Origin of the sequence: Scandinavium sp. (assembly GCF_036271055.1) — a bacterium.
Classification (GTDB): domain Bacteria; phylum Pseudomonadota; class Gammaproteobacteria; order Enterobacterales; family Enterobacteriaceae; genus Scandinavium.
This window is the reverse complement of sequence record NZ_DATBBJ010000059.1, coordinates 230,686-287,921: the sequence shown is the minus strand read 5'-3', so window position 1 is coordinate 287,921 and position 57,236 is coordinate 230,686. Positions and strand designations below refer to the sequence as shown.

Below are 57,236 nucleotides of genomic sequence, written 5' to 3'. Positions count from 1 at the left end.
GGCCGATATTGATTCTCTGCGCGGGCAAATTCAGGAAAGCCAGTACCAGCTCAATCAAGCCGTCGATCGCCAAAAGCAGATCCAAACGCAGCTTGATGGGATGAGTAGTGGTGCTGCTGGCGCAACACAGGCGCAACCTGCCGCAGGCGATCAGAGCGGGGCGACAGCCGCGACTCCAGCGCCAGAAGCCGGTATTGCGGCCTCTGGCGTCCCTGTACAGAGCGGTGATGCCAATACGGATTACAACGCGGCGATTGCACTGGTGAAAGATAGCTCTCGCCAGGATGATGCTATTGCGGCCTTCCAGAACTTCATCAAAAAGTACCCTGATTCTACGTATCAGCCGAATGCCAATTACTGGCTCGGACAGCTGAATTACAACAAGGGTAAAAAAGATGATGCGGCGTACTATTTCGCCTCAGTGGTGAAAAATTACCCGAAATCGCCGAAGGCAGCTGACGCGATGTTTAAAGTCGGCGTGATCATGCAGGACAAAGGTGACACTGCGAAAGCCAAAGCGGTTTATCAGCAGGTAGTGACTAAATATCCGGGCACCGAGGGTGCCAAACAAGCGCAAAAACGCTTGAGTGGACTCTGATGCTGACGGCATGACCTGAAATTGAATTATTTCTGGTCATGCCGCATGAATCATAAGCAGTTAAGCGCGGTTATTCGAAATTTTAGTTGCGCTCAAATCTGAAACCAGTAATATATGCCGCCGTTGCCAAGGGATATCAAACATCCTGAAAGTAGCGGAAATAGTGGGTCGTTAGCTCAGTTGGTAGAGCAGTTGACTTTTAATCAATTGGTCGCAGGTTCGAATCCTGCACGACCCACCACTAACTACTTAGGTGGAACGGTAGTAAAACGTGAAGGATAACGTTGCGTGAGCAACGGCCCGAATGGCGAGACGAAGTCGAGTCATCCTGCACGACCCACCACTAACTTTTAGCAGTATTAAAGTTAGTAAAGAAGTATCCAGCGCAGTATCGGGTGATTAGCTCAGCTGGGAGAGCACCTCCCTTACAAGGAGGGGGTCGGCGGTTCGATCCCGTCATCACCCACCACTCGGGTCGTTAGCTCAGTTGGTAGAGCAGTTGACTTTTAATCAATTGGTCGCAGGTTCGAATCCTGCACGACCCACCAATTAAAGATTCACCCCTTCGAAGCAAGACCCTATGGGTCGTTAGCTCAGTTGGTAGAGCAGTTGACTTTTAATCAATTGGTCGCAGGTTCGAATCCTGCACGACCCACCACGCTTTTGGTGGCGTCTTCGAAGAAATCCCGAAAGGGGTCGTTAGCTCAGTTGGTAGAGCAGTTGACTTTTAATCAATTGGTCGCAGGTTCGAATCCTGCACGACCCACCAATGTAGAAAGGCGCCCTAAAGGCGCCTTTTTGCTATGCTCAATTCGTGCCGGATGCGAACCTGCTGCAGGTTCGAGTTGAACGAAGTGAAACACCGGAGCCGCTTGCGGCGACGGCCCGAAGGGCGAGCGAAGCGAGTAATCCTGCACGACCCACCAATATAACATCGAATCCAGATGTTAAGCGTGAAGGATAACGTTGCAGAGCAACGGCCCGAAGGGCGAGACGAAGTTGAGTCATCCTGCACGACCCACCAATGTAGAAAGGCGCCCTAAAGGCGCCTTTTTGCTATGCTCAATTCGTGCCGGATGCGAACCTGCTGCAGGTTCGAGTCGAACGAAGTGAAACACCGGAGCCGCTTGCTGCGACGGCCCGAAGGGCGAGACGTAGTCGAGTCATCCTGCACGACCCACCAATGTGGAAAGGCGCCCTAAAGGCGCCTTTTTGCTATCTGCGATTCAGATAGATTTGAACCCATTGCTGCAGCGTCTGCATGGAGCAATGTAAGCTGTTCCTGTAGGCCTGATAAGCGCAGCGCCATCAGGCGAAACTACCTGTCATCCGAACCCACACAACCCTCCATTATCCATCGCAAATTCCCCACGACAATTCTCCGGAATTTCGCTATCTTGTTTAGTATATAAAACACCATCGTCAAAACCGCGCCAAACAGCGTCAGTCTTCGGTGGTGTGGTTAAGCCAGTAAAACGAGAAGCCATAATGAGCGTAATGTTTGATCCTGAAGCCGCAATCTATCCTTTCCCGCCGAAGCCGGTGCCACTGAGTGTGGACGAGAAACAGTTTTATCGTGAAAAGATAAAGCGTCTGCTCAAAGAGAAGAATGCGGTGATGGTGGCGCACTACTACACCGACCCGGAAATTCAACAACTGGCTGAAGAAACGGGCGGTTGTATTTCTGATTCGCTGGAAATGGCGCGTTTCGGGGCGAGACATCCGGCTTCGACGCTACTGGTGGCCGGGGTGCGCTTTATGGGCGAAACGGCAAAAATCCTGAGCCCGGAAAAAACCATCCTGATGCCCACGTTGAATGCAGAATGTTCACTCGATCTTGGCTGCCCGATTGATGAGTTTACTCAGTTCTGCGACGCCCATCCGGATCGCACCGTAGTGGTTTACGCCAACACTTCTGCGGCGGTGAAAGCACGGGCCGATTGGGTGGTTACTTCAAGCATTGCTGTTGAGCTGATTGAGCATCTCGACAGCCTTGGGGAGAAAATTATCTGGGCACCGGACCGTCATCTCGGGAACTATGTACAGAAGCAAACAGGCGCAGATGTCCTCTGCTGGCAAGGTGCCTGCATCGTGCATGACGAGTTTAAAACACAGGCGCTGGCGAGAATGAAAGCGCTGTACCCGCAGGCTGCGATTCTGGTGCATCCGGAATCACCGCAGGCGATTGTTGATATGGCTGATGCAGTCGGGTCGACGAGCCAACTGATCGCTGCGGCAAAAGCGCTGCCGCACCCACAACTTATCGTTGCCACCGATCGTGGCATTTTCTACAAAATGCAGCAGGCGGTGCCGGAAAAAGAGCTACTGGAAGCACCGACCGCAGGAGAAGGGGCAACCTGTCGCAGTTGCGCCCATTGCCCGTGGATGGCGATGAACGGCCTTAAAGCGATAGCTGACGGCCTTGAACACGGCGGGGCGGAACATGAAATCCATGTGGATGCCGCGCTGCGTGAGGGCGCGCTGCAGCCGCTTAACCGTATGCTGGATTTTGCGGCTACACTACGCTCATAATTATGTTTATGAATTGGCTGGCAGGACGGAGATAAAATGGATTTCTTTAGCACGCAAAATATTCTGGTCCACATCCCCATCGGCGCAGGTGGCTACGATTTATCGTGGATTGAAGCGGTAGGTACGATAGCGGGTTTGCTATGCATCTGGTTGGCGAGCCTTGAGAAAATCAGCAACTACGCGTTTGGCCTGCTGAATGTGACGCTGTTCGCCATTATCTTCTTCCAGATCCAACTCTACGCCAGTCTGTTATTACAGCTGTTTTTCTTCGCAGCGAATATTTATGGCTGGTACGCCTGGTCCCGGCAAACCAGCCAAAATCAGGCAGAGCTGCAAATTCGCTGGCTACCGTTGCCGAAAGCACTCGCCTGGCTTGCCGCTTGTGTCGTTGCTATCGGTCTGATGACGGTCTTTATTAATCCTGTCTTTGCTTTCCTGACACGCGTTGCGGTGTCGGTCATGCAAACCATTGGGATCAATGTGGTGATGCCTGAACTGCAACCGGATGCGTTCCCCTTCTGGGATTCCTGCATGATGGTGCTGTCGATAGCGGCGATGATCCTGATGACGCGTAAATACGTAGAGAACTGGGTGTTGTGGGTAATTATTAACGTCATCAGCGTGGTGATCTTTGCGTTGCAGGGCGTCTATGCCATGTCGCTTGAATATCTGTTGCTGACGTTTATCGCGCTCAATGGCACCAGGATGTGGATGAACAGCGCACGTGAGCGGGGTTCACGCGCGCTATCTCGTTAATGATGGTGATGATGTGCGTGTTCGGCTGACGTCTCATTGAGATGGCATTCCGGGCCGCTGCACGGCTGGTATTCCATCTGCACTGTGGCATGCGCTATCTGGTAATGATGTTCCAGATAGTGCTGGATTTTACCCAGCAGCGCATCGTGATCGTGCGGCGGGATGACATGAACATGCAGTGTCATGACCGGTTTCTCACCGACCAGCCAGACGTGAACATGATGGACATCCCGCACTTCCGGGATTTCACGGCGTAAACCGCGTTTCAACGCCCCAATATCCATTGACCCTGGCGCGCCTTCCAGCAACTCATTCACGCTCTCTTTCAGCAATGTCCACGCGCTACGCAGCACCAGACAAGACACGAGCACCGACAAAATCGGGTCGATCGGCGTCCAGCCGGTTGTCAGAATAACGATTGCTGCAGCGATCGCGCCGACGGAACCCAATAAATCCCCCATCACATGCAGCGCCGCCGCACGGACGTTGAGGTTTTTCTCTTCACTACCGCGATGCAAAATCCAGAATGACAGAATATTAGCCAGCAAACCCGCCACCGCAATTACCATCATCGTCGTGCCTGCGATGGGTTGAGGATGGCGAAAACGCATCGCGGCTTCCCAGACAATGAAAATGGTGATCAGCACCAGAGCGATAGCATTCACGAATGCGGCGAGCGTGGTCAGCCGCAGCCAGCCGAAGGTGTGCCGGGAATTGGCCGGGCGACGGGCAAAATGCACCGCCATCAGCGCAAATAAAAGCGCCGCGGCATCGGTCAGCATATGCCCGGCATCAGCCAGCAGTGCGAGTGAGCCCGACACCAGGCCACCGATGACTTCAACCAACATGAAACCGGCGGTGATAAGGAAAGCCAGCAACAGGCGACGAGCGTTGCCGTCATCAGGCTGTTGCGGTGAGGCGTGGGAGTGAGAATGCGCCATACACAAATCCTGTAAAGTTTAAGAATTAGTGTCTGACATCATTACAGATTTTTAGCAAAAGCGCATACAAATAAGGAGAGCCCTGCTCCCCTTATTTGTCCGTTCAGTGGAAGGGCGGAACGGGTTTATTGCGACGTACCATCGGTTTTGCTATCAACATCGTTGTTCATGCCGCTACCGGTTTCAACTTTCTTGTTAATATCCGGGCATTTGCCGTCTTTACACATGGTGTTCTTGTGAATTTCATCCTTGCTCATGTGTTCGGCATCGCTGCTTGAACCATTAGGATGGAGCATTGTGCCGCTCGATTGCGTATTCACATTGCCGTTATCCACGCCGTTAGGGGCCCGATTCTGCTGGGCATCAGGGGCGGCTTGCCCTGCGGCAGCAGAAGAGTTTGCCTGACCGTTATTATCCGAAGCGCTGTCTGCGGCCAGCGCCGCGCCGCTCATCATCGACAGCGTCGCGGTCAGAATAAGTGTTGCCAGTGTGTTATTTTTCATGGGGATGCTCCTGTTATGGTCGTTACGTCGGATAACTTCTTCCAACAGTGCATAACGCACTGCACACGGCGTGCAGTGGCTAAAAACTCCGCAATACTGATTTATGTCAGTCTGGAATCTTGTTAATTAAGTAAATCTCAGCATTTACCTTTAAAAAGTGTAGCGGAGATCTCACTTACCGCTACATTCTGGCGTTTTTTAGCCTGATTCCAGGAATTATCCGGCTCAAGTGTAAAAGCCCGTTTACACTTTTTGGCGGAGGAGTTAGATTGAAGGGATTGCACTCATTTATATAAGTATGGCAAAGCTGGAAAGATCATGAATTATCAGAACGACGATTTACGTATCAAAGAGATCAACGAGTTATTACCTCCTGTCGCACTCCTTGAAAAATTCCCCGCGACTGAGAATGCTGCCAACACGGTGTCTCACGCACGCAAGGCGATCCACAAAATCCTCAAAGGCAATGACGATCGCCTGTTGGTGGTAATTGGCCCGTGCTCCATTCACGATCCGGCGGCGGCGAAAGAGTATGCAAACCGCTTGCTGGCACTGCGTGAAGAGCTGAAAGGCGAGCTGGAAATCGTCATGCGCGTCTATTTTGAAAAGCCGCGCACTACCGTGGGCTGGAAAGGGCTGATTAACGATCCGCACATGGACAACAGCTTCCAGATCAACGACGGGCTGCGTATTGCCCGTAAGCTACTGCTGGAAATCAATGACAGCGGCTTACCTGCGGCAGGCGAATTCCTCGACATGATTACGCCGCAGTACATGGCTGACCTGATGAGTTGGGGCGCAATTGGCGCACGTACCACCGAATCTCAGGTGCATCGTGAGCTGGCTTCTGGCTTGTCTTGCCCGGTTGGCTTCAAAAACGGCACCGACGGCACCATTAAAGTAGCGATTGATGCCATCAATGCCGCAGGCGCGCCGCACTGTTTCCTGTCTGTCACTAAGTGGGGTCACTCCGCGATTGTGAACACCAGCGGGAACGGCGATTGCCATATCATTCTGCGTGGCGGCAAAGAGCCGAACTACAGCGCACATCATGTGGCGATGGTCAAAGAAGGGCTGCATAAAGCGGGTCTGCCATCGCAGGTGATGATCGATTTCAGCCATGCTAACTCCAGCAAGCAGTTCAAAAAGCAGATGGAAGTGGCGACCGATGTGTCCGGCCAGATTGCGGGTGGTGAAAAAGCGATTGTGGGCGTGATGATTGAAAGTCATCTGGTGGAAGGCAACCAGAATCTGGAAAGCGGCGAGCCGTTGACCTACGGTAAAAGCATTACCGATGCCTGTATCGGCTGGGACGACACCGACGCGGTGCTGCGTCAACTGGCGAATGCGGTAAAAGCGCGTCGCGGGTAATAACCTGACGGCCTGACTCTCTCAGGCTGTTTCAGGCAATAAAAAAGCGTGGAGTGATCCACGCTTTTTTTACGTCTGGCGAAAACTTACTTCGCTTTACCCTGGTTAGCGACGGCGGCGGCTTTCGCTGCGATTTCGTCGGCATTTCCCAGATAGTAGTGCTTGATAGGTTTGAAGTTTTCATCGAACTCATACACCAGCGGTACGCCGGTTGGGATGTTCAGTTCGAGGATTTCATCTTCGCCCATATTGTCGAGGTATTTCACCAGCGCACGCAGGGAGTTACCGTGAGCGGCGATGATCACGCGCTCGCCACTTTTCAGGCGTGGCAGAATGGTTTCATTCCAGTACGGCACGACGCGATCGATGGTCAGCGCCAGGCTTTCGGTCACCGGCAGCTCTTTATCGGTCAGTTTCGCGTAGCGCGGGTCGTGGCCCGGGAAACGCTCGTCATCTTTGGTCAGCTCTGGCGGGGTGATTGCGAAGCCACGACGCCACTGTTTAACCTGCTCGTCGCCGTATTTCTCGGCGGTTTCTGCTTTGTTCAGACCTTGTAGCGCACCGTAGTGGCGCTCGTTCAGTTTCCAGGATTTTTCAACCGGCAACCACGCCTGGTCCAGCTCATCCAGCACGTTCCACAGAGTGTGAATGGCACGCTTCAGTACGGAGGTGTAAGCAAAATCAAAGCTGAAGCCTTCGTCTTTCAGCAGTTTCCCTGCCGCTTTCGCTTCGCCAACACCTTTCTCAGACAGATCAACGTCATACCAACCGGTGAAACGGTTTTCATTATTCCACTGGCTTTCGCCGTGGCGAACAAGCACAAGCTTAGTAACAGCCATACTGTGACTCCTGACTAGATTGAATGATAACAATTCTCATTATATTGCCGTTGTACCATCAGCGGCAACGCATATCCCTAACCATAGCGAAAATAGTGGCCCAGTGTAAGACACTTGTAAATGAGTAGTTATGTGCTTTAGAAGAGGGTGGTTGGTTTTTGAACGATATCCATAAGGCCAGTTCGGGTCGCGCATGAGACTATCAACAACTTCGTTATCCTGCTGCCAGACAGAGGAAAAAAAAGTGAAAATGTGAAAAGCATCAACTTCACAGGTCAATGAGGCGTAATTATTGATCCTCATTAATTACCGGCTGACAAGGCACTGCGGTATGCTGATGATAATTTTTAATAACCTGTTTTAACCAGTCATTATTTATTTACCCTTTTCCGTCAACGCATCAATTCATTCATTACTGTCGCGGACATTTCTGCGGCATTTGAGGGTTAATTCAATGAGCAGAGTTATTCATTCCCTGGAAGGACTGATATTACCGATAGCCGTAAAATTAGGCCGGCAGGTGCACGTCAATGCCATCAAAAATGGTTTTATCCGTTTAATGCCTCTTACACTGGTCGGGGCGATGTTTGTCCTTATCAATAATGTGTTATTGAATTTTGGAGAGGGCTCTTTCTTTTGGTCTTTAGGTGTTCGTCTGTCGCCGGATACTATCAATACATTAGAGGGGGTAAAGTTTATCGGCAGCAGCGTGTATAACGGTACGCTGGGGATTATGTCGTTATTAACGCCTTTTTTTATCGGTATGGCGCTGGCTGAGGAGCGAAAGGTTGATGGATTAGCGGCAGGCTTATTATCTGTCGCCGCGTTTATGACGGTGACCCCCTATTCGGTGAACGGCGTGAGCGCGATTGGCGCGAACTGGCTCGGTGGCGCGAATATTATCTCCGGGATGATTATTGGCCTGGTGGTGGCCGAAATCTTTGCCTTTATTCTGCGTCGAAATTGGGTGATCACTTTACCTGAAAGTGTGCCGTCTTCCGTATCTCGTTCATTTACGGCGCTGATCCCGGGTTTTATTATTCTGCTGATGATGGGGATGATTGCCTGGGGCTTGTCGCTTGCAGAAACCAATTTCCACCAAATAATTCTCAATAGCGTTGCAACGCCGCTGGCGGCAATGGGCAGCGTGGTGGGCTGGGCCTTCGTTGTGTTTAACTCGCTACTGTGGTTTTTCGGTGTTCACGGAGGGTTGGCGTTGACCGCGCTGAGTCAGGGGATCCTTGCCCCCTGGGGCATGGAAAACATGGCGATTTATACTCAGTTCGGCTCAGTTGACGCGGCACTGGCGGCGGGGAAAACCTTCCATTTCTGGAGTGGACCGATGCTGGAGTCGTATGTTTTTCTCGGTGGAACCGGGGCAACGTTGAGTCTGATCCTGGCAATTTTCATTGCCTCACGCCGGGCGGATTACCGCCAGGTCGCAAAGCTGGCGCTCCCTTCCGGACTGTTTAACATCAATGAGCCGATTCTGTTCGGCCTGCCCATTATTATGAATCCGGTTTTGATGATCCCCTTTGTGGTCATTCAACCTCTGCTGGCGGGCATTACGCTGGCTGCCTATTCATTTGGACTCATTCCGCCGACAACGAACTTTGCCCCCTGGACGATGCCAGTGGGATTAGGGGCTTTTTTCAACTCCAACGGTAGCGTTGCCGCGCTGATATTAGCCCTGTTCAACCTTGGGGTAGCAACGTTGGTCTATCTGCCGTTTGTTGTGATTGCCAATAAAGCGCAAGGCATCATTGAGGAAGAGGAAAGCGAAGAAGATATTGCCCTGGCATTGAAGTTTTAACGGATGCGCTGACGAGATATCACTTTTACACATAGGGGGGCACGTGGAAATTTCTACTGTCCATGAAAGCCAGTTTCTGAAAGGCAATGATTTCCATATTTTTGTGCTGGATAAAATTGAGAGCGTCAGTGGCCTGCATCAGCACGATTATTATGAATTTACTATCGTGCTGACCGGGAGTTGTCGCCAGGATATTAACGGTAAACAGGTGCTGCTCGAACGAGGGGATTTCGCATTTATCCCGTTAGGGTCGTTCCATCAGACTTTTTATGCGCCTGGTGGGGCGCGCATTTTAAATATGGGGATCAGTCGTCGTTATTTTGAGGCACAGTATCTGGCTCTGTTACCGTCCTGCTTTGTGGCGTCGCAGAGATATCATATCGCCCCGGATTTTTTAGCCTATATCGAATCTACGGTGTCGACGATCAATATTCAGGTCAACGAGTTTGATGAATTTAATAAACTTCTGACCTTCTATATCGTGAACCGGTTGCAGCACTATAAAGAAACTCCGCGAGTCGATGTCATCCCGCGTTGGTTGCGAAAACTTATTGAGGACATGCACAACAAATCGCAGTTTGGCGACAACGCGCTGCGTAACATGATTTCTCTTTCTGGCAAAACGCAGTCTTATCTCACCCGCGCGACAAATCGCTATTACGGCAAAACGCCGGGGCAGATTATTAACGAGATCCGCATTAACTTCTGCAAGAAGCAGCTCGAAACCACTAACTTCTCCGTGGGCGACATCGCTTTCGACGCCGGTTTTAGCAGTGCGGGGCAGTTTATCAATGCGTTTAAGCGCGCCACATCATTCACACCAGGCCATTATCGCCGCCGTTCTGGCAACGGTGGATTCTCCATTGAACTCAATGCCGTGTCCGGCACACAGGGATCCTTATGAAAAAATTGAAGGTTGTGACGATTGGGGGTGGCAGTAGCTACACCCCTGAATTACTGGAAGGTTTCATTAAGCGTTACCACGAACTGCCGATCACTGAGCTGTGGCTGGTGGATATTGAGGAAGGCAAAGAGAAGCTCGATATTATTTATGACCTGTGTCAGCGGATGGTGGCGCACGCGAAGCTCCCGATGACGATCCATAAAACGCTGGACCGACGCGAAGCGCTGGTGGATGCCGATTTTGTCACCACTCAATTTCGCGTCGGGCAACTGCAGGCGCGTGAAAAAGACGAACGGATCCCACTGTCGCATGGCTATTTAGGGCAGGAAACTAACGGTGCTGGCGGGCTGTTTAAGGGACTGCGTACCATCCCGGTTATTTTTGATTTAATTAAAGATGTGCAGGCCATTTGCCCGCAGGCGTGGATCATTAACTTCACCAACCCAGCCGGAATGGTGACCGAAGCAGTATATCGCCACACTGATTTCAAACGGTTTATCGGTGTCTGCAACGTGCCGATTGGTATGAAAATGTTTGTGCAGGATGTTCTGTCGCTCGGTGAAAAAGAGAGCGTTTCGCTCGACTTCTTCGGGCTTAATCATCTGGTGTTTCTGAAAGAAGTGTTAGTCGATGGCAGGTCGCGCTTTGCCGAAGTACTTGAGCACGTCGCCTCCGGCAAGGCGAATCCTCGATCGGTCAAAAATATCTTTAGCCTACCGTTCCAGCCGGGGTTAATTCGTTCGCTGAACCTGCTGCCTTGTTCGTATTTACTCTATTACTTCCGCCATAAAGAGATGCTGGCGATTGAGCTAGGGGAGTTTTATAAAGGCAACGTCCGCGCTAAGAATGTGCAGGTGCTCGAGAAAACGCTATTCGAGCGTTACAAAGATCCAGAACTTCACGTTAAACCGCCAGAGCTGGATGAACGGGGTGGGGCGTATTATTCCGATGCCGCCTGTGAAGTGATTAACGCTATCTATAACGATAAGCAAACCGAGCATTATATTAATATTCCGCATCATGGGCACATCGACAATATTCCTGCCGACTGGACGGTGGAAATGACCTGTTTGTTGGGGCGAAACGGTTTCACGCCACATCCTCGCGTGCGTCACTTTGACGACAATGTTCTCGGTCTGATTCACACCGTCAAAGCCTTTGAAATCACAGCGGCACGTGCAGCGCTGAGTGGTCAATTTGATGATGCGTTACTGGCGCTCACCCTTAATCCACTGGTCGATTCTGACCACGATGCGGCACAGTTAGTGCGTGAATTACTGCTGGCGCACCAGGCGCACCTGCCGCAGTTCGCGCAGGCGATTGCGGAAATCAAAGCGACTCAGGAGGCGTGAGATGACAAAACGTTTAATCGTGAATGCCGACGATTTCGGTTTGTGTGAAGGCGTGAACGACGGCATTGTTCAGGCGCACCGGGATGGCGTGGTCACCTCGACAACGGCGATGGTCACGGCACCGGCCATTCAGCATGCGGTCGGGCTGAGCGCAGAGCATCCGGCCTTAGGCGTCGGGCTGCATTTTGTTCTGAGCTACGGCAAACCGCTCACGGCGTTATCTTCTCTGGTACGTGAAGGCGTTTTGGGAAAATGGATCTGGGAAGCGGCCGCGCAAGGTGAGCTGGTGGACGAAGAAATTGCGCAAGAACTGGCGGCGCAGTATCAGCGTTTTTTATCACTCTTTGGTCGCCCGCCGACGCACATTGATAGTCACCATCATGTTCATTTTATTCCCCAGGTATGGGCGCAGGTGGCCAAATTTGCGTGGCAAAATGATATCCCGCTACGTATCCCCAGGGAGGAGGGGATTAATGCCACGAGCGTTCGCGGAACCGACGGCTTTGTGCGGGATTTCTATGGCGATAACGTGACGGAGGATTTCTTTCTACAAGCACTCGATTCTTCGGCTTCTCGACACGAACGCACTCTGGAAATCATGTGCCATCCGGCGGTTGTAGATGAGGTGGTCAGGCAAAGCGGCTATAACGTTGAACGCCAGACGGAACGGGAGCTACTGACTTTACCGGCGCTGAAACAGGCCATAGAACAACGTGGTTATCAGCTGGCAACCTATCGCGATATTTGAGCAAGATGCCCGGCGTGAAAACGACCGGGCAAACTGTTTCTCATCAGGCGATAAACTGATATTCCGTCACGCTGACGTACTCTTCACCCGGCAACAAGGTGCAGTCGGGCTGCGGCCATTCCGGGTGATTTGGGCTATCGGGAAGGAATTCGCTTTCCAGCGCCAGTCCTTGCCAGTCGGCATACGGCTCGGTTTCACGCGATGGCGTGCCGCCCAAATAGTTACCGGAATAGAACTGCAACGCCGGAGCGGTGGTGAAGACGTTTAACTGTAACTTCTCATCCGCAGACCACAATGTGGCGACAGGCTGCGAGATTTCACCGTTGCCCGACAGCAAAAATGCGTGGTCGTAACCCTTCATTTTCCGCTGATCGTCATCGCTTAAAAATTCGCTGGCGATAACTTTTGCCTGCCGGAAATCAAAGCTGGTTTGTGCCACCTCTTTCAGACCCGCGCGCGGAATGCCCATTTCATCGACCGGCAAATATGCCTCTGCGGCGATCTGCAATTTATGCAGACGAACATCGCTTTGACCACCATCGAGATTGAAATAAACATGGTTCGTCATATTCACCGGGCAGGCTTTATCCACCTTCGCGCGGTACTCAATGGCAATGCGATTATCATCGGTCAGACGGTAGTGCGCCGTTGCGCTCAAATTGCCAGGGAAACCCTGATCGCCATCGGGCGACTCCAGCGCAAACAGCACCGATTCATCGTTTTGATTGACCACTCGCCAGCGACGTTTATCGAAACCGTCCGGGCCGCCGTGCAGCTGGTTCGGTCCCTGGCTCGGCGCGAGTTGATAGGTCTCGCCTGCAAGCGTAAAACGGCTGTCGGCGATGCGGTTGGCGTAGCGGCCAACCGATGCGCCAAGAAACGCTGCCTGATGAGGATAGTGTTCCGGGCTGGCGCAGCCGAGTAATGCTTCGCGCACGGAACCGTCTTTCATTGGAATGCGAGCCGACAACAGCGTTGCGCCCCAGTCCATCAACGTGACCACCATCCCCGCGCTATTGCGCAGGGTTAACAGGCGGAAGGGCAGGCCGTCAGGGGCCAGGGTTGGGGTTTCGTTTAGCACTGGCCCGCTCCCTGTGATGCTTTGCACACGTAGAAGGTTTCTTTAATGCCGGTTTTCGCGTGATATTGCGCAGCCACCGCTTCTTTGACCGATGGGACCAGCTCTTCCGGCACCAGCGCCACAATGCAGCCGCCAAAACCGCCGCCGGTCATGCGCACGCCACCTTTGTCGCCGATGGTCGCTTTGACAATCTCCACCAGCGTATCAATTTGCGGAACGGTGATTTCGAAATCGTCACGCATCGACGCGTGAGATTCTTCCATCAGTTCGCCCATGCGTTTCAGGTCGCCTTTTGCCAGCGCAGAAGCGGCTTCGACGGTACGCGCATTTTCAGTCAGTACGTGGCGCACGCGTTTGGCGACAATTGGGTCCAGTTCGTGTGCCACGGCGTTGAATTGTTCGAGCGACACATCGCGCAGTGCAGGCTGCTGGAAGAAACGCGCGCCCGTTTCGCACTGTTCGCGGCGGGTGTTGTACTCGCTGCCAACCAGTGTGCGTTTAAAGTTGCTATTGATGATGATCACCGCCGCACCTTTTGGCATCGGGACTGCTTTGGTGCCAAGCGAACGGCAATCAAGCAGAAGTGCGTGGTCTTTCTTACCCAATGCGGAAATCAGCTGATCCATAATGCCGCAGTTACAGCCGACAAACTGGTTCTCAGCCTCCTGCCCGTTCAGCGCAATTTGCGCACCGTCGAGCGGCAGATGATACAGCTGCTGGAAAACGGTACCGACCGCCACTTCCAGCGAAGCCGATGAACTCAAGCCCGCGCCCTGTGGCACGTCGCCGCTGATCACCATATCCACGCCGCCAAAGTTCGGGTTGCGTTTTTGCAGGTGCTTCACGACGCCGCGTACATAGTTCGACCACTGTTGCGTATCGTGGCTGATGATCGGCGCATCAAGGGAGAATTCATCGGTTTGATTTTCGTAATCGGCAGCGATCACGCGTACGGTGCGATCCTCGCGCGGCGAGCAACTAATTACCGTCTGGTAATCAATCGCGCACGGCAGCACAAAACCGTCGTTGTAATCGGTGTGTTCACCAATCAAATTCACGCGGCCAGGCGCCTGAATCGTGTGGTTGGCAGGGTAGCCAAATTTCTCAGCAAACAGGGACAGGGTTTTCTCTTTCAGACTCATTATTTTTAGACTCCTGATTCGCGATAGTGGACGTCACTGACGGCGCGCAGGCGTTCTGCGGCTTGCTCCGCCGTCAGATCGCGCTGCGTTTCTGCCAACATTTCATAACCGACCATGAATTTGCGCACGGTAGCGGAGCGCAACAGCGGGGGATAGAAATGGGCATGCAGCTGCCAGTGTGAATTCTCTTCGCCATTAAACGGCGCGCCGTGCCAGCCCATCGAGTAGGGGAAGGAGCACTGGAACAAGTTGTCGTAACGGCTGGTCAGTTTTTTCAGCGCCAGCGCCAGATCGGCGCGCTGGGCGTCAGTTAAATCGGTGATCCGCAGCACGTGCGCTTTCGGCAACAGTAGCGTCTCAAACGGCCACGCAGCCCAATAGGGAACAACCGCGAGCCAGTGTTCTGTTTCGACCACGGTACGGCTGCCGTCTGCCAGCTCACGCTGCACGTAGTCCACCAGCATCGGTGAACCTTGCTCAGCGAAGTAGGCTTTTTGCAGACGATCTTCGCGTTCGGCCTCGTTCGGTAAGAAGCTGTTGGCCCAAACCTGACCGTGCGGATGCGGGTTGGAGCAGCCCATCGCCGCGCCTTTGTTTTCAAATACTTGCACCCACGGATAATGTTGGCCTAAGTCTGCGGTCTGCTCTTGCCAGGTCTGCACCACTTCTTCCAGCGCGCTGACGCTTAGTTCCGGCAGCGTTTTGCTGTGGTCTGGTGAGAAGCAGATAACCCGACTGGTGCCGCGCGCACTTTCCGCACGCATCAACGGATCTGAGCTTTCCGGTGCGTCTGGGGTGTCGGTCATCAGCGCGGCGAAATCGTTGGTGAAGACATAGGTGCCGCTGTACTGCGGGTTTTTATCCCCGGTGACGCGGGTGTTGCCCGGACACAGGAAGCAATCAGGGTCATGCATCGGCAGCGTTTGTTTGGCTGGCGTTTCCTGCGCCCCCTGCCAGGGGCGTTTCGCACGATGCGGAGAGACCAGGATCCACTGCCCGGTGAGCGGGTTAAAGCGGCGGTGCGGATGATCAACGGGGTTAAATTGTGTCATGACAAATCCTTAGTCGGGATAGCCCTGCGGATGGCGTGACTGCCAATGCCAGGTGTCCTGCGCCATTTCGTCCAGAGTACGGGTCACTCGCCAGCCAAGTTCGCGGTCAGCTTTATTCGCATCAGCCCAATAGGCTGGAAGATCGCCATCGCGACGTGGGGCGAAGTGATGATTCACCGGTTTACCGCAGGCTTTGCTGAAGGCGTTCACCACGTCCAGCACGCTGCTGCCGACGCCCGCGCCGAGGTTGTAAATATGTACGCCCGGTTTGGCGGCAAGTTTTTCCATGGCGGTGACATGACCATCGGCCAGGTCCATCACGTGGATGTAATCGCGCACGCCAGTGCCGTCTTCGGTTGGGTAATCATTGCCAAAGATCGCCAGAGAGTCACGGCGGCCCACGGCAACCTGCGCGATATACGGCATCAGGTTGTTTGGAATGCCCTGCGGATCTTCGCCCATATCGCCTGACGGATGTGCGCCAACCGGGTTGAAATAACGCAGTAATGCGATGCTCCATTCTGGCTGTGCTTTTTGCAGATCGGCCAGAATTTGTTCGACCATCAGCTTGCTTTTGCCATACGGGCTTTGCGGCGTGCCGGTCGGGAAGCTTTCAGCGTAAGGGATTTTGGGTTGGTCGCCGTAAACGGTGGCGGAGGAGCTGAAGATGAAGTTTTTGACGTTAGCCGCGCGCATCGCGGCAATCAGACGCAGCGTACCGTTAACGTTGTTATCGTAATATTCAAGCGGCTTAGCAACGGATTCACCGACGGCTTTCAGCCCGGCGAAGTGGATCACGGTGTCAATCGCGTGATCGTGCAGCACTTCAGTCATCAACGCTTCATTACGAATATCGCCTTCGATGAAAACAGGTTGTTTACCGCCCAGACGTTCAATCACCGGTAACACGCTGCGCTTACTGTTACAGAGGTTATCCAGAATGATAACATCGTGACCTTGTTTCAGTAATTGCACGCAAGTATGGCTGCCTATGTAACCGCTACCACCTGTAACCAGTACTCTCATTTTTCGCTCCGTTAAGCATATGGTATGGAATAAGACTAGCATAACAGAGATGAAAAAAGTGTGACACGGAATAGATTAGTGGAATCGTTTACACAGCAAGGATTATTCCCAAATCACCGCTTTTTTGCATTATAAATCAAGGCGAGTCAGAAGGGGGGATGCTCTTAATCTGAAAATCGGGAGCGCAAAGCTCCCGGGGCCTGATCAGAGTTTGCCGATGGCGTACCCATAGCCATTGTCCTGGGTCACAAACTCCAGGCGATGGGTGATGCAGTCCGGTGCATCTTCGGCGTGGTGAGAAACAAACAGCAGTTGCGTTTTGCCTTCGCCGATCAGCACGTCGATGAACCGACGGACCAGTTGGCGGTTGAGCGGATCCAGTCCTTGTAACGGCTCATCAAGGATCAGTAGCGTAGGATGCTTAACCAGTGCACGGACAATCAGCGCCAGCCGCTGTTGTCCCCAGGAAAGGCTATGGAATGGTGCATCAGCGGTGCGATTATCCATGCCCAGAATATCCAGCCAACCCTGCGCCAGCTTGTGCTGTTTATCAGAAACGGCCTGGTAAATGCCAATCGAGTCGAAAAAGCCTGAGAGGATCACGTTACGCACGTTAGTGCTGACGCGATAATCAAGATGAAGGCTGCTGCTGACATAACCAATGTGTTTCTTGATATCCCAGATAGTTTCGCCACTGCCGCGACGGCGACCAAACAGCGTTAAATCGTTACTGTAGCCCTGCGGATGATCGCCGGTCACGAGGCTCAGCAGCGTCGATTTTCCTGCGCCGTTTGGCCCGACAATTTGCCAGTGTTCACCGGGATTCACGGTCCAACTGAGATCGTTGATGATCGGTTTGTCGTTGTACGACACATTTCCGTTGTTTAGTACGATGCGAGGTTGATCTTCTGGCAATGAAAGCCGTGCAGAGGGCGCATCGGGCTCTGGCAGCGCTATGCCGGAAAGTTTCTCGCTGTGTGCAAGCTGAGCAATTAGCGCCTGTTCGAGCAGTGCCTGTTTTGCGCCGGTTCCCAGTAAAGTACAGTCGGCCAGCACGCCCGCAAACTGCACAAAATCAGGGATCTCGTCAAAACGGTTCAGCACCAGCACCAGGGTTAATCCCTCGTGATGCAGCGTGGCAAGCAACTCAGCTAGTGCTTTGCGGGAGGCGACATCCAGCCCATCGAACGGCTCATCCAGAATCAGCAGATCGGGGTTGCTCATCAGCGCCTGGCACAGCAGCGTTTTACGCGTCTCCCCGGTGGACAGGTATTTAAAGCGACGGTCGAGTAACTGACCGATACCAAAACGGCTAGCCAGCGCTTCGCAGCGGGCCGTATCTTTCACCTCTTCCTGAATGATTTCGGCGGTAGTGCGCCCCGTGTCTTCTTCGCCAGGGCTCAGCATATCGGTGTTATTGCGTTGCCACTCGTCGCTAACCAGTTTCTGTAATTGTTCGAAAGAGAGGCGAGTAGTACGCGTGAACTGACTTTCGCGCGTGCCGTTGAGCAGAGTGAGTTCACCGGAAAGCGCACGGGCCAGCGCGGATTTCCCGCTGCCGTTGCTACCCACGAACGCCCAGGACTCGCCCGAGCGCAGCGTCAAATTCTCAATGGAGAGGGTTCTAGTATCGCTAAGACGAAACGTGCCTTGCGAAATTTGCAATGATGACATTGTGTATCCCGTTTAATGCAGCGAGTTTTTATCAGGGATACGTCTTATGGCGAGCAAAGTCAAGCCGTCCAACGTTGGCGTAGAGAAGGGGATAAAAAAAATGCCGCCCTGAATGAAGGCGGCATAGCAGAAGGGTTAGCGAACCAGATGTAAGAAGTGAAGGTGTTTTTCGTACTGGTCGAGAATATCGTTAATCAACTGTTCCTGATTCCAGCCCATCACGTCGTAATTCTGACCGCCTTCTTTCAGGTGGATCTCTGCGCGGTAATATTTATGCTGCTCGGACGAATGATCGTCACTATCCAGACCTCCAAGCGCGAACGCCGGGGAGCTGTAACCGCGCAATCTGACTTCATAAATGAAGTTCAGCTCATCGCCTAAATTCACCTCAAAGCGAAGGTGATCTTCAGCTGAAATATCAATGTCGCTATGGGTTCCCTGCTTGTTGAGCTCTTCCTGCACCAGCGTCATTGCGGGCTGGATAACCTCATCCATGAAACGTTTTACGACTGAACGTCTTGGCAGATGCGCGATGTTACGTAATCTGCGTTGCCACGGGATCGGGTTACGAGCCGCAGTGGGTGCGATGGTCGCCATATTTTGACTGTCGCGCTTGGTGATGTCGCGACGAAGCGCTTTAAACAGGCCGTAAATCGACACCAGCAAAATCATCGAGAACGGCAACGCACTGGCTATCGTCACGGTTTGCAGCGCACTCAGGCCGCCCACAACCAATAGCACCACGGCGACAACGCCCATCAGTGCCGCCCAGAAAATACGCTGCCAGATTGGCGTATCGCTCGAACCACCAGAAGCCAGGGTATCAACCACCATAGCGCCTGAGTCCGCAGACGTCACAAAGAAGACGATCACCATCGCCATCGCAATAAACGACAGCACGCTGGAGAACGGGAAATGCTCAAGGAAGTTAAACAGCGCCAGTGCGGTGTCGGTTTGCACCGTCTTCGCAAGCTCGGTTGCGCCTTTATTCATGATGAAATAAATGGCGCTGTTACCGAAGACGGTCATCCACAACAGAGTGAAGCCCGCCGGAACAAACAGCACGCCAGTCACGAATTCGCGGATGGTTCTGCCGCGCGAGACGCGGGCGATAAACATGCCGACAAACGGGGACCACGACAGCCACCAGCCCCAATAGAGCAGAGTCCAGCCGCCCAACCAGTTGGTGGATTTAGGCTCATAGGCATAGAGGTTGAAGGTTTTACTGACCAGTTCTGACAGGTAACCGCCGGTATTTTCCACAAAGGATTTCAGCAGCAGAACGGTCGGGCCGAGCAGCATCACCAGCACTAGCAACAACAGGGCGAGGCTTAAGTTTATTTCCGAAAGAATTCGAATGCCTTTATCGAGCCCGGAAACTACCGACAGCGTTGCCAGCGCGGTGATCACGACGATTAAAATCACCTGCACCGTTTCGTTGACCGGCACGCCAAACAGGTGATGCAAACCGGCATTGACCTGTAGCACGCCGTAGCCGAGTGACGTTGCGACGCCGAAAACGGTGCCGATGACGGCAAAAATATCAACCGCGTGTCCAATTGGGCCATAAATACGATCGCCGATAATCGGGTACAGTGCCGAGCGCAGCGTCAGCGGTAATCCGTGACGGTAGCTGAAGAACGCCAGAATCAGTGCGACGATGGCATAAATCGCCCACGCGTGCAGTCCCCAATGGAAGAAGGTCAGGCGCATTGCCTGTTTTGCAGCTTCAATCGTTTCGGGTGTGCCAACGGGCGGGTTCAGGTAGTGCATGACAGGTTCTGCCACGCCAAAGAACATCAGGCCGATGCCCATCCCGGCGGAGAACAGCATGGCAAACCAGGAGCGATAGCTGAAATCAGGCTCGGCATGGTCTGGCCCAAGCTTGATATCGCCGTAGCGCGAAAGGCCCAGGAATGTCACGCTCATCAAAATGAGGGCGACAGACAGAACATAGAACCAGCTGGCGTTGGTGAAAATTTGCTGCTGCAGCAGTTTAAAGTTCTTATCGGCAACGTCAGGAAATAACGCCGCAAAGCCGACTAACAGAAAAATCAAAATTGCCGAGGTAAAGAAAACCGGCTTATTAATCATGCTCGAGGGTTGCTTAAGGGGGGTATCTTGCTCACTCATAACTACGTTTATTCCATTTTTTCGAAGATTATCGCCCTGAATAATTGAGACGTACTATGGTCATAGGGTAACAAAATAAGCCGCCCTGTGCAGGCTAAGGGGCCATTAATCATCCTTTTCATGAATATCATTGTGCAAAAAACGTCATGTTCGTGGTTTTTTTGCAAGGAGTGTCTGAAAAAGGAAAGACTGCCGCAGGGTGCGACAGCAGTGAGGAAGGGCAAATTAGCAAAGCGTTGCGAGGATAACCCGATCGGCATTAAACCAGGCGATGGCCGGTTCACCTTCTTTTAAACCTGCGGCGTCTTCTACGGGCATGGTTGCGCAGAGCACTTGTCCATCAGGCAGGTTCATCAGCACTTCGCATTGCGTTTCACCTTGCTTGATGTGGCTTATCACGCCTGAAAGCTGGTTGTCTGCGGCTGCGGCAATTTTTTCGTCACGCGTAATCCCGACCCAGGGCGCTTTCAGCAAAACCAGCACTTCTTTGCCTTCTTCCAGCCCAAGGCGCTCACCGCTTTGCGAGGTAATAGCCACTTTCAGACGCGTTTCACCATCGGCCAGCAGCACATCGACATGTTCCTGCACCTGCTGATGGTCGCGGCGAGTAATCGTCCCGAACCACTGGTTGCGCGCGCTGGTCTGCAAAGAGAAGCGCGAAATAGCCGCCAGCAGACTGTTGAGCGGCAGAGCGTCGTCGTCGCTGAGCACGTCGAAGGCTTTCTGCTGGATTTGTGCTAGCAGGTCATAGAGCTGGATCAAGCGTTGCCCGTAGCGGGTAAGCACCGCGCCGCCGCCGCCTTTGCCGCCAGTCGCGCGATCAACCAGCGGCTGTTCGCTAAGCTGGTTCATCTCGTTGATAGCATCCCAGGCGCTTTTGTAGCTGATCCCGGCATTCTTCGCCCCCTGGCTGATGGAGCCGGTAATAGCAATTTGCTTGAGCAGCGCAATACGGCGCGGATCGGCAAAAAGACGTTGATGGAGCTTGAGAGTAAGAAGAATTTCGGCCTGCATATCAGAGTCCTGCTCAAAAAATAGGGTTTCGTGCAGCACTAGTATTGCACAGGGCACCGCACAAAAGGACAGTGAATTTCTGGATTATCAGGTTACAATGAGGGAATCACAATGTCTGGAGCTAACCATGTTAGAGTTGTTGAAAAGTCTGGTATTTGCCGTGATCATGGTTCCCGTGGTGATGGCTATCATCCTGGGGCTGATCTACGGTCTGGGTGAAGTGTTTAACGTTCTGTCGAACGTGGGTCATAAAGATAACGACCGCCAGCAACATCATTGATTTCGAGACGCCCGGCACCGCCGGGCGTTTTTTTGTACCCCTTCGCATTTAAGTTCCTCTTCTTCCTGCCGATACTACCTCAGCATTAACCCTACATAGCGCTGGGAAAAACCGAGGCTTACCGCTATATTGTTGCGTACATAACGACATTCACTGGAGTCAAAGATGAAACGTACAGGGTTACGCCTTATTGCGAGCGCCACATTATCCCTAGCAGTTGTGGGGCACGCCGCTGCCGCAGATGCGGGTAAAATTACCGTTTTCGCGGCAGCCTCGCTGACCAACGCGATGCAGGATATTGCGAAAGACTATAAAAAAGAGAAGGGCGTTGATGTCGTGTCTTCTTTTGCTTCTTCTTCCACGCTGGCGCGTCAGATTGAAGCCGGAGCACCGGCTGACCTGTTCATTTCTGCGGACCAGAAATGGATGGATTACGCGGTAGAGAAAAAAGCGATAGATACCGCCACCCGGGAAACACTGCTGGGCAACAGCCTGGTGGTGGTCGCGCCAAAAGCGAGCGAGCAGGGTGAAATTGCCATCGACGCGAAAACCAACTGGACGAGCCTGCTGAAAGGCGGTCGTCTCGCTGTGGGCGATCCAGACCACGTTCCTGCGGGCATTTACGCCAAAGAAGCGTTACAAAAGCTGGGCGCATGGGATACGCTGTCACCGAAACTGGCTCCAGCCGAAGACGTGCGTGGCGCACTGGCGCTGGTGGAGCGTAACGAAGCGCCGCTGGGTATCGTTTACGGTTCTGATGCCGTTGCCAGCAAAGGTGTGAAAGTGGTCGGGACCTTTCCGGAAGACTCGCACAAAAAAGTCGAATACCCTGTTGCCATCACCGATGGGCATAATAATGCTACGGTAAAAGCCTTCTACGATTACCTGAAAACCCCTCAGGCATCAGCCATCTTTAAACAGTACGGATTTACGACGCACGAATGATATTGACCGATCCCGAATGGCAGGCGGTACTGCTGAGCCTGAAAGTTTCATCCCTGGCAGTGGTGTTCAGTTTGCCCTTTGGGATCTTCTTTGCCTGGCTGCTGGTACGGCGTAATTTTCCGGGCAAAGCGCTTCTCGACAGCCTTATCCATCTTCCTCTGGTGTTACCTCCGGTAGTGGTCGGCTATTTATTGCTGATTGCCATGGGGCGACGCGGTTTTATCGGCGCGTGGTTGTATGACTGGTTCGGCTTAACGCTCGCTTTCAGCTGGCGTGGCGCGGTGCTGGCGGCAGCGGTGATGTCCTTCCCGCTGATGGTGCGCGCGATTCGTCTGGCGCTCGAAGGCGTCGATATAAAACTCGAACAGGCGGCACGCACGCTCGGGGCCGGGCGCTGGCGAGTGTTTTTCACGATTACGATGCCGTTGATGATGCCGGGCATTATTGTGGGCACTGTCCTGGCTTTCGCCCGTTCTCTTGGCGAATTTGGCGCGACCATCACCTTTGTGTCGAATATTCCCGGTGAAACGCGCACTATTCCGTCGGCGATGTATACCTTGATTCAGACGCCGGGCGGCGAAGGTGCGGCTGCTCGGCTGTGCCTGATTTCCATCGTGCTGGCGCTGGTTTCCCTGTTGATATCGGAATGGCTGGCGCGACTTAGCCGCGAGCGGATGGGGAAATAATCATGCTGGAACTCAATTTTACCCAAACGCTTGGCAATCACACGCTGAGTATCAATGAAGCGCTTCCTGCTTCCGGGATCACTGCGGTATTCGGGGTTTCCGGTGCCGGGAAAACGTCGCTGATAAACGCCATCAGTGGACTGACCCAACCTCAGCAAGGGCGCATTGTTCTCAATGGGCGAGTGTTAAACGACACCGAACAAAAGATTTGCCTGTCGCCAGACAAACGCCGCGTCGGTTATGTGTTCCAGGATGCACGCCTGTTTCCGCATTACAAAGTGCGCGGCAATCTGCGCTACGGCATGGCGAAAAGCATGGACGGACAGTTCGACAAACTGGTGTCATTGCTTGGCATTGAAGCGTTGCTGGACCGTTTACCAGGCAGTCTTTCTGGCGGCGAAAAACAGCGTGTCGCCATTGGCCGCGCGCTGTTGACCGCGCCAGAGTTGTTGTTGCTGGACGAGCCATTAGCGTCGCTGGACATCCCGCGTAAACGCGAACTGTTGCCGTATCTGCAACGTCTGGCGCGTGAAATCAACATCCCGATGCTGTACGTCAGCCATTCGCTGGACGAAATTCTGCATCTGGCCGACAAAGTGCTTGTGCTGGAAGAGGGCAGTGTCAAAGCGTTTGGCAATCTGGAAGAGGTCTGGGGCAGTAGCGTGATGCATCCGTGGCTGCCGCAGGATCAGCAGAGTAGCATTCTGAAAGTCACGGTGCTGGAGCATCATCCGCATTATGCGATGACCGCGCTGGCGCTGGGCGATCAGCATATTTGGGTCAGCAAACTCGAGCGCCCTGAGCAATCCGCAGTGCGGGTTCGCATTCAGGCCTCTGACGTTTCGCTGGTTCTACAGCCGCCAGTACAAACCAGCATTCGTAACGTATTGCGCGCCAAAGTCGTGCAGTGTTACGACAATAATGGTCAGGTGGAAGTCCAACTGGAAGTGGGAGGGCGCACATTGTGGGCGCGCATCAGTCCGTGGGCCCGCGATGACCTGGCGGTGAAGCCAGGCCTGTGGTTATACGCGCAGATAAAAAGCGTGTCGATTACCGCCTGATTACAGCAGGCGGGTAGAGATAAAGTCGGCGATGCTGCTGGTGGTATTGTCGCCTATCACCACATTTGCGCGGGCTTTCACCGCATCGTCCGCGTTACCCATCGCTACGCCAATACCGGCGGTTTCCAGCATACTGATGTCATTGAAGTTATCGCCAAACGCGACGACATCCTGCATCGACATTCCCTGAGATTCCACCCAACGCTTAAGGCGATAGCCTTTGCTGTTGCCTTTGCGCGCGATATCCACCTGATCGTGCCACGACCACTCGCATTCCAGATCCAGTGTTTGCGCCGCTTGATTGGCGAAAATATGCAGCTTTTCCGTGTTCTCGTCAGTCAGTGCAAATTTCCAGATTGCGTTCACTTCCAGCGCAGCCTGAGCCAGTGACTCGACATGGGTGAAGGAAGGGCGCTGCGCTTCGGGTAGCGATTGTGCCCAGTTGAGCGTGCGCGTCACCGTTCCCAACAGATGTTCGTACATCACGGTGTTGTCGACATACATCAAGCCGTGAATGTCGTTTTCGGCCAGCAGACCGACTAATGCCTGCGCTTTCTCAACCGGCATCGGATCACTTTCAATGACCTTATTCGCCTGAAAATCATACAAATAAGTGCCATTACAGCAAATTGCAGGTGTATCGATCGCCAGTGCCTGATAAAAAGGATGGATAGCAACGTGATGTCGACCGGTGACAATCAGAATTTGATAGCCCGCCTGTTTGGCGCGTGCAAGTGCTTCAAGGGATTCAGGAAGGATGGTTTTCGTTGGGGTCAGCAGAGTGCCGTCCAGATCAAGGGCTATCACGCGAGATGTCATGTTGCAGTCCAGGTTAATGTTGAAAAATGTGCAGCTCACGATGGTACACCGCAGCGCGCGCAGGGCAAATTTTTCAGCACTAACTATCCTGTAATTTGCTTCCACGTGCAGTAAGGAAAGGAGTTTTCATGAAACAAACCGTATATACCGCAAGTCCGGAAAGCCAGCAGATCCACGTCTGGAGCCTGCAACAAGACGGCAAACTGACGCTGGTGCAGGTGGTCGATGTTCCAGGCCAGGTTCAGCCGATGGTCATCAGCCCGGACAAGCGTTATCTGTACGTTGGCGTGCGTCCAGAGTTCCGCGTGCTGGCCTACCGTATCGCACCGGATGATGGCGCGCTCACATTTGCCGCTGAATCTGCGCTACCGGGCAGCCCGACGCATATCTCAACCGATCATCAGGGCAAGTTCCTGTTCAGTGGGTCCTACAACCAGGCTTGCGTCAGCGTGACGCGTCTGGAAGAAGGCCTGCCTGTGGGTGTGGTTGATGTGGTAGAAGGCCTCGAAGGTTGCCACTCTGCGAACATTACCCCGGATAACCGCACGCTGTGGGTGCCTGCACTGAAGCAAGATCGCATCTGTCTGTTCACGCTGAGTGACGACGGCAAGCTGGTCGCGCAAACGCCAGCGGAAGTGACAACGGTGGAAGGTGCTGGCCCACGTCACATCGTGTTCCATCCGAATCAGCAGTACGCTTACTGCGTCAATGAGCTGAACAGTTCTGTCGACGTCTGGGAGCTGAAAAATCCACACGGTGAAATTGAATGCGTGCAGACGCTGGACATGATGCCACCGCATTTCGATGGCACTCGTTGGGCAGCTGATATTCATATCACGCCTGATGGTCGTCATCTGTATGCCTGTGACCGCACCTCCAGCACCCTGACGGTGTTTACGGTTTCCGAAGACGGCAGCGTGCTTGAAATTCAGGGCTTCCAGCCAACCGAAACGCAGCCGCGTGGCTTCAATGTTGATCACAGCGGAAAATTCGTGATTGCTGCCGGTCAGAAATCGCATCACATTGCGGTGTATGAGATTCAGGGCGAGCAGGGGCTGTTGGAAGAGAAAGGGCGTTATGCCGTCGGCCAAGGCCCAATGTGGGTGGTGGTTAACGCGCACTAAGCTAACGTTTTGTAAATAAAGAAAAACCTCGCCGAAGCGAGGTTTTTTTATGGCTGAAAGCGCGTGATTATTTCTTCGGCTCAGCCACAACATAACTTCCCACGCCGCGGTTGTTGTATTCCCACATGCGGTTGAAGTTCGTGTCGTTCAGGTTACGTTCCACTTCATCTTTGTCATTCTTCGCGCCCGTGTTGCCGCTGAAAGGACGTTTAGAGATGGCAGCGTCAGCCCACGGCTTCGCATTGTTGAAGCCTTCGTTGATGACGCTGTCGCGAATCACAACCTGACCGTTGGTGTTGCCGTCGACGTCCAGAGAACGACCGAGTTGCGCCACGCCTTCACCGGCTGCGTTGAAGCGGCTGTTGGTAGCGAGGAAACCGTAGAAGAGGTTGGACTGTGTTGCCGGAGCAAACACGTAACCTTCCTGCTGGGTACGGGAGTTCACCACACGGAAATCGGTGTTATCGAACACTACAGCGCCGCGACCAGACACGATATCCACATCGCCTTCAAGGTAGCTGTTTGTCACCAGGGTACGGGTGATGCGATCGCTTTGCAGTTTATTCTGCACGCCGCTGTTGGTGACGAAGAAGGTGTTCTGGCGACCCAAAATATTGACCTTGTTCAGCTGAACCTGGTCGCCATCGCTGCGCAGCGCGACAGCCTGATGGTTGCCTGCGTCAACGCTGTCGCCAAGGCTGTTAGCAATGGTCAGATTCTGCAATTGCAGGCCGTTGTTCTGGGACCAGAAGACGGCAGAACACATCACGCCCACTGTACCCGCGCGTTTGCTCTGGCAGGTGTCGAACATGTACCACGATGGTTTGCCTGGCATGTACTTACCTGCCGGGTTAACCAGACGACGCCAGGTGTTGGCGTCGATTTCGGAATCAATAGCCAGACCGATTTTCACATCTTCCGCTTTGTCACCGATTCCGTAAATGGTCACGCTGCCTGGTGCGGCTGGCACATAAACGGTGCCCTGATAGTCACCCGGCATCACGGCAATATAGGTGCGCGAGCTGCTGTGACGGGCAATCGCGGCATCAACGGCAGCCTGAATGGTGGTATGCGTTACGCCTTGAGTCCCGGCAGGGCCAACGACGAAGTCAGCTTTTGCAGGGGTCGCGATGGCAGAAGGCGACCAAGGAGCAGCATTGGCGTCCATGGTGGTGAAATAATGCGCCTGTACGAAGTTTTTCGCTTCGCCCGCAGTCAGAATTGGACGAGAAGACGTCCCCGGTGCGGCTTGGGTTGACGGCTGCTGATCGGGTGGCGTTGAGCTACAGGCGGTCAGCGTCACACCAAAAGCGAGCGCCAGCGCCAGACGGGAAACCGAGAATGTGTTCATGGTGCTCCAGGCTGATTTAAATGGAAAGAGTCCCTAAAACCTGACTTTTTATACTAAGTTGAGCGAAACGGGAAGCAATGCCGCAAAAAAGTTGCTCACGGGGGAGAACAGTCTCGCGCGGAATATCACAAAAAAGCAACATATCCCGCCAGACGGTTGACATCTTTGCCGCGGCATTCAATAAATGTCTATACAACCCATGACAAGTGGCCTGCTCATGTCTGAACCTGCTGATAGCAACGTAATCTGGCACAACGCCCGGCTTGCGACCTTCGATCCTAAACACGCTCAACCCTATGGTTTAGTGGAACATCACGCGCTGATCGTGCGGGAAGGGCGCATTGTGGACATCGTTCCTGAATCGTCACTCGCGCCTGTCCAGGGAAAGCGAATCGACCTGCAAGGACGGCTGGTCACGCCGGGGCTGATTGACTGCCACACGCATCTGGTGTTCGGCGGCAGTCGCGCTACGGAATGGGAGCAGCGGCTGAACGGCGTCTCTTACCAGACCATCAGCGCAAACGGCGGCGGCATCAATTCCACCGTGCAGGCGACCCGCGCCGCCAGCGAAGAAGAATTGACTCGCCTGGCACAACAGCGACTTGACCGCTTGATGAATGAGGGGGTGACGACGGTTGAAATCAAGTCCGGTTACGGCCTCAATCTTGAGCACGAAAGCAAAATGCTGCGGGTGGCGCAGCAGCTCGCTCAGAATAATGCGGTAGAAATCAGCCCAACGCTCTTAGCGGCTCACGCCATTCCTGCAGAATATAAAGGTCGGGGCGATGACTATATCGACCTGGTATGCAATGAAATCATGCCAACGCTTTGGCAGGAAGGGCTGTTCGAATCGGTGGATGCCTTCTGCGAAAACGTCGGCTTCACGCCGGAACAAACCGAACGTGTGTTCTGCGCCGCGCAGGTGCTCAATATTCCGGTGAAAGGTCACGTGGAACAACTCTCATCGCTCGGTGGCGCGCAGTTAGTCAGCCACTACAAAGGGCTGTCTGCCGATCATATTGAGTATTTAGATGAAGAGGGTGTAGCGGCAATGGCTGACAGCGGAACCGTTGCAGTGCTACTGCCCGGCGCGTTCTATTTCCTCAACGAAACGCAAAAGCCGCCCGTGGAGGCATTACGTCGTCATGGCGTACCGATGGCGGTGGCGACGGATTACAACCCCGGCACCAGCCCGTTCACCAGTCTCCACATGGCGATGAACATGGCCTGTGTGAAGTTTGGACTGACGCCAGAAGAAGCATGGATCGGTGTCACGCGACATGCTGCGCGCGCGTTGGGGCGACAGGATTCACATGGTCAACTGGCGGCTGGTTTTGTCGCTGATTTTGTTATCTGGGATGCAGAACATCCGGTTGAAATGGTTTACGAGCCGGGACGCAATCCGCTCTGGCAGCGTGTTTTCCGTGGCGAGGTGAGCCAATGACACTATGGCATCCAACTTTACCCGATTTATGGCAAGGGCGCGATGACAGCGCTGAATCCCCCGACGCTAAACGTCTTTTTCAGACGGTGACGGTGTCTCGCGACTTTGCGCCCGTGCAGCATCGTGGGAAAATAGCTTTGATAGGATTTGCCTGTGATGAAGGCGTCAAACGTAATCAGGGGCGGCCCGGCGCGCAACTTGGGCCAGATGCACTGCGTAAAGCGTTGGCGAATATGGCAAGCCATGAAGGGCACGACAGACTGGTCGATTTCGGTAGCGTGAACGCAGAGCCAGGCAAGCTGGAACCGGCACAGCAGGCGTTACACGACGCGGTGTTGGCCTGCCAGCGAGCGCAGATGAAAACCCTGGTGTTTGGCGGCGGGCACGAAACGGCGTTCGGTCACGGCTCTGGTGTTCTCGACGCGTTTCCTGGCGAAAATGTGGCGATTGTGAATCTCGATGCGCATCTGGATTTACGTCATGCCGCTGAGGCGACCTCCGGCACGCCGTTCCGGCAACTGGCGTTACATTGTGAAAGTCAGAACCGCCGTTTTAGTTACACCTGCTATGGCGCGAGTCGGGCGGCGAATACCCAGGCGCTTTTGCAAGAGGCACATCAGCGCAATGTCACCGTGCTGGAAGATTTAACTTTGCTGGATGCGCAATCGACGGCGCTGCAAAAAGATTTAGCGCGAGTGATAGCCGAACACGATCGTATATATCTGACTATCGATCTCGATGTGCTCCCGGCGTGGGAAATGCCTGCTGTGTCAGCGCCTGCAGCGTTGGGCATCCCGTTGGCAATCTTGTTGCGAATAGTCATGCCGCTGTGTCAGAGTGGCAAATTGCAGGCGGTGGATTTGGTTGAATTCAACCCGCACTACGACAGAGACGGACAGGGGGCCCGCACGGCGGCCAGACTGGCCTGGCAAATTGTTCATTGCTGGCAGGCGTGAGCGGACCTGAAACCTTAAAGGATGACCCATGTATTCACCACAAAACAGCGCGCCTGCGCCGTTCTATGAGAAGATTAAACGTGTTATCAGCGACAACATAGCCGCTGGTATCTGGCGTCCACATGACCGTATTCCGTCGGAAGCGGAGCTGGTGGCGCAGTTTGGTTTCAGCCGCATGACCATCAACCGCGCACTGCGGGAACTCACCGACGAAGGACTGCTGGTGCGTTTGCAAGGGGTCGGCACCTTTGTCGCTGAGCCGAAAGGGCAATCGGCGCTGTTTGAAGTGCACAGCATCGCCGAGGAAATCGCCGCGCGTCAGCATCAGCACCGCTGTGAAGTGCTCTTGCTGGAAGAAGCACCCGCCAACAAACAGCAGGCGCAGGCTCTGAACGTCGCCGAAGGCGCCCGCATTTTCCATTCCATGATGGTGCATTTTGAAAATGATGTGCCGGTGCAAATTGAAGATCGCTGCGTGAACGCCACGGTGGTGCCGGAATATCTGCAACAGGATTACACCGCGACAACAGCGCATGACTATTTGTCGCTGATTGCGCCGCTCACCGAAGGGGAGCACATCGTCGAAGCGGTGAAGGCCAGCGCCGAAGAGTGCCGTTTATTGAGCATTCACGAACACGATCCGTGCCTGCTGATTCGTCGTCGCACCTGGTCGCGTTCAACCATCGTGTCCCATGCCCGTCTGATTTTCCCCGGCAGCCGTTATCGTTTGCAGGGCCACTTCGGCTCATAATCTCCCTGCGTCAGCACGCATTGCATCAGGTAAGTGTGATTGCTGACGCAAGATAGCAAAAATGTATCGAACTTGTTAAAACCTGACTTGCGCATGATTGTATAGACAAGTATATAACTTGCTATCTTCATCGTATCCGTCAGGAGTTCCCCGATGTCTCAGAACAAATACCGTCCGCAGGAAATTCGTGCCCCACGCGGCACAAAACTCACGGCCAAAAGCTGGCTCACCGAAGCGCCGTTGCGCATGTTAATGAACAACCTTGACCCTGATGTGGCGGAAAATCCGCATGAACTGGTGGTTTATGGCGGCATTGGGCGTGCGGCGCGCAATTGGGATTGCTACGACGCCATCGTGGAAGCGCTGACCAAACTGGAAAACGATGAAACACTGCTGGTGCAGTCCGGCAAGCCAGTCGGCGTGTTTAAAACGCATGACAACGCGCCGCGGGTGTTAATCGCCAATTCCAACCTCGTACCACATTGGGCGACCTGGGAACACTTCAACGAACTCGACGCCAAAGGGCTGGCGATGTACGGCCAGATGACCGCCGGAAGCTGGATCTACATCGGCAGTCAGGGCATCGTGCAAGGCACGTACGAAACCTTCGTCGAAGCCGGGCGTCAGCATTACGACGGCAATCTGCAAGGGCGCTGGGTGCTCACCGCAGGACTCGGCGGCATGGGCGGCGCACAGCCGCTGGCCGCAACGTTAGCGGGCGCATGTTCACTGGTGATTGAGTGCCAGCAAAGCCGAATCGATTTCCGTCTGCGTACCCGTTATATCGACGAACAGGCCGATAATCTCGACGATGCGTTAGCCCGTATCAAAAAATACACCGCCGAAGGCCGCGCCGTTTCTGTGGCGTTGTGCGCTAACGCCGCCGATGTTCTACCGGAACTGGTCAAACGTGGCGTACGTCCGGACATGGTCACCGACCAGACCAGCGCTCACGATCCTTTGCATGGCTATCTGCCGCAGGGCTGGACGTGGGAAGAGTATCAGCAGAAAGCCGAAAGCGATCCGCAGGGCACGGTGCAAGCGGCAAAACAATCCATGGCGGAACACGTCAGCGCTATGCTTGCGTTCAACGCGATGGGTGTGCCGACATTCGATTACGGCAACAACATTCGCCAGATGGCGAAAGAAATGGGCGTCAGCAATGCGTTTGATTTCCCGGGCTTCGTTCCGGCCTACATTCGTCCGTTGTTCTGTCGTGGCATTGGCCCTTTCCGCTGGGTTGCGCTCTCCGGTGACCCGGAAGATATCTACAAAACCGATGCCAAAGTGAAAGAGATCGTCAGTGATGACAAACATCTGCATCACTGGCTGGACATGGCGCGCGAGCGCATCAGCTTCCAGGGATTACCGGCGCGTATCTGCTGGGTCGGCCTCGAATGGCGGCAAAAACTTGGCCTGGCATTTAACGAAATGGTGCGCTCTGGTGAAGTCTCCGCCCCGATTGTGATCGGCCGTGATCATCTTGATTCCGGTTCCGTCGCAAGCCCCAATCGCGAAACCGAAGCGATGCGTGATGGTTCTGATGCCGTTTCCGACTGGCCATTGCTGAACGCGCTGCTTAACACCGCCAGCGGCGCAACCTGGGTATCGTTGCATCACGGCGGCGGCGTGGGGATGGGCTTTTCTCAACACGCCGGAATGGTTATTGTCTGCGACGGTACTGACGAGGCTGCGGCGCGTATTGCCCGCGTACTGCATAACGACCCGGCGACTGGCGTGATGCGTCATGCCGACGCAGGCTACGAAATCGCGGTAGAATGTGCCGCTGAACAAGGACTGAATTTACCGATGATTGCTGAAACCCAGGGGCAGAAAAAATGAGCACACTTAACCTGATTCCGGGCCAACTGACCCTCTCACAACTGCAAGATATCCATCGCCAGCCGCAGACCCTGACGCTCGACGAAAGCGCTATTCCGGCCATTAACGCCAGCGTCGCCTGCGTTAACGCGATCATGGCCGAAGGGCGCACCGCCTACGGCATCAACACCGGTTTTGGCCTGCTGGCCTCAACCCGCATCGCCACCGAAGATTTGGAAAACCTCCAGCGCTCGTTGGTGCTGTCTCACGCCGCAGGCGTGGGTGAAGCGCTCGACGACGCAATGGTGCGCCTGATCATGGTGCTGAAAATCAACAGCCTGGCGCGCGGGTTTTCCGGCATTCGCCTGAACGTGATTGAAGCGTTGATGGCGCTTGTGAATCACGAAGTCTATCCGTGTATTCCGGCGAAAGGTTCTGTGGGGGCTTCTGGTGATTTAGCCCCGCTGGCGCACATGTCGCTAACGCTGCTGGGTGAAGGTAAAGCCCGTTTTAACGGTGAATGGCTGCCCGCTAAAGAAGCGCTGAAAAAAGCCGGACTTGAACCGCTGACGCTGGCGGCAAAAGAGGGGCTAGCGCTACTAAACGGCACGCAGGCGTCTACTGCATTCGCCCTGCGTGGCCTGTTCGAAGCCGAAGAATTGTTTAACTCGGCGGTGATTTGTGGGGCGTTGACCACCGAGGCGGCGCTTGGTTCTCGCCGTCCGTTCGATGCGCGTATTCACGACGCACGCGGTCAGCGCGGGCAAATTGATGCGGCGGCACTGTATCGCCACGTGCTGACGGACTCCAGCGCCGTGTCGCAGTCACACGCCAAATGCAGCAAAGTGCAGGATCCATACTCATTGCGCTGCCAGCCGCAGGTGATGGGTGCGTGTCTGACTCAATTGCGTCAGGCAAAAGAAGTGCTGCTGACCGAAGCGAATGCGGTGTCCGATAACCCGCTGGTGTTTGCCGATGAAAACGAAGTGATTTCCGGCGGTAACTTCCACGCAGAACCGGTAGCGATGGCGGCAGATAATATCGCGCTGGCAATTGCTGAAATCGGTTCACTGGCAGAGCGCCGTATTGCATTGTTGATGGACAGCCATATGTCGCAGCTCCCGCCATTCCTGGTGAAAAACGGCGGTGTGAATTCTGGCTTTATGATCGCGCAGGTGACGGCGGCGGCGCTGGCCAGTGAAAACAAAGCGCTGGCGCACCCGCACAGCGTCGACAGTTTACCGACCTCAGCCAACCAGGAAGACCATGTCTCGATGGCTCCGGCTGCCGGACGCCGTCTGTGGGCGATGGCTGACAACACACGCGGCGTAATTGCAGTGGAATGGCTGGCGGCAGTGCAGGGGATCGATATGCGCGAAGGGCTGACCACCAGTCCGCTGCTGGAACAAGCGCGTCATCTGCTGCGTGAAAAAGTGTCGCACTACGTGCAGGATCGTTATTTTGCACCAGATATCGAAGCGGCGATTGAGATGCTGGCGCAAGGCCAGTTGCAGAAACTGGTGCCTTCAGTGCTGTAAAATTTGCCCGGCGGCGCTACGCTTGCCCTACCTACAACGTCTGTAGGCTGGGGCAGACGTAGCCGCCACCCGACATTATCTCAACTAAACATCGCCGTAATCGACGCGTGCGCGATGCTGTGAAAATGCACGTTAAAGCCCACCATCGCGCCGCTCGCACCTTCATCCACTTCCAGTTTTTCTACATCCAGCGCATGCACGGTAAAAATGTAGCGATGGGATTCGCCCTTCGGTGGCGCTGCGCCGCCGTAGCCCGCTTTGCCAAAATCGGTGCGAGTCTGAATCGCACCTTCCGGCAGATCGGCAATGCCGGAACCTGCGCCTTGCGGTAATACGCGCGTGTCGGCGGGCAGATTCGCTACCACCCAATGCCACCAGCCGGAGCCGGTTGGCGCGTCCGGGTCATAACAGGTGACGACAAAACTTTTGGTGCCAGTTGGCACATCATCCCAGGCCAAATGCGGCGACAGGTTATCACCGTCGTAGCCCATGCCGTTGAATACCTGACGGTGTGGCAGCTTGTCGCCATCCTTAAAATCGTGACTGATCAGTTTCATTTGGGTTGCCTTTCAGGGTGCTGAATAATCACGAAGTTTAGCTCAGGACGTGAAAAGCGTATTGTCGTTGAGAGCGGCTTTTAGCGCATCCGTCAGCTTCGTCAACTGCGCCGGGGTAATGATATAAGGCGGCATCAAATAGATAAGTTTGCCGAACGGACGGATCCACACACCACGCTCCACGAAGAATTTTTGCAGTCGCGCCATATTCACAGGCTCGGTGGTTTCTACCACCCCGATAGCGCCCAAAATACGCACATCAGCGACACGCGGCGAAGTCTGCACATCAGCCAGTTCATGTTTCAACTGTGATTCAATCGCGGCAACCTGCTGCTGCCAGTGACCTTCTTCCAGCAGGGCCATGCTTTCGGTCGCCACCGCGCAGGCCAGCGGATTACCCATAAACGTTGGGCCATGCATGAAACAACCCGCTTCACCGTCGCTGATGGTGTCAGCCACATTGCGCGTGGTAAGTGTTGCCGAGAGTGTCATGGTGCCGCCGGTCAGCGCTTTGCCGAGACACAGAATGTCCGGCGCGATGCCCGCATGCTCACAGGCAAACAGCTTGCCAGTGCGACCAAATCCGGTGGCGATTTCGTCGGCAATCAGCAGAATGCCTTCGCGGTCGCACATCTTGCGCAATCGACGCAGCCATTCCGGGTGATACATCCGCATACCGCCTGCGCCCTGCACAATCGGTTCGACGATAACGGCGGCGATTTCGCTGCGATGGGCCGCCATCAGCCGGGCGAACGGCACCATATCCATTTCATCCCACTCGCCGTCAAATCGGCTTTGAGGGGCCGGAGCGAAAAGGTTGTCCGGCAAATAGCCTTTCCACAGGCTATGCATCGAATTGTCCGGATCGCAAACCGACATCGCGCCAAACGTGTCACCGTGATAACCGTTACGGAAGGTGAGAAAACGCTGGCGCGGCTCGCCTTTGGCCTGCCAGTACTGCAACGCCATTTTCATCGCCACTTCCACTGCCACCGAGCCTGAATCTGCGAGGAACACGCATTCCAACGATTCTGGTGTCATCGCAACCAACTTGCGACACAGTGCCACGGCGGCAGGGTGTGTTATCCCGCCAAACATCACGTGTGACATCTGCGCAATTTGGTCAGTCATCGCCGCGTTCAGACGCGGGTGGTTGTAGCCGTGAATGGCCGCCCACCATGATGACATGCCGTCGACCAACTGCTCGCCGGAAGCCAGTTCCAGTTCACAAGCACGGGCCGCAACCACCGGGTAAACCGGTAGCGGGGTGGTCATCGACGTATAGGGGTGCCAAATGTGGCGCTGATCGAAAGTGATATCGTCCTGGGTCATAATCGACTTGTAAACCATTTTGAAAAGTTTTAGGTTTACGATCCTACACCGAACCGAGAAACAACTGAACCCCTTTTGGAGACGCTAATGGCTCACCACACTCGCTGGACAATGTCGCAGGTCACTGAACTCTTTGATAAACCCTTGCTGGAACTGTTGTTTGAGGCGCAGACGATTCACCGTCAGCACTTCGATCCGCGCCAGGTTCAGGTCAGCACATTGCTGTCGATCAAGACTGGTGCCTGTCCGGAAGATTGCAAATATTGTCCACAAAGTGCGCGCTACAAAACCGGGCTGGAAGCTGAGCGCCTGATGGAAGTGGAGGAGGTGCTGACCTCCGCGCGCAAAGCGAAAAATGCCGGGTCGACCCGTTTTTGCATGGGTGCGGCCTGGAAAAACCCGCACGAGCGCGATATGCCGTACCTCGAACAGATGGTCAAAGGCGTGAAAGAGATGGGGCTGGAAGCCTGTATGACGCTCGGCACGTTGTCCGACACGCAGGCGCAACGCCTGGGTGAAGCGGGGCTCGATTACTACAACCACAACCTCGATACCTCGCCGGAGTTTTACGGCAACATCATCACCACCCGTACTTATCAGGAGCGCCTCGATACGCTCGGTAAAGTGCGCGAAGCAGGGATCAAAGTCTGCTCTGGCGGCATTGTCGGCTTGGGGGAGACGGTCACTGATCGCGCTGGGCTGTTGTTGCAACTGGCGAATCTGCCGACCCCGCCAGAAAGCGTGCCCATCAACATGCTGGTGAAGGTCAAAGGCACGCCGATGGAAAACAACGAAGATGTCGATGCCTTTGATTTTATTCGCACTATTGCTGTAGCGCGGGTCATGATGCCGACCTCGCACGTGCGTCTTTCTGCCGGGCGCGAAAAGATGAACGAACAGACTCAGGCGATGTGCTTTATGGCGGGGGCCAACTCGATTTTCTACGGCTGCAAACTGCTGACCACGCCGAACCCGGAAGAAGACAAAGATGTTTTGTTGTTCCGCAAACTGGGGATCAATCCGCAGCAGACGGCGGTGCTGAGCGGCGATATCGAGCAACAGCAAAAACTGGAGCAGGCGCTGCTCACGCCGGATACCGAAACGTATTACAACGCGGCGACGGTATGAGCTGGCAACAACGAATCGACAATGCGCTGACTGAACGGCGGGCCGCCGACGCTTTTCGCCAGCGGCATCCCGTGACCCACGGCGCAGGGCGCTGGCTGGTTCGCGGCGAACAGCGCTGGTTGAATTTCTCCAGCAACGATTATCTGGGCTTGAGTCAGCATCCGCAGATTGTTAAAGCCTGGCAGCAGGGTGCGGAACGTTACGGCACCGGTAGCGGCGGCTCCGGGCACGTCACCGGCTACAGTGAAGCACATCAGCAGTTTGAACAGGAACTTGCCGAGTGGCTTGGTTTTCCCCGAGCGCTGTTGTTTATTTCGGGCTTTGCCGCCAATCAGGCGGTGATTGCCGCGCTGATGCAGAAAGAAGATCGCATTGTTGCCGATCGTTTAAGCCACGCCTCGTTACTGGAGGCGGCCAGCCATAGTCCGGCGCAGTTGCGGCGTTTTGTTCATAACGACAGTCTGCACCTGGCAAACCTGCTGGCGAAACCGGTCGATGGGCTTCAGTTGACGGTGACGGAAGGTATTTTCAGCATGGATGGCGACAGTGCGCCATTGGCTGAAATCATGACGGTGACTCGCGCCGCCAATGGCTGGCTGCTGGTTGATGACGCCCACGGAATTGGCGTGAACGGCGATGAAGGGCGTGGAAGTTGTGCCGACCAGAACGTAAAACCCGACCTGCTGATAGTGACCTTTGGCAAAGCGTTTGGCCTGAGTGGTGCGGCGGTTTTATGTAGCGAAGAAACGGCGGATTATCTGCTGCAATTCGCTCGCCATCTGATTTACAGCACCAGCATGCCGCCTGCTCAAGCCGTGGCACTGAGCGCGGCGTTGCGGGTGATCCGCAGCGATGAGGGTGAAATTCGCAGGCAAACCTTGCGTCGACATATCGCCCGTTTTCGCGAGGGTGCTGAACAACTTGATATGCAATTAACATCCTCGAACAGCGCGATTGAGCCGCTGATCATCGGCGAAAATAGCCGCGCTTTGCAGTTGGCAGAACTCGCGCGTGAGGCGGGTTGCTGGTTGACCGCGATTCGCCCGCCAACGGTGCCAGCAGGCACGGCCCGGTTACGCGTGACGCTAACCGCCGCACATCAAAATGACGATATCGATAAATTACTGGAGGTGCTGCATGCCGCCCGTGAATAAACCGGCGATTGCGGCGGCCTTTGGTCGTGCAGCCAGCCAGTATCAGCAGCATGATGAACTGCAGCGCCAGAGCGCGGCAGCCTTGTTGGCGATGCTTCCTCATCAGTCGTTTAAACGCGTGTTGGATGCAGGCTGTGGGCCGGGAAGCATGAGTCGCTTCTGGTCCGGAACGGGGAGCAACGTGACGGCGCTGGATCTCTCCTCGCCGATGCTCGAAGAAGCGCAAAGACAGGACTCGGCGCAGCATTATGTGCAGGCCGATATCGAAGCGATGCCGCTCGCAGACGGGCAGTACGAACTGGCATGGAGCAACCTGGCAGTGCAGTGGTGTGAATCGCTGTCTTCCGCGATGGGCGAGCTGATCCGAGTGGTGCGTCCGGGCGGCTATGTGGCGTTCAGCACGCTGGTAGCAGATTCTCTGCCCGAACTAAATCAGGCGTGGCAGGCGATTGACCGACAGCCGCATGCCAACCGATTTTTGACTCAGGAGCAGATTATCGCGGCATTAACGGGCTATCGCTGCCAGCACCATGTCCACACCCTCAGCGTGACCTTTGACGATGCCCTGAGCGCTATGCGTTCGCTGAAAGGTATCGGTGCCACGCACTTGCATGAAGGCAGGGCAGCGCAAACCCTGACTCGCCAGCATTTGCAGCAGCTTCAACTGGCATGGCCAAAACAACAGGGGCGTTGCGCCCTGACGTACCATATATTTACAGGAGTAATTCAACGTGACTGAACGCTTTTTTGTCACCGGCACCGATACCGAAGTTGGTAAAACCGTCGCAAGTTGTGCGCTGTTACAGGCCGCGAATCGCGCGGGATTCCGCACCGCAGGTTATAAACCCGTGGCGTCCGGCAGTGAAATGACCGCCGAGGGTCTGCGCAACAGTGATGCGCTGTCTCTGCAACGCAACAGCGGCGTGGCGTTGAGCTATGCGGAGGTCAATCCGTATACCTTCGCAGAGCCTACGTCGCCGCATATAGTGAGTCAGGACGAAGGCCGCCCCATTGATGCGCATGTGCTGTCTGCCGGGCTACAGGCGCTGTCACACAAAGCCGAATGGATGTTGGTGGAAGGAGCGGGGGGCTGGTTCACGCCGCTGTCCGATGAATACACTTTTGCCGATTGGGTTGAGGCCGAACAGCTACCGGTCATCCTCGTCGTGGGCGTTAAGCTTGGCTGCATCAACCATGCGGTGCTGACGGCGCAGGCCGTCAAACAGGCCGGGCTGCGGCTGGTCGGCTGGATTGCCAATGACGTTATCCCGCCGGGTAAACGCCACAGCGAATATCTTGAAACATTAACGCGCATGCTGCCCGCGCCGATGCTTGGCGAAATTCCTTATTTCGAACAAGGGCCAGAAGCCGCCGAACCGGGCCAGTATCTTGATCTTACGGCGCTTCATCCGGCGTCATAAACTGTTCCAGTAGCCGGGTGTCGAGTTGATTGACGGCCCCTTGCGCCACGTTGCGGCCACGGTGCAGCAGGCAGAATTTGTCCGCCACCCGGCGAATAAACGGCAGGTGCTGTTCAGCGAGCAGCACCGTCAACCCGACCTCTCGGTTCAGGCGCAACAAGCATTCTCCCAACTTGTGCATAATTCCCTGGCCCATTCCGCGCGTCGGTTCGTCGAGGATCAGCAGTTTCGGTTTGGTCACCAGTGCGCTGGCAAGCGCCAACTGATATTGCTCATCGTCAGAGATAGCCGCCCCTTTCACCTGGCGCAGCGGGTATAGCTCAGGCATCAGGTCGAAAATATCACTGCTGAACGCACCAGTGCCTTCGTTTCCCGCCCTCATTGCGATCTGCAAATTCTCTTCCACTGTCATTTGCGAAAAAATGCGCTTGTCCTGTGGCACGTAGCTGATGCCCATCGCTGCCCGCAGAGGAGGCGCGAGTGTCAGCAAATCGCAGGGCGGCCCGTTGGCCTCCTGCCAAAAGATACTGCCGCTTTCGACGGTCTGAAAGCCCGCAATGCAATTCACCAGCGTCGTCTTGCCCATCCCTGGCAATCCTAACAGGCACGTGCACTCGCCTGGCGCAAGGTCGAGATCGACATTCCACAGAATATGCTGATTGCCGTAAAAATGATTCACTGCGCGTAGACTCAACATCGCCTCTTCCTTACGTTTTTGCCGTTAGCGGCGAAAAGGTTCTGCAAATCCCTTGCCAGAAGAAACAACGTTGATTGAAGTGACCATAATTTCGGATTTAACCCTAAAGAAAGCCTTTAATGACGGGGAGTTTGCCCAGCCGTTGCACGTTGTCAGTGCGGCAAAAAGGGTCAATGTGTTGGCTTGTGGTGCAGAGAATTCGCGGGTTTTGTGAGCGATCTCTCATTGCGCCATAAGGGGCTTTTTTGATGATTAAAGATAAAAAATAGCGATAAATAATTTTTATTAAGCGCACCGATCGCCGCGGTCTGATTTGTGCGAGTAGCAGGGGCATTGGGCTGAGGATAGTTATCCACTATTTCTGTGGATAACTATGTGCATTAGAGTTAGAGAACTTGCGATAGGCGAGAGGATACGCGGCCTGCACGCAAATTGATGCGAAACACGGCTTTTCGATATTTTCTTTTTATATCAATGGGTTCAATAAAATCAATGGCTGTAAGAAAAGTGTCACCGGCTGCCACAAAAGATTCATTACGCATCTTGACAAATGTTAAATACGGTAATGTTCTGGGGATAACCCCTTTAGCCTGGTGTTTTATGTTGTCGCAGGCTAAATTTTCACCGCAGTTGCTTGCTTGTGGAACCGCTAACACAGATACGATAATGCGTTACTGTTTTTTTATCCAGTATTTCTTATTGGCAAATTTTGGTGCGAAGAGTAGAATTAATCGTCTGCCCGTTTACCCTTCACCAGGTTGTCGTTCATGAGTAAACCGTTAAAACTGAATTCTGAATTTCGTCCTTCTGGCGATCAGCCCGAGGCCATCCGTCGTCTGGAAGAGGGGCTTGAAGATGGCCTTGCTCATCAAACGCTGCTTGGCGTAACCGGTTCAGGGAAAACGTTTACCATTGCCAACGTGATTGCCGATCTCCAGCGCCCAACCATGGTGCTGGCCCCGAACAAAACTCTAGCGGCACAGCTTTATGGCGAGATGAAAGAGTTCTTCCCCGACAACGCGGTCGAATTTTTCGTCTCCTACTACGATTACTATCAGCCGGAAGCGTACGTTCCAAGCTCGGATACCTTTATCGAAAAAGATGCCTCGGTAAACGAGCATATCGAGCAAATGCGTCTTTCGGCGACGAAAGCTCTGCTCGAGCGGCGTGACGTGATTGTGGTGGCATCGGTTTCCGCTATCTACGGTCTGGGTGACCCGGACTTGTACCTCAAGATGATGCTGCATCTCACTGTCGGCATGATAATCGACCAGCGCTCAATTCTGCGCCGTCTGGCGGAACTGCAATACACCCGTAACGATCAAGCATTCCAGCGTGGCACTTTCCGCGTTCGCGGTGAAGTTATCGATATTTTCCCTGCGGAATCGGACGACATTGCGCTGCGCGTTGAACTGTTTGATGAAGAAGTGGAGCGACTGTCGCTGTTCGACCCGCTGACGGGCCATCTTGAATCCACTATCCAGCGCTTTACCGTCTACCCGAAAACACACTACGTCACACCTCGCGAGCGTATTGTGCAGGCGATGGAAGAGATCAAAGTCGAGCTGGCCGACCGTCGCAAAGTACTGCTGGAAAATAATAAACTGCTGGAAGAGCAGCGGCTCTCGCAACGTACTCAGTTTGATCTGGAGATGATGAACGAGTTGGGGTACTGCTCGGGTATCGAAAACTATTCCCGTTATCTCTCCGGGCGTGGGCCGGGCCAGCCGCCACCGACGCTGTTTGACTACCTGCCTGCGGATGGCCTGCTGGTTATCGATGAATCCCACGTTACCGTGCCACAAATAGGCGGGATGTACCGTGGCGACCGCGCACGAAAAGAGACGCTGGTAGAATACGGCTTCCGTTTGCCCTCGGCGCTCGATAACCGTCCGCTGAAGTTTGAAGAATTTGAAGCGCTGGTGCCGCAAACCATTTATGTTTCAGCGACACCGGGGAATTACGAACTGGAGAAATCCGGTGATGAGATTGTTGATCAGGTGGTGCGTCCAACGGGTCTGCTGGATCCGGTTATCGAAGTGCGCCCGGTCGGCACGCAGGTGGACGATCTGTTGTCAGAGATTCGCCTGCGCGTAGCGATTAACGAGCGCGTGCTGGTGACGACGTTAACCAAACGCATGGCAGAAGACTTAACCGAGTACCTCGAAGAGCATGGCGAACGCGTACGTTACTTGCATTCGGACATCGATACTGTCGAGCGAATGGAGATCATCCGCGATTTACGTCTTGGCAAGTTCGACGTGCTAGTGGGGATCAACCTGTTGAGGGAAGGCCTCGATATGCCGGAAGTGTCGCTGGTGGCGATTCTGGACGCCGACAAAGAAGGTTTCCTCCGTTCAGAGCGTTCACTGATTCAGACCATCGGACGCGCGGCACGTAACATCAACGGCAAAGCGATTCTGTACGCCGACAGAATCACCGCCTCGATGGCGAAAGCGATGGGTGAAACCGAGCGCCGTCGCGAAAAGCAGCAGCAATACAATGAAGAAAATGGCATTGTGCCGCAGGGCCTGAACAAGAAAGTGGTCGATATTCTGTCATTGGGTGAAAGCCTGGCGAAAACACGTGGCAAAGGTCGCGGTAAATCGAAGGTAGTTGAAGAGAGTCAGGCTGCCGCGCTGTCGCCGAAGGCGTTGCAGCAGAAAATTAATGAGCTTGAAGCACAGATGATGAAGCATGCGCAGAACCTGGAGTTTGAAGAGGCCGCAGAAGTACGTGACCGCTTACATCAACTGCGAGATCTGTTTATCGCCGCGTCGTAAATTCCTTCGTTAAAAATAAGACCCCGGTCGCACATTATTTCCGGGGTCTTAATATTCAGTTAAGCTTCTTCGGCGACACTGTCCCCATACTTATGAGGATAGCGCCATGCAAAAAGATAATGTTTTAACCCTTTTGACCGTAGTTGTTTCCTTTGCGATCGTGATTGGTTTTTTCCATCAGTGGATCCTGACTTACTGATTAACGCGCGCGTCGCGGAAATTTCACCCACGCTTTGACGCCTGGCCCTGGCTGACGGTTGTGCAGGAAGAATTGCGCATCGTGCAGTTGTGCGATACGGGTGACGATACTTAATCCCAGGCCAATTCCGCCGTAACGACTGTCCATGCGCACAAAGGCTTTGCTGAGTTCGCCACTTTTGGCCTCATCAATACCTGGACCTTGGTCCTCGACCGCCAACATACCTGCTTCAGCGATAACCGTAATGGTTGAATTTTCAGGGCTATAGCGGTGGGCGTTTTCCACCAGATTTCGCAGCAGTACCCGCATCAGCGTGGCATCGCCTGAAACCGTCTCGTCATGCGCTTCAGTAGGCAATATTAAGGTTTGTCCTCGCTGTGCCAGCATCGTTTCCAGTTCATCCTGCATCGGCAAAATCACTTCTTTAATCAGCGGAACTTGCTGATAACTACCCGCAGAAAACGACTGACCCACGCGTGCCAGTTGTAACAGCTGCGAAATGCTTTCTGTCATCTGATCCAGGCGCTGCAACAACGGCTCAACCATCACCGTGTGGGATTTCGCCATCAGTTCAAGATGTAAGCGCAGCCCGGCGAGCGGGGTACGCAGTTCGTGTGCGACATCGGCAGTAAATAAGCGCTCACGTTCCAGTGTCTGGTTCAGGCGTTCAACCAGTTGGTTAATCGCGGACGTCACGGCGTCGACTTCGCTGACCGATTTGGGTAATTCGATGGGCTGGAGATTATCTGGCGTGCGGCTGTTCAGTTCTTGCTGTAAATCCCATAGCGGGCGGGTGATGCGTTTCACTGCGTGCAGGCAGATCCACAGCGCCAGGCCGATGATCAGTATGCTCGGGATAAGCAGGCTGGCGACGGCCTCACGCACTTCATGTTCGATATGCTTGTGGTTGTTGTGCCCATTGATAGCACTTTGCACCAGCAACTGAATTTGCTCCTGGCTTTCATGCCACAGCCAGAACACGCTTATCACCTGACACACCAGCAAAATAGAGGCGATGGTCAGTAATAGCTGGTGGCGCATGGTCCATTGCACGTCGCGAATGAAGGGCAAATTCATTTAGGCGTCCTCGTTGGTTTTCACCAGCATATAACCGAAGCCGCGTACGGTGCGGATGCGGGATTTACCAATTTTGTCACGCAGGTTGTGAATATGGACTTCCAGGGTGTTGGTCGACGGCTCGTTGTCCCAACTGTAAATATCGTTATAAAGAATTTCGCGGTGAACCGGGCTGCCAGCTTTGGTCATCAGACGCGAGAGCAGGGCATATTCTTTTGGCGTCAGCTCAAGCTGAGTTTCACCGAGTGACACCAGGCGACGAGTGACGTTAAGTTTCAGCTCACCGACGCTGATTTCATTATCGCCGTGGTTGGTATGGCGGCGTAACAACGCGCGAACACGGGCGTTCAGTTCTTCAAGCGCAAAAGGTTTCACCAGATAATCATCGGCACCGGTATCCAGCCCGGTGATGCGATCGATAACGGTATCGCGAGCGGTCAGGATAAGCACTGGCAGGCTGATTTTTTCCCGACGTATACGGGCCAAAAATTGCAGACCGTCTTCATCGGGTAAACCGAGATCGAGCACAATCAGGCTGTAGTGTCCGTTTGCGAGGCACAACGCAGCTTCGTGCGCCGTCGTCACGCCATCGCAAACATAGCCTTCGCTTTGCATCGCCAGAATCAGCCCTTGCAGCAATAATGAATCGTCTTCAACCACCAGCACTTTCATTTAGTTCGCTCCTCTGCACGGTGATAAAATATCGTCACTCGTCTGATATTCCTTAGTATTCACGCCCGCCAAGCCTAGCATGGTTGAGAACAGATTATCCTGCGAATAGTGGTTCGCCGTGGCGTGGTTTTTCAGGCATGCATAGTTCACGTTATAGCGCTGCTGATAATCATCGGACAGCCAGATAAGCATCGGCACGTGTTTTTGCGTATCCGGGGCAATCGACCAAGGCAGACCGTGCAGATACACACCGTTTTCGCCTAAGGATTCACCGTGATCGGACAGATAGACCAGGCTTGTGGTGAAGGTATTCTGCTTTGACTGCAATAACTTGATGGCTTTATCGACAATATAATCGACGTTCACGATGGTGTTGTCGTAAGTATTCACCAGTTGTTCTTTCGAACAGTTCTGAATTTCATTGCTGTCGCAGGTCGGAGAGAAAGTCCGTAATGCTTTCGGGTAACGATTGTAATAAGTCGGGCCGTGGCTGCCGATAGTGTGTAATACAATGACACCATCACCTTTCAGGTTGTCGATATAGTTTTCCAGCCCATGGAACAGCACGTCGTCATAGCATTCGCCGTCGATACATTGACCCGGTAAATTCAGATGCGTCATGTCCTGATGTGGAACACGGTCGCACGCGCCTTTACAGCCCCCGTCGTTTTCATTCCACAGCACGTTCACACCGGCTCGCTGGATCACATCCAGCAAACCTTCCTGATGCTGCGCCAACTGCTCGTCATAATGCTCACGCGGCATATTGGAGAACATGCATGGCACGGAAATCGCCGTTGCGGTGCCGCAGGAGGTGGTGTTCGGGAAATAAACCACATTGTCTTGTTCCAGACGTGGGTTGGTTTCACGGGCGTAGCCGCCAAGCGAGAAGTTATCTGCACGGGAGGTTTCGCCCAGCACCAGAATAGTCAGATTATGACGTGGGCCATTTTTCATGATTGGCTTTTGCGTCGCATCTTCACCAATACGCACCAGCGGCAAATGCGCCAGACGGTTATGGGAATACCAGGAGTTCACCGCCACAATGCTGTTTGATGGGTTCAGGGATTTCACCAGCTCTTTGTTATTACGGAACAGCGAGGCGTAATCTTTGTAAAAGAGCAGGGCGACCAACACGATAAGCAGGGCGGAAATCACAATACTGGCGACGCGCAATGCGATGCTCTTCCAGGCACCCAGCGGTTTTTTCACGCGGATCCACCAGGCAATTAGCACCGCTAACAAACCGGACAGCAGCAGCGTCAGCACCATTTTCGTCGACATCAACGCAAAACTTTCTGCCGGCGTGGTGTCGATAATGTTCGCGATCATCGAACGGTCAATCACCACGCCGAAGGTCATGATGAAATACTGCGCCGCCGCGCTCACCAGAATAAACAGACTGATTAAAACGCGGTCGAGCCACAGGAAGGAGGCTAAGGTGACCAGAATATTGATCACGCAAAAAGCCACAATCGGCATGGTGGCATACACCAGGCCGTTATGCAGCGAATCCACGGGCAGCAGGGCAAAAGCCTGTTTATAGAAGCTGATATTCAGGAACAGCGAGATATACAGGGCAAACAGCACTAAGTAGACAATGTGCCCCATCGCAGGGCGACGAAGTGAAAATCGTGACATCACGGGTATCCGGCAGAATAAGATGACACAATGATGACGACGGAGTTTTAAGACAACCTTAAGAAATTAAGGAATGGTCTAAAACTGTACGAATAGCATATTAGTTATGTGGGGATCGGAGGGTAAGAAACCCAATGGCATGCCTGCAATTGGGTATGAATACTTAGCCTAAAGCCTGAATGGCCTTCTCCAGGGCTTCGCGCAACAGGTGTCTGTCGTGGCGATAACGAATATCGCTGGCTTCAAGCGGCGACTGGATCACGACCCGGCCCGTCATCTCAGAAACGTCTACCGTTGGCCCGACGACGACCGCGTCAATGACGGGTTTACCGACATAATGTTCCATGATTTCCAGTTTGTCTTTCAGCGACAGGCTGGCGGCGGCTGGACTCAGTTCACGCCCTAAATTACCGATATACACCATCGGGGCGGGCGTTCTTCTTAAGGCTTGAGCCATCTCTTTTAGCAACAAAATCGGCATCAGGCTGGTGTAAAAGCTGCCTGGGCCAATCAGAATCAAATCTGCTTCTGCGATAGCCTGCACCGCTTCGCGAGTCGCCGGGACCGACGGTGATAACAACAGTTCTTTCGGCGGCAATGTTAACTGGTCGATATTGACTTCACCGTAGATTTCGTGACCTTCGTCATCAATCGCCATCAGATCAACCGGCACTTCCGACATCGGAATCAGCCCTGCGTCAACTTTCAGCAGGTTTCTGATCAGATTGATTGCTTCAAGGGGCCGCACACTCAGGTGATCCAGCGCCTTTAACATCAGGTTTCCGAGGTTATGCCCGGAAAGTTCGCCATTGCCGCCAAAACGGTACTCAAACATTGCCGAAGCGACACTCGGTTCAGTGATGAGTTGGTTGAGGCAATTGCGCATATCGCCCCAGGCAATCCCGCCTTCGGCGCGGCGAATTCGGCCCGTGGAGCCGCCATTATCGGTGGTGGTGACAATACCTGTCAGGCGCGAACCCAGTGAGGAGAGAGAAGACATCACTCGCCCCAAACCATGCCCACCGCCGAGTGCGACGACACGATCGAGATCCGCAAAAGTACGATTGCGCATAAAATTCCTTATTAAAAACCAACGTCATCACCTTAGCGTAACTCCCTCTAAAAGACGATGCTCAGATCCCACCAGAATGACGCATATCAATGCAAAAGCAGGATTTTTGCGTATTCTGTAGTGAAAGTGCACGATCAGGTCGCTATGTATAAGATTATATAGCGAATGTGCGAAATGGCGAAACCGTCATTTACACGCTACTATCGGCATAACCCGCTTCTGAAAAAACAGAAGCTACACTCTAGCCCTGGCGCCTAAGTTTACGGATATGGCGCCCTGGCCGTGACGATGTCACCAGGGTACAGGAAGAAATGACTGTGCCTCCCTTATTTGGAAAGGTGTATGGCCCCACAACTTACCGATGCTTTCGCGCGCAAGTTTTACTATTTGCGTTTGTCGATTACCGATGTGTGCAACTTTCGCTGCACATATTGCCTGCCCGAGGGTTACAAACCGGGTGGGGTCAGCAATAACGGCTTTCTTTCCGTCGAAGAAGTGCGTCGCGTGACCCGTGCGTTTTCCGCCATGGGCACTGAAAAAGTGCGTCTGACCGGGGGCGAACCTTCTTTACGTCGCGATTTTACCGACATCATTGCCACCGTGCGTGAAAATGAAGCAATCCGCCAAATCGCGGTCACCACCAACGGCTATCGTCTGGCGCGTGATGCGCAAAGCTGGCGTGATGCCGGACTGACCCACGTGAATGTCAGTGTGGATAGCCTTGACGCCCGCCAGTTTCAGGCCATTACCGGGCAGGATAAATTTCAGCAGGTGATGGACGGTATCGACGCGGCTTTTGACGCCGGTTTTGCCAAAGTGAAGGTCAACACCGTATTAATGCGTGATGTGAATCATCACCAGCTCGACACCTTTCTTGCCTGGATCAAACCTCGCCCGATTCAACTGCGCTTCATCGAGTTAATGGAAACCGGAGAGGGCAGTGACCTGTTCCGTAAACACCATATTTCCGGCATGGTCCTGCGTGATGAACTGCTGAAACGCGGTTGGATCCACCAGATTCGTCAACGTAGCGACGGCCCGGCACAGGTCTTCTGTCACCCCGATTACGCCGGGGAAATCGGGCTCATCATGCCGTATGAAAAAGACTTCTGTGCCAGCTGCAACCGCCTGCGTGTCTCCTCGACAGGAAAACTGCATCTGTGTCTGTTCGGTGACGGCGGTGTCGATCTTCGCGATTTGCTCGCGGAAGACGCCCAGCAACCTGAGCTTGAAGCGCGAATTTCCGAAGCATTGGCGCAGAAAAAACAGACCCATTTCCTGCATCAGGGCCAGACCGGCATTACGCAGAATCTTTCGTATATCGGCGGCTGAGCCGTTAGAAGAATAAGGAGATTTTTTTATGAGCCAGGTCAGTGCTGAATTTATCCCGACCCGCATCGCTATTCTTACCGTCTCCAGCCGTCGCGGCGAAGAGGACGACACGTCCGGTCATTATCTGCGCGACAGTGCACATGACGCGGGCCACTCCGTTGTTGATAAAGCCATCGTGAAAGAGAACCGCTACGCCATTCGCGCGCAGGTATCTGTATGGATTGCCCGCGACGATGTGCAGGTGGTGTTGATCAACGGCGGCACCGGTTTTACCGAAGGCGATCAGGCCCCGGAAGCGCTGCGACCGCTGTTTGACCGTGAGGTTGAAGGCTTTGGTGAAGTGTTCCGCATGCTGTCATTTGAAGAGATCGGTACGTCTACGCTGCAATCCCGCGCGATTGCAGGCGTCGCCAACAACACGTTGATTTTCGCGATGCCAGGGTCGACCAAAGCATGCCGCACCGCATGGGAAAATATTATTGCGCCGCAGCTGGATGCGCGTACCCGCCCGTGTAATTTCCACCCACATTTGAAGAAATAAATCATGTCGCAATTGACGCACATTAACGCCGCCGGTGAAGCCCATATGGTGGATGTTTCCGCCAAAGCCGAGACGGTGCGCGAAGCCCGCGCCGAAGCCTTTGTCACCATGCTGCCAGGCACGCTGGCGATGATTATCGACGGCAGTCATCACAAAGGTGACGTGTTTGCCACTGCCCGCATCGCAGGGATCCAGGCCGCCAAAAGAACCTGGGATCTTATCCCGCTGTGCCACCCGCTGATGCTTAGCAAAGTGGAAGTGAATTTGCAGGCGCAGCCCGAACATAACCGCGTCCGCATCGAATCGCTCTGCCGCCTGACCGGCAAAACCGGCGTCGAAATGGAAGCGCTGACTGCGGCGTCGGTCGCCGCGTTGACCATCTACGACATGTGTAAAGCGGTGCAAAAGGACATGGTGATTGGCCCGGTTCGTCTGTTGACGAAAAGCGGCGGCAAATCCGGCGATTTCAGGGCGCAGACAGATGATTAAAATTCTATTTTTCGCCCAGGTGCGCGAGTTAGTGGGCACCGACAGTTTAACGCTGGACACCGACGCGACGACCGTTGAACAACTGCGCCAGCAGCTGGCGGCGCAAGGCTCTCGCTGGGAACTGGCGCTGGAAGAGGGCAAATTGCTGACGGCGGTCAATCAGACGCTGGTGAGTGCTGACCATCCGCTCGCACAGGGCGACGAGGTCGCCTTCTTTCCACCAGTTACAGGGGGTTAATCATGAGCGAAACCCTGATCCGCGTCGATCCAGCGCGTTTTAATGTGGGTACGGAATACGCCTGGTTAGCTGAACGCGACGAAGACGGCGCGGTGGTCACCTTTACCGGTAAAGTCCGTAATCACAATCTCGGCGACAGCGTGAAAGCACTGACCCTGGAACACTACCCGGGCATGACCGAAAAGGCGCTGGCGGAAATCGTTGAAGAAGCCCGTGGTCGCTGGCGCTTAGGGCGCATCTCGGTCATTCACCGCATCGGTGAAATGTGGCCCGGTGAAGAAATTGTGTTTGTCGGCGTTACCAGCGTGCATCGCGGTAGCGCGTTTGCCGCCGGGGAATTCATCATGGATTACCTGAAAACCCGCGCCCCGTTCTGGAAACGCGAAGCTACGCCAGAAGGCGAGCGTTGGGTAGAATCCCGCGAAAGCGACCAGGAAGCGGCAAAGCGCTGGTAAAACACCTTTTTCAGCTATGCGCCCATTGTGCTTGTGATACGCTTACAGAACACACACCTTTTATCTGAGGTATTCATCATGGACCGATACTCGCGTCCCGATTCAATAGTGCAGGCGCGCTCTGGTCTGCAAACCTATATGGCACAGGTTTACGGCTGGATGACCTGTGGGCTGCTGCTGACGGCGTTTGTTGCGTGGTTTGCAGCAAGCACCCCGGCAGTGATGATGTTCGTTTTCTCCAGCAAAATCACTTTCTTTGGCCTGATCATCGCCCAACTGGCGCTGGTGTTCGTGCTGTCTGGCATGGTTCAGCGTCTGAGCGCGGGCATGGCGACGACGCTATTTATGCTCTATTCGGCGCTAACAGGGCTAACGCTTTCCAGTATTTTCATTGCCTATACCTACAGTTCCATTGCCAGCACCTTTATCGTGACGGCGGGGATGTTCGGTGCAATGAGCCTGTATGGCTACACCACCAAACGTGACCTGACCGGCATGGGTAAAATGCTGTTTATGGCGCTGATTGGTATCGTTCTGGCGTCACTGGTCAATATCTGGCTGAAAAGCACGCCGCTGATGTGGGCCGTCACCTATATTGGCGTGGTGGTGTTTGTGGGCCTGACGGCGTATGACACCCAAAAGCTGAAAATGATTGGCGAGCAGATCGACACACGCGACAGCAGCAACCTGCGTAAATACGCGATTCTCGGTGCGCTGACGCTGTACCTTGATTTCATTAACCTGTTCCTGATGCTGCTGCGCATCATGGGCAACCGCCGCTGATATGTGCTGCCGGGCGGCGCTAGCCGCCACCCGGCAATCAGTTCACCCGTCTCACTCCGCCATCGCCTTCTGATTTTTCGCTTTCAGTTTCTTCGCTCGACTTTCCAACAGCAGATAGGCCACCGTCGCCAGCGCTAACGGAATAAAGTAATACAGCATCCGATACGCCAGCAGCGCCGCGATGATCTTCCCTTGCGAGGTATGCTCCCCCGCGAGCAGCGCAATAAATACCGCTTCCAGCACGCCGATCCCCGCCGGAATATGCACGATAACGCCCGCGATACTGCTCACTAATAACACGCCGAGCACGAAGAAATAGTTCACCTCCTGAGCGAGCAGCAGCCAGATAATCGCCCCCATCGCCATCCAGTTGGCGCTGGAAATTAGCATTTGCAGCAGCGCAAATCGCCACGATGGCAGGACTAATTTCTGCCCCTTGATCGTCAAATGGCGACGCTTTGCAAATGCGCAAGCCCACAGATAAACCGCTATCGACAGCAGCAGGCAGCCGCCTATTATTCGCAGTGTGGTATCGCTGATATACCAGTGAGCCGGTAGATCAACGACGCCAATGCTGAAAATCACGCCGCCGAGCAGGATGTAGCCGAGCCAGTTGGTGGTGATGCTGAGTGAAAAAATGCGGGTGATGGTGCCGCTGGGCAAGCCGAGGCGTGAATAGAGTCGGTAACGCATGCCAATACCGCCGACCCAGGTGCTGAGCGTCAGATTAAAGGCATAGCAGATAAACGACACCAGCATCACCTGGCGCTTTCCCAGTTTATGCCCACAGTACGCCCGGCCCAGCAAATCGTAGCAGCCGTACAGCAAATAACTGACGATAACCAGCGCCACGGCACTGAGCAGGGCGGTGCGGTTATAATCGCGGATGACGCTCCACACTTCCTTCCAGTCTACTTTCTGGGCATAAACGACAAGCAGCACAGCGACGGCGATAAAGAACAGCCACGTAAGGATTTTTTTCGCCAACCGCCAGCGCGGGTGAGAGTGATTCATCAGGGTTTTACCCCCGTATTTTCAGGCTCGATACGGTCTTGTGTTTCAAGCGAGTTTTGCACGGGCGGGCTGACCTGCGCAAGCTTTGGTGTATGGGCGGGCAGCCAGCCGACCATCGCCGGGAAATGGCGCAGGAAGTGGAATGCGACCACACTTTTACCCAGATTCCACCAACTGCGTTTTGGCACCATAGTGTCGTCAACCTGCTGGCAATCCTGCGCGATAATGGCGTCGAGATTGTCGCGCAGCGTCTGGTTAAACTCACGGTCGTGAATAATGAGATTGGCTTCAAGGTTCAGCGACAGGCTCAGCGGATCGAGATTACTGGAGCCGACGGTCGCCCAGTGATCGTCCATCAGCGCGACTTTGCCGTGCAGCGGGCGACGTTTGTATTCGTAAATATGCACGCCGCCTTTAAGTAAATAGCGGTACAACAATCGCGCGCCGACTTTTACGATAGGCATATCCGGTTCGCCTTGTACCACCAGTTTGACTCGCACACCACGACGCGCCGTTTTGCGCATCGCGTGCAGTAGACGGTAGCCAGGGAAAAAATAGGCATTGGCGATGATCACTTCCCGTCGGGCATTCGCCAGCATTTTCAGGTAGTGACGCTCGATGTCATCGCGATGTTCGTTGTTGTCGCGCCAGACAAACAGCGTTTGCGCCTCGCCGGGTTGGCGGTTCTCTTCCGGGCGATGGCGACGCCGCCAGAAACGCCGGACTTCGGCATTGCTGGGCAAGTTTTCCAGCTCGAATTGCACAATGTCCTGCACCACCGGGCCTTCCACGCGCACGGCGTAATCCTGTTTTGCCTCGGGGCCATAATTTGACATGTGTTCAGCGGAGTAATTAATGCCGCCAACAAATGCCACGATGCCATCGACGACGACAATTTTACGGTGCATCCGGCGGAACAAATTGGTGCGCATGCCGAACAGGCGAGGGCGCGGATCGTAATAGCGAAAAATGACACCTGCCGACGTTAATACGCCGACAAATCGATCGCTAAGATCCGGCGAACCATAGCCGTCGAGCAACAATTCAATATGCACGCCGCGCCGTGCTGCTTTCAGCAGAACGTCATGCAACTGCCAGCCGACGCTATCTTCAAACCAGATAAAGGTTTCGAGGATGATTTTACTTTCTGCTTTCTCAATCGCGCTGAAAACCGCCGGATAATACTGGTCGCCGTTTTCCAGCAGCTGAATTTGATTGCCTTCACGCCAGCCACATTTCATAAGTGGATCTCCGCGCTGAGTGGCGCATGATCGGAAAGATGCCGCCACTCGCGTAACGGCAGCGCTGTCGGGTTGCTGGCTTGGGCATTTTTGACGTAGATCCGATCGAGGCGCAGTAAAGGAAAACGAACGGGGAAGGTTCGCACGGGGCGACCTATTGCTGTCGTGAATATTTCCTCCAGGCCGGCCTGCGTTTTTAACGGCAGAGTGGCTTTCTGTCGCCAGTCGTTAAAATCACCCGCGACGACGACAGGTTCATTTTCCGGCAGGCCGTTCACCCAATCACTGAGCATAGTTAATTGCGCCTGGCGATGGGCTTCACGCAGGCCGAGATGCACGCACATCACGTGAACCGGCGTTGCCAGTTCCGGGGGCATTATGCGGCAGTAAAGCAGCCCACGTTTTTCACTTTCACCCACTGAAATATCCAGATTCTCAAAGTGCTGGATTGGAAAACGTGACAGCACGGCATTGCCGTGATGGCCTTCCGGGTAGACTGCATTGCGGCCGTAGGCGTAATCACTCCACAGGGTATCGGCGAGAAATTCATAGTGGCTGGTATTCGGCCAGTTCTCGACCTGAAGCGACCAGGCATCATGCGCGCCCAGCACTTCCTGCAGGCAGACAATGTCTGCGCCCACAGCTCGCACCGCGTCACGAAGCTCGGGCAAAATGAAGCGGCGATTGAACGCGGTAAAGCCTTTGTGTGTGTTGATCGTCAAAATTTTTAATGAAAAATGTCGCGACGGCTGAGTCATATTTCTCCTGTCCGTATCACTGTCCTGAATGAAATAGTGTAGTAGTCGTCACAAAAAGGTGCGGTGTTACGGAATTTTCCGTAAAGTTCGGTACTCTAAATAACAGTTGAAAATGCTTCGGGAGAGAAGACATGAAGTGGCAACAACGAATTCGTGTCACCACTGGCCTGAGCTGCTGGCAGATTATTTTGCATATGCTGGTTGTCGCAGCGCTGGTCATGGGATGGATGCACGGCGCGCTGGTGCGCGTGGGGTTAGGGCTGTGCGTCCTGTATGCGGTGACGGTGATATTGATGCTGGCATTGCAGCGCCACCACGAAGCGCGCTGGCGCGACATCGGTGATTTTCTGGAAGAACTCACCACCACCTGGTATTTTGGCGCGGCGGTGATTGTCCTTTGGTTACTGTCTCGCGTGCTGCAAAACAACGTCCTGCTGGCCCTGGCGGGTGTGGTTATCCTTGCAGGTCCGGCGCTGCTGTCACTGCTGACCAAAGATAAAAAGCTACGCCACGTTACGCCGAAACATCGCGTACGCCACTGATCCCGCCGTGGTCGCTATTCCCAGTAGCGGCCACAAGTTCCCTCCTTCAGGTCAATCTGCTTAGCCCTCATCATGTCTCTACTCATTAAACCGTCGATCACTTCATGTGATGGCTGATTTTTTGCCTTGACCAAACTCACTGGCAAAATGTTTCGCAGATAAAGAGTTGAGGGATATTTTATGCGGTGCGTCACAAAAACTGCTACACTGCGCATCTTGCGACATTATCGTTTTTGTTTTTTCGAATTATCACTATCACCCTGAAAACGATACCTGTCATGGTCGGGGCGGTTCGGAGTTGTTATGTCTTTTGAAACCCTTGGCCTGAATCCTGAGATCCTGCGTGCTATCGCAGAACAGGGTTATACTCAGCCAACCCCCATCCAGCAACAAGCTATTCCTTGCGTACTGCAGGGCCGCGACCTGATGGCCAGCGCCCAGACCGGTACAGGCAAAACAGCGGGCTTTACCCTGCCGCTGCTGCAACTGCTGTCTCAGGAAGAACCGCATGCCAAAGGCCGTCGCCCGGTGCGTGCGCTGATCCTCACCCCAACCCGCGAACTGGCGGCTCAGGTGGGCGAAAACGTTCGTGAGTACAGCCAATATCTCAACATCCGTTCAATGGTTGTTTTCGGCGGCGTGAGCATCAATCCGCAAATGCTGAAACTGCGTGGCGGTGTTGACGTGCTGGTGGCAACCCCAGGCCGTCTGCTTGACCTGGAACACCAGAACGCGGTGAGCCTCGATAAAGTCGAAATTCTGGTGCTGGACGAAGCCGACCGCATGCTGGACATGGGCTTTATCCACGATATCCGTCGCGTATTGGCAAAACTGCCTGCGAAACGCCAGAATCTGCTGTTCTCCGCAACCTTCTCTGATGAAATCAAATCGCTGGCGTCTAAGCTGCTGCACAACCCACTTGAAGTGGAAGTGGCACGTCGTAACACTGCCTCCGAGCAAGTTAGCCAGCTCGTGCATTTCGTGGATAAGAAACGCAAGCGGGAACTGCTGTCACAGATGATCGGCGAAGGCGACTGGAAACAGGTGCTGGTGTTTACCCGTACCAAACACGGTGCTAACCATTTGGCTGAACAGCTGAATAAAGACGGCATTCGCAGTGCCGCGATCCACGGTAACAAGAGCCAGGGCGCACGTACTCGTGCATTGGCTGACTTTAAATCTGGCGATCTGCGTGTGCTGGTGGCAACTGATATCGCGGCCCGTGGCCTGGATATCGAAGAACTGCCGCACGTTGTGAACTACGAACTGCCGAACGTACCGGAAGATTACGTGCACCGTATCGGTCGTACCGGTCGTGCTGCGGCAACGGGCGAAGCGCTGTCGCTGGTGTGTGTCGATGAGCACAGACTGCTGCGTGACATCGAACGTCTGCTGAAAAAAGAGATCCCACGTATTGCGCTGGAAGGTTACGAAGTCGATCCAAGCATCCAGGCGGAGCCGATTCAGAACGGTCGTCAGGGTGGTCGTGGTGGCCGTGGTGGTCAGAGTCAGGGCCAGCCGCGTCGTAACGACGGTGGTCAGGCGCGCCGCAGTGACAAACCGGCCGGTAACGGTCAGGGCCGTCGCAGCGATAAACCTGCATCAGGCAATGGTCAGGCTCGTCGTAGCGAAGGTGATCAACCGCGCAAAGCCGCTGATGGCGCAGCGCGTCGTCGTCGCCCGCCGCGTAAACCTGCCGCCGCGCAGTAATCGCAGCAAAACGATAATGGTCGCCTCGGCGGCCATTTTTTTTGCCCTTATTGCCGGAAAGTGCCAGAATAGTGGCTGTTTATACAGTATTCGGACGTTCAGATGGCACTCACCGCCGCGCTCAAGGCGCAAATTGCGTCATGGT

The 57,236-nt window shown here is 54.2% G+C and carries 53 protein-coding genes, 5 tRNA genes, 2 other RNA genes, 1 pseudogene and 1 riboswitch (2 of these 62 only partly in view); of the genes and pseudogenes, 39 read left to right on the top strand and 22 right to left on the bottom strand.

Annotated elements, in window-relative coordinates; translation table 11 throughout:
- The 10 genes from cpoB to pnuC all read left to right on the top strand — a co-directional run.
- A protein-coding gene (gene cpoB, locus VH187_RS09385; RefSeq protein WP_329701188.1) for a cell division protein CpoB crosses the window boundary here: on the top strand, positions 1-598 show its 3' portion. It extends 200 nt beyond the left edge of the window; 598 of the gene's 798 nt are visible here — the last part of the coding sequence; its start codon lies beyond the left edge, outside the window; it ends in the stop codon at positions 596-598.
- Positions 599-763: 165 nt separating this feature from the next.
- Positions 764-839, top strand: a tRNA-Lys gene (locus tag VH187_RS09380).
- 152 nt (positions 840-991) lie between these two features.
- A tRNA-Val gene (locus tag VH187_RS09375) sits at positions 992-1,067 on the top strand.
- A 3-nt stretch (positions 1,068-1,070) separates the two neighbouring features.
- Positions 1,071-1,146: transfer RNA gene (locus tag VH187_RS09370), tRNA-Lys, on the top strand.
- 34 nt (positions 1,147-1,180) lie between these two features.
- Positions 1,181-1,256: transfer RNA gene (locus VH187_RS09365), tRNA-Lys, on the top strand.
- Positions 1,257-1,291: 35 nt separating this feature from the next.
- Positions 1,292-1,367 (top strand) — tRNA-Lys (locus VH187_RS09360).
- Positions 1,368-1,398: 31 nt separating this feature from the next.
- Positions 1,399-1,524: non-coding RNA, RtT sRNA (locus VH187_RS09355), on the top strand.
- Between the two features lie 129 nt (positions 1,525-1,653).
- Positions 1,654-1,781, top strand: a non-coding RNA gene (locus VH187_RS09350) — RtT sRNA.
- Between the two features lie 305 nt (positions 1,782-2,086).
- Entirely contained in the window at positions 2,087-3,130 is a 1,044-nt protein-coding gene (gene nadA, locus VH187_RS09345; RefSeq protein ID WP_329701187.1) for a quinolinate synthase NadA, read from the top strand.
- A 36-nt stretch (positions 3,131-3,166) separates the two neighbouring features.
- Positions 3,167-3,886 carry a nicotinamide riboside transporter PnuC gene (gene pnuC / locus VH187_RS09340; RefSeq protein WP_329701186.1) on the top strand — a complete coding sequence of 240 codons (720 nt, stop codon included), beginning with the start codon at positions 3,167-3,169 and terminating at the stop codon, positions 3,884-3,886.
- On the opposite strand, the gene zitB is transcribed toward pnuC, so the two are convergent.
- Together zitB and VH187_RS09330 are read right to left on the bottom strand one after the other, a co-directional pair.
- Positions 3,883-4,827, bottom strand: coding sequence for a CDF family zinc transporter ZitB (gene zitB / locus VH187_RS09335; RefSeq protein ID WP_329701185.1), 945 nt, complete (start codon positions 4,825-4,827; stop codon positions 3,883-3,885). The genes pnuC and zitB overlap by 4 nt on opposite strands.
- 125 nt (positions 4,828-4,952) lie before the next feature.
- Positions 4,953-5,330 carry a YbgS-like family protein gene (locus tag VH187_RS09330; protein ID WP_329701184.1) on the bottom strand — a complete coding sequence of 126 codons (378 nt, stop codon included), beginning with the start codon at positions 5,328-5,330 and terminating at the stop codon, positions 4,953-4,955.
- 318 nt (positions 5,331-5,648) lie between these two features.
- On the opposite strand from VH187_RS09330, the gene aroG reads away from it, so the two are divergent.
- Complete coding sequence (aroG, locus tag VH187_RS09325; protein ID WP_329701183.1) at positions 5,649-6,701, top strand: 3-deoxy-7-phosphoheptulonate synthase AroG; 1,053 nt, start codon at positions 5,649-5,651, stop codon at positions 6,699-6,701.
- Between the two features lie 86 nt (positions 6,702-6,787).
- Here aroG and gpmA read toward each other — a convergent pair whose 3' ends face one another.
- Positions 6,788-7,540, bottom strand: a complete 753-nt coding sequence (gene gpmA, locus VH187_RS09320) for a 2,3-diphosphoglycerate-dependent phosphoglycerate mutase (protein WP_329701182.1) — start codon at positions 7,538-7,540, stop codon at positions 6,788-6,790.
- 454 nt (positions 7,541-7,994) lie between these two features.
- On the opposite strand from gpmA, the gene chbC reads away from it, so the two are divergent.
- Genes chbC through chbG form a run of 4 tightly spaced genes read left to right on the top strand, consistent with a single transcriptional unit; the run spans position 7,995 to position 12,357 of the window.
- Positions 7,995-9,353 carry a PTS N,N'-diacetylchitobiose transporter subunit IIC gene (gene chbC, locus VH187_RS09315; RefSeq protein ID WP_329701181.1) on the top strand — a complete coding sequence of 453 codons (1,359 nt, stop codon included), beginning with the start codon at positions 7,995-7,997 and terminating at the stop codon, positions 9,351-9,353.
- Positions 9,354-9,396: 43 nt separating this feature from the next.
- Positions 9,397-10,257, top strand: coding sequence for a transcriptional regulator ChbR (gene chbR, locus VH187_RS09310; RefSeq protein ID WP_329701180.1), 861 nt, complete (start codon positions 9,397-9,399; stop codon positions 10,255-10,257).
- Positions 10,254-11,609 carry a 6-phospho-beta-glucosidase gene (locus tag VH187_RS09305; RefSeq protein ID WP_329701179.1) on the top strand — a complete coding sequence of 452 codons (1,356 nt, stop codon included), beginning with the start codon at positions 10,254-10,256 and terminating at the stop codon, positions 11,607-11,609. The genes chbR and VH187_RS09305 overlap by 4 nt, the downstream gene beginning before the upstream one ends.
- A gap of 1 nt (position 11,610) precedes the next feature.
- Complete coding sequence (chbG, locus tag VH187_RS09300) at positions 11,611-12,357, top strand: chitin disaccharide deacetylase (protein WP_329701178.1); 747 nt, start codon at positions 11,611-11,613, stop codon at positions 12,355-12,357.
- 43 nt (positions 12,358-12,400) lie between these two features.
- Here the strand turns inward: chbG and galM are convergent, their stop codons facing one another.
- The 7 genes from galM to modE form a co-directional block, all read right to left on the bottom strand.
- Positions 12,401-13,438 (bottom strand): galactose-1-epimerase, encoded by a 1,038-nt coding sequence (gene galM, locus VH187_RS09295; RefSeq protein ID WP_329701177.1) that lies wholly within the window; start codon positions 13,436-13,438, stop codon positions 12,401-12,403.
- Entirely contained in the window at positions 13,432-14,580 is a 1,149-nt protein-coding gene (gene galK / locus VH187_RS09290) for a galactokinase (RefSeq protein WP_329701176.1), read from the bottom strand. Before galK ends, galM begins: the two co-directional genes overlap by 7 nt.
- Positions 14,581-14,585: 5 nt before the next feature.
- Entirely contained in the window at positions 14,586-15,632 is a 1,047-nt protein-coding gene (galT, locus tag VH187_RS09285; protein WP_329701175.1) for a galactose-1-phosphate uridylyltransferase, read from the bottom strand.
- Positions 15,633-15,641: 9 nt separating this feature from the next.
- Complete coding sequence (gene galE, locus VH187_RS09280; RefSeq protein ID WP_329701174.1) at positions 15,642-16,658, bottom strand: UDP-glucose 4-epimerase GalE; 1,017 nt, start codon at positions 16,656-16,658, stop codon at positions 15,642-15,644.
- A gap of 204 nt (positions 16,659-16,862) precedes the next feature.
- Positions 16,863-18,332, bottom strand: a complete 1,470-nt coding sequence (gene modF / locus VH187_RS09275) for a molybdate ABC transporter ATP-binding protein ModF (RefSeq protein WP_329701173.1) — start codon at positions 18,330-18,332, stop codon at positions 16,863-16,865.
- 135 nt (positions 18,333-18,467) lie between these two features.
- Positions 18,468-20,465 (bottom strand): choline BCCT transporter BetT, encoded by a 1,998-nt coding sequence (betT, locus tag VH187_RS09270; RefSeq protein WP_329701172.1) that lies wholly within the window; start codon positions 20,463-20,465, stop codon positions 18,468-18,470.
- 225 nt (positions 20,466-20,690) lie between these two features.
- On the bottom strand, positions 20,691-21,479 hold the full coding sequence (modE, locus tag VH187_RS09265; protein ID WP_329701171.1) for a molybdenum-dependent transcriptional regulator: 789 nt from the start codon (positions 21,477-21,479) through the stop codon (positions 20,691-20,693).
- A 127-nt stretch (positions 21,480-21,606) separates the two neighbouring features.
- Here modE and VH187_RS09260 point away from each other — a divergent pair, with 127 nt between their 5' ends.
- The 4 genes from VH187_RS09260 (at position 21,607) to modC (ending at position 24,451) form a co-directional block, all read left to right on the top strand.
- Positions 21,607-21,759, top strand: coding sequence for an AcrZ family multidrug efflux pump-associated protein (locus tag VH187_RS09260; RefSeq protein ID WP_329701170.1), 153 nt, complete (start codon positions 21,607-21,609; stop codon positions 21,757-21,759).
- Between the two features lie 165 nt (positions 21,760-21,924).
- The gene (gene modA / locus VH187_RS09255) at positions 21,925-22,704 is read left to right on the top strand and encodes a molybdate ABC transporter substrate-binding protein (RefSeq protein ID WP_329701169.1); all 780 of its coding nucleotides are present in this window, start codon (positions 21,925-21,927) and stop codon (positions 22,702-22,704) included.
- Positions 22,701-23,390 carry a molybdate ABC transporter permease subunit gene (gene modB, locus VH187_RS09250; protein WP_329701168.1) on the top strand — a complete coding sequence of 230 codons (690 nt, stop codon included), beginning with the start codon at positions 22,701-22,703 and terminating at the stop codon, positions 23,388-23,390. Before modA ends, modB begins: the two co-directional genes overlap by 4 nt.
- Before the next feature lie 2 nt (positions 23,391-23,392).
- Entirely contained in the window at positions 23,393-24,451 is a 1,059-nt protein-coding gene (gene modC, locus VH187_RS09245) for a molybdenum ABC transporter ATP-binding protein ModC (protein ID WP_329701167.1), read from the top strand.
- On the opposite strand, the gene VH187_RS09240 is transcribed toward modC, so the two are convergent.
- Positions 24,452-25,270: a pyridoxal phosphatase gene (locus tag VH187_RS09240; protein WP_329701166.1), complete on the bottom strand. Its 819-nt coding sequence runs from the start codon at positions 25,268-25,270 to the stop codon at positions 24,452-24,454. It abuts the gene before it with no gap.
- Between the two features lie 128 nt (positions 25,271-25,398).
- Between VH187_RS09240 and pgl the strand changes: the two genes are divergently transcribed.
- On the top strand, positions 25,399-26,394 hold the full coding sequence (gene pgl, locus VH187_RS09235; protein WP_329701165.1) for a 6-phosphogluconolactonase: 996 nt from the start codon (positions 25,399-25,401) through the stop codon (positions 26,392-26,394).
- 67 nt (positions 26,395-26,461) lie between these two features.
- Here the strand turns inward: pgl and VH187_RS09230 are convergent, their stop codons facing one another.
- Positions 26,462-27,745 carry a putative acyl-CoA thioester hydrolase gene (locus tag VH187_RS09230; RefSeq protein ID WP_329701164.1) on the bottom strand — a complete coding sequence of 428 codons (1,284 nt, stop codon included), beginning with the start codon at positions 27,743-27,745 and terminating at the stop codon, positions 26,462-26,464.
- A gap of 180 nt (positions 27,746-27,925) precedes the next feature.
- Here VH187_RS09230 and hutI point away from each other — a divergent pair.
- The 5 genes and pseudogenes from hutI (at position 27,926) to hutH (ending at position 34,255) form a co-directional block, all read left to right on the top strand.
- Positions 27,926-29,189: pseudogene (gene hutI, locus VH187_RS09225) on the top strand (imidazolonepropionase).
- Complete coding sequence (gene hutG, locus VH187_RS09220) at positions 29,186-30,145, top strand: formimidoylglutamase (RefSeq protein ID WP_329701163.1); 960 nt, start codon at positions 29,186-29,188, stop codon at positions 30,143-30,145. Before hutI ends, hutG begins: the two are co-directional and overlap by 4 nt.
- A gap of 28 nt (positions 30,146-30,173) precedes the next feature.
- Positions 30,174-30,896, top strand: coding sequence for a histidine utilization repressor (locus VH187_RS09215; RefSeq protein WP_329701162.1), 723 nt, complete (start codon positions 30,174-30,176; stop codon positions 30,894-30,896).
- Between the two features lie 153 nt (positions 30,897-31,049).
- The gene (gene hutU / locus VH187_RS09210) at positions 31,050-32,738 is read left to right on the top strand and encodes a urocanate hydratase (protein WP_329701161.1); all 1,689 of its coding nucleotides are present in this window, start codon (positions 31,050-31,052) and stop codon (positions 32,736-32,738) included.
- The gene (hutH, locus tag VH187_RS09205) at positions 32,735-34,255 is read left to right on the top strand and encodes a histidine ammonia-lyase (RefSeq protein WP_329701160.1); all 1,521 of its coding nucleotides are present in this window, start codon (positions 32,735-32,737) and stop codon (positions 34,253-34,255) included. Before hutU ends, hutH begins: the two co-directional genes overlap by 4 nt.
- 80 nt (positions 34,256-34,335) lie before the next feature.
- On the opposite strand, the gene VH187_RS09200 is transcribed toward hutH, so the two are convergent.
- Positions 34,336-34,812: a kinase inhibitor gene (locus tag VH187_RS09200; protein WP_329701159.1), complete on the bottom strand. Its 477-nt coding sequence runs from the start codon at positions 34,810-34,812 to the stop codon at positions 34,336-34,338.
- Between the two features lie 42 nt (positions 34,813-34,854).
- Positions 34,855-36,144, bottom strand: a complete 1,290-nt coding sequence (gene bioA / locus VH187_RS09195) for an adenosylmethionine--8-amino-7-oxononanoate transaminase (RefSeq protein ID WP_329701158.1) — start codon at positions 36,142-36,144, stop codon at positions 34,855-34,857.
- A gap of 87 nt (positions 36,145-36,231) precedes the next feature.
- Between bioA and bioB the strand changes: the two genes are divergently transcribed.
- The 4 genes from bioB to bioD are packed head-to-tail and all read left to right on the top strand — an operon-like array spanning position 36,232 to position 39,847.
- Positions 36,232-37,272, top strand: coding sequence for a biotin synthase BioB (gene bioB, locus VH187_RS09190; protein WP_329701157.1), 1,041 nt, complete (start codon positions 36,232-36,234; stop codon positions 37,270-37,272).
- Positions 37,269-38,426, top strand: coding sequence for an 8-amino-7-oxononanoate synthase (bioF, locus tag VH187_RS09185; protein WP_329701156.1), 1,158 nt, complete (start codon positions 37,269-37,271; stop codon positions 38,424-38,426). The genes bioB and bioF overlap by 4 nt, the downstream gene beginning before the upstream one ends.
- The gene (gene bioC / locus VH187_RS09180) at positions 38,410-39,165 is read left to right on the top strand and encodes a malonyl-ACP O-methyltransferase BioC (protein WP_329701155.1); all 756 of its coding nucleotides are present in this window, start codon (positions 38,410-38,412) and stop codon (positions 39,163-39,165) included. The genes bioF and bioC overlap by 17 nt, the downstream gene beginning before the upstream one ends.
- A complete protein-coding gene (bioD, locus tag VH187_RS09175) occupies positions 39,158-39,847 on the top strand; it encodes a dethiobiotin synthase (RefSeq protein ID WP_329701154.1) in 690 nt (229 codons plus the stop codon). The genes bioC and bioD overlap by 8 nt, the downstream gene beginning before the upstream one ends.
- Here the strand turns inward: bioD and VH187_RS09170 are convergent.
- Complete coding sequence (locus VH187_RS09170; protein ID WP_329701153.1) at positions 39,822-40,544, bottom strand: ABC transporter ATP-binding protein; 723 nt, start codon at positions 40,542-40,544, stop codon at positions 39,822-39,824. The genes bioD and VH187_RS09170 overlap by 26 nt on opposite strands.
- Positions 40,545-41,311: 767 nt before the next feature.
- On the opposite strand from VH187_RS09170, the gene uvrB reads away from it, so the two are divergent.
- A complete protein-coding gene (uvrB, locus tag VH187_RS09165) occupies positions 41,312-43,327 on the top strand; it encodes an excinuclease ABC subunit UvrB (RefSeq protein ID WP_329701152.1) in 2,016 nt (671 codons plus the stop codon).
- 199 nt (positions 43,328-43,526) lie between these two features.
- Here the strand turns inward: uvrB and pmrB are convergent, their stop codons facing one another.
- From pmrB to yvcK, 4 genes are all read right to left on the bottom strand, one after another.
- On the bottom strand, positions 43,527-44,603 hold the full coding sequence (gene pmrB, locus VH187_RS09160) for a two-component system sensor histidine kinase PmrB (RefSeq protein ID WP_329701151.1): 1,077 nt from the start codon (positions 44,601-44,603) through the stop codon (positions 43,527-43,529).
- Entirely contained in the window at positions 44,604-45,275 is a 672-nt protein-coding gene (gene pmrA, locus VH187_RS09155) for a two-component system response regulator PmrA (RefSeq protein WP_329701150.1), read from the bottom strand.
- Positions 45,276-46,916, bottom strand: coding sequence for a phosphoethanolamine transferase EptA (gene eptA, locus VH187_RS09150; protein WP_329701149.1), 1,641 nt, complete (start codon positions 46,914-46,916; stop codon positions 45,276-45,278).
- 163 nt (positions 46,917-47,079) lie between these two features.
- Positions 47,080-47,988, bottom strand: coding sequence for a uridine diphosphate-N-acetylglucosamine-binding protein YvcK (yvcK, locus tag VH187_RS09145; protein WP_329701148.1), 909 nt, complete (start codon positions 47,986-47,988; stop codon positions 47,080-47,082).
- Positions 47,989-48,213: 225 nt separating this feature from the next.
- Positions 48,214-48,345, top strand: a riboswitch (molybdenum cofactor riboswitch).
- Here yvcK and moaA point away from each other — a divergent pair.
- The 6 genes from moaA to VH187_RS09115 all read left to right on the top strand — a co-directional run bounded on the left by moaA (position 48,331) and on the right by VH187_RS09115 (position 51,826).
- On the top strand, positions 48,331-49,320 hold the full coding sequence (gene moaA, locus VH187_RS09140) for a GTP 3',8-cyclase MoaA (RefSeq protein WP_329701147.1): 990 nt from the start codon (positions 48,331-48,333) through the stop codon (positions 49,318-49,320). (Overlaps the previous riboswitch by 15 nt.)
- Positions 49,321-49,348: 28 nt before the next feature.
- Positions 49,349-49,861: a molybdenum cofactor biosynthesis protein B gene (gene moaB, locus VH187_RS09135; RefSeq protein WP_329701146.1), complete on the top strand. Its 513-nt coding sequence runs from the start codon at positions 49,349-49,351 to the stop codon at positions 49,859-49,861.
- A 3-nt stretch (positions 49,862-49,864) separates the two neighbouring features.
- Positions 49,865-50,350 carry a cyclic pyranopterin monophosphate synthase MoaC gene (moaC, locus tag VH187_RS09130; protein ID WP_329701145.1) on the top strand — a complete coding sequence of 162 codons (486 nt, stop codon included), beginning with the start codon at positions 49,865-49,867 and terminating at the stop codon, positions 50,348-50,350.
- The gene (moaD, locus tag VH187_RS09125; protein WP_329701144.1) at positions 50,343-50,588 is read left to right on the top strand and encodes a molybdopterin synthase sulfur carrier subunit; all 246 of its coding nucleotides are present in this window, start codon (positions 50,343-50,345) and stop codon (positions 50,586-50,588) included. Before moaC ends, moaD begins: the two co-directional genes overlap by 8 nt.
- Positions 50,589-50,590: 2 nt before the next feature.
- Positions 50,591-51,043 (top strand): molybdopterin synthase catalytic subunit MoaE, encoded by a 453-nt coding sequence (gene moaE, locus VH187_RS09120; protein WP_329701143.1) that lies wholly within the window; start codon positions 50,591-50,593, stop codon positions 51,041-51,043.
- 78 nt (positions 51,044-51,121) lie between these two features.
- Positions 51,122-51,826 carry a Bax inhibitor-1/YccA family protein gene (locus tag VH187_RS09115; RefSeq protein ID WP_329701142.1) on the top strand — a complete coding sequence of 235 codons (705 nt, stop codon included), beginning with the start codon at positions 51,122-51,124 and terminating at the stop codon, positions 51,824-51,826.
- A gap of 51 nt (positions 51,827-51,877) precedes the next feature.
- Here VH187_RS09115 and VH187_RS09110 read toward each other — a convergent pair whose 3' ends face one another.
- Genes VH187_RS09110 through VH187_RS09100 form a run of 3 tightly spaced genes read right to left on the bottom strand, consistent with a single transcriptional unit; the run spans position 51,878 to position 54,839 of the window.
- The gene (locus tag VH187_RS09110; RefSeq protein ID WP_329701141.1) at positions 51,878-52,840 is read right to left on the bottom strand and encodes a YbhN family protein; all 963 of its coding nucleotides are present in this window, start codon (positions 52,838-52,840) and stop codon (positions 51,878-51,880) included.
- Positions 52,840-54,081 (bottom strand): cardiolipin synthase ClsB, encoded by a 1,242-nt coding sequence (gene clsB, locus VH187_RS09105; protein ID WP_329701140.1) that lies wholly within the window; start codon positions 54,079-54,081, stop codon positions 52,840-52,842. The genes VH187_RS09110 and clsB overlap by 1 nt, the downstream gene beginning before the upstream one ends.
- Entirely contained in the window at positions 54,078-54,839 is a 762-nt protein-coding gene (locus VH187_RS09100; RefSeq protein ID WP_329701139.1) for an endonuclease/exonuclease/phosphatase family protein, read from the bottom strand. Before VH187_RS09100 ends, clsB begins: the two co-directional genes overlap by 4 nt.
- Before the next feature lie 131 nt (positions 54,840-54,970).
- Between VH187_RS09100 and VH187_RS09095 the strand changes: the two genes are divergently transcribed.
- The 3 genes from VH187_RS09095 to dinG form a co-directional block, all read left to right on the top strand.
- Positions 54,971-55,381 (top strand): YbhQ family protein, encoded by a 411-nt coding sequence (locus VH187_RS09095; RefSeq protein WP_329701138.1) that lies wholly within the window; start codon positions 54,971-54,973, stop codon positions 55,379-55,381.
- A gap of 303 nt (positions 55,382-55,684) precedes the next feature.
- Positions 55,685-57,091: an ATP-dependent RNA helicase RhlE gene (gene rhlE / locus VH187_RS09090; protein ID WP_329701137.1), complete on the top strand. Its 1,407-nt coding sequence runs from the start codon at positions 55,685-55,687 to the stop codon at positions 57,089-57,091.
- 102 nt (positions 57,092-57,193) lie between these two features.
- Positions 57,194-57,236, top strand: the 5' end (the start) of a protein-coding gene (gene dinG, locus VH187_RS09085) for an ATP-dependent DNA helicase DinG (RefSeq protein ID WP_329701136.1). The gene runs 2,102 nt beyond the window's last position; 43 of the gene's 2,145 nt are visible here — the first part of the coding sequence; the start codon lies at positions 57,194-57,196; its stop codon lies beyond the right edge, outside the window.

Coding starts and splice junctions, on each gene's coding strand:
- nadA (WP_329701187.1), top strand. CDS start 2,087: ATGAGCGTAATGTTTGATCCTGAAGCCGCAATCTATCCTTTCCCGCCG.
- pnuC (WP_329701186.1), top strand. CDS start 3,167: ATGGATTTCTTTAGCACGCAAAATATTCTGGTCCACATCCCCATCGGC.
- zitB (WP_329701185.1), bottom strand. CDS start 4,827: ATGGCGCATTCTCACTCCCACGCCTCACCGCAACAGCCTGATGACGGC.
- VH187_RS09330 (WP_329701184.1), bottom strand. CDS start 5,330: ATGAAAAATAACACACTGGCAACACTTATTCTGACCGCGACGCTGTCG.
- aroG (WP_329701183.1), top strand. CDS start 5,649: ATGAATTATCAGAACGACGATTTACGTATCAAAGAGATCAACGAGTTA.
- gpmA (WP_329701182.1), bottom strand. CDS start 7,540: ATGGCTGTTACTAAGCTTGTGCTTGTTCGCCACGGCGAAAGCCAGTGG.
- chbC (WP_329701181.1), top strand. CDS start 7,995: ATGAGCAGAGTTATTCATTCCCTGGAAGGACTGATATTACCGATAGCC.
- VH187_RS09305 (WP_329701179.1), top strand. CDS start 10,254: ATGAAAAAATTGAAGGTTGTGACGATTGGGGGTGGCAGTAGCTACACC.
- chbG (WP_329701178.1), top strand. CDS start 11,611: ATGACAAAACGTTTAATCGTGAATGCCGACGATTTCGGTTTGTGTGAA.
- galK (WP_329701176.1), bottom strand. CDS start 14,580: ATGAGTCTGAAAGAGAAAACCCTGTCCCTGTTTGCTGAGAAATTTGGC.
- galT (WP_329701175.1), bottom strand. CDS start 15,632: ATGACACAATTTAACCCCGTTGATCATCCGCACCGCCGCTTTAACCCG.
- galE (WP_329701174.1), bottom strand. CDS start 16,658: ATGAGAGTACTGGTTACAGGTGGTAGCGGTTACATAGGCAGCCATACT.
- modF (WP_329701173.1), bottom strand. CDS start 18,332: ATGTCATCATTGCAAATTTCGCAAGGCACGTTTCGTCTTAGCGATACT.
- betT (WP_329701172.1), bottom strand. CDS start 20,465: ATGAGTGAGCAAGATACCCCCCTTAAGCAACCCTCGAGCATGATTAAT.
- modE (WP_329701171.1), bottom strand. CDS start 21,479: ATGCAGGCCGAAATTCTTCTTACTCTCAAGCTCCATCAACGTCTTTTT.
- VH187_RS09260 (WP_329701170.1), top strand. CDS start 21,607: ATGTTAGAGTTGTTGAAAAGTCTGGTATTTGCCGTGATCATGGTTCCC.
- modA (WP_329701169.1), top strand. CDS start 21,925: ATGAAACGTACAGGGTTACGCCTTATTGCGAGCGCCACATTATCCCTA.
- modB (WP_329701168.1), top strand. CDS start 22,701: ATGATATTGACCGATCCCGAATGGCAGGCGGTACTGCTGAGCCTGAAA.
- modC (WP_329701167.1), top strand. CDS start 23,393: ATGCTGGAACTCAATTTTACCCAAACGCTTGGCAATCACACGCTGAGT.
- VH187_RS09240 (WP_329701166.1), bottom strand. CDS start 25,270: ATGACATCTCGCGTGATAGCCCTTGATCTGGACGGCACTCTGCTGACC.
- pgl (WP_329701165.1), top strand. CDS start 25,399: ATGAAACAAACCGTATATACCGCAAGTCCGGAAAGCCAGCAGATCCAC.
- VH187_RS09230 (WP_329701164.1), bottom strand. CDS start 27,745: ATGAACACATTCTCGGTTTCCCGTCTGGCGCTGGCGCTCGCTTTTGGT.
- hutG (WP_329701163.1), top strand. CDS start 29,186: ATGACACTATGGCATCCAACTTTACCCGATTTATGGCAAGGGCGCGAT.
- VH187_RS09215 (WP_329701162.1), top strand. CDS start 30,174: ATGTATTCACCACAAAACAGCGCGCCTGCGCCGTTCTATGAGAAGATT.
- hutU (WP_329701161.1), top strand. CDS start 31,050: ATGTCTCAGAACAAATACCGTCCGCAGGAAATTCGTGCCCCACGCGGC.
- hutH (WP_329701160.1), top strand. CDS start 32,735: ATGAGCACACTTAACCTGATTCCGGGCCAACTGACCCTCTCACAACTG.
- VH187_RS09200 (WP_329701159.1), bottom strand. CDS start 34,812: ATGAAACTGATCAGTCACGATTTTAAGGATGGCGACAAGCTGCCACAC.
- bioA (WP_329701158.1), bottom strand. CDS start 36,144: ATGACCCAGGACGATATCACTTTCGATCAGCGCCACATTTGGCACCCC.
- bioB (WP_329701157.1), top strand. CDS start 36,232: ATGGCTCACCACACTCGCTGGACAATGTCGCAGGTCACTGAACTCTTT.
- bioF (WP_329701156.1), top strand. CDS start 37,269: ATGAGCTGGCAACAACGAATCGACAATGCGCTGACTGAACGGCGGGCC.
- bioC (WP_329701155.1), top strand. CDS start 38,410: ATGCCGCCCGTGAATAAACCGGCGATTGCGGCGGCCTTTGGTCGTGCA.
- VH187_RS09170 (WP_329701153.1), bottom strand. CDS start 40,544: ATGTTGAGTCTACGCGCAGTGAATCATTTTTACGGCAATCAGCATATT.
- uvrB (WP_329701152.1), top strand. CDS start 41,312: ATGAGTAAACCGTTAAAACTGAATTCTGAATTTCGTCCTTCTGGCGAT.
- pmrB (WP_329701151.1), bottom strand. CDS start 44,603: ATGAATTTGCCCTTCATTCGCGACGTGCAATGGACCATGCGCCACCAG.
- pmrA (WP_329701150.1), bottom strand. CDS start 45,275: ATGAAAGTGCTGGTGGTTGAAGACGATTCATTATTGCTGCAAGGGCTG.
- eptA (WP_329701149.1), bottom strand. CDS start 46,916: ATGTCACGATTTTCACTTCGTCGCCCTGCGATGGGGCACATTGTCTAC.
- yvcK (WP_329701148.1), bottom strand. CDS start 47,988: ATGCGCAATCGTACTTTTGCGGATCTCGATCGTGTCGTCGCACTCGGC.
- moaA (WP_329701147.1), top strand. CDS start 48,331: ATGGCCCCACAACTTACCGATGCTTTCGCGCGCAAGTTTTACTATTTG.
- moaB (WP_329701146.1), top strand. CDS start 49,349: ATGAGCCAGGTCAGTGCTGAATTTATCCCGACCCGCATCGCTATTCTT.
- moaC (WP_329701145.1), top strand. CDS start 49,865: ATGTCGCAATTGACGCACATTAACGCCGCCGGTGAAGCCCATATGGTG.
- moaD (WP_329701144.1), top strand. CDS start 50,343: ATGATTAAAATTCTATTTTTCGCCCAGGTGCGCGAGTTAGTGGGCACC.
- moaE (WP_329701143.1), top strand. CDS start 50,591: ATGAGCGAAACCCTGATCCGCGTCGATCCAGCGCGTTTTAATGTGGGT.
- VH187_RS09115 (WP_329701142.1), top strand. CDS start 51,122: ATGGACCGATACTCGCGTCCCGATTCAATAGTGCAGGCGCGCTCTGGT.
- VH187_RS09110 (WP_329701141.1), bottom strand. CDS start 52,840: ATGAATCACTCTCACCCGCGCTGGCGGTTGGCGAAAAAAATCCTTACG.
- clsB (WP_329701140.1), bottom strand. CDS start 54,081: ATGAAATGTGGCTGGCGTGAAGGCAATCAAATTCAGCTGCTGGAAAAC.
- VH187_RS09100 (WP_329701139.1), bottom strand. CDS start 54,839: ATGACTCAGCCGTCGCGACATTTTTCATTAAAAATTTTGACGATCAAC.
- VH187_RS09095 (WP_329701138.1), top strand. CDS start 54,971: ATGAAGTGGCAACAACGAATTCGTGTCACCACTGGCCTGAGCTGCTGG.
- rhlE (WP_329701137.1), top strand. CDS start 55,685: ATGTCTTTTGAAACCCTTGGCCTGAATCCTGAGATCCTGCGTGCTATC.